Annotated in this window: 42 protein-coding genes and 3 pseudogenes; 24 read left to right on the plus strand and 21 right to left on the minus strand. The window is 71.3% G+C overall.

Annotated features, from left to right (window positions below; genetic code table 11):
- Positions 1-166 precede the first annotated feature (166 nt).
- The 4 genes and pseudogenes from J1M38_RS01755 to J1M38_RS01770 all read left to right on the plus strand — a co-directional run.
- Positions 167-1,069 (plus strand): annotated as a pseudogene (locus tag J1M38_RS01755) (IS481 family transposase); the annotation flags it as partial.
- 124 nt (positions 1,070-1,193) lie between these two features.
- Positions 1,194-2,438 carry an IS256 family transposase gene (locus J1M38_RS01760; RefSeq protein WP_031943898.1) on the plus strand — a complete coding sequence of 415 codons (1,245 nt, stop codon included), beginning with the start codon at positions 1,194-1,196 and terminating at the stop codon, positions 2,436-2,438.
- Between the two features lie 50 nt (positions 2,439-2,488).
- Positions 2,489-2,596, plus strand: a pseudogene (locus J1M38_RS01765) (IS481 family transposase); the annotation flags it as partial.
- A gap of 236 nt (positions 2,597-2,832) precedes the next feature.
- Positions 2,833-5,991: a hypothetical protein gene (locus J1M38_RS01770; protein ID WP_206481320.1), complete on the plus strand. Its 3,159-nt coding sequence runs from the start codon at positions 2,833-2,835 to the stop codon at positions 5,989-5,991.
- 305 nt (positions 5,992-6,296) lie between these two features.
- Here the strand turns inward: J1M38_RS01770 and J1M38_RS01775 are convergent, their stop codons facing one another.
- The 5 genes and pseudogenes from J1M38_RS01775 to J1M38_RS11885 form a co-directional block, all read right to left on the minus strand.
- Positions 6,297-7,304, minus strand: coding sequence for an IS481 family transposase (locus J1M38_RS01775; RefSeq protein ID WP_098092226.1), 1,008 nt, complete (start codon positions 7,302-7,304; stop codon positions 6,297-6,299).
- 98 nt (positions 7,305-7,402) lie between these two features.
- Positions 7,403-7,798 (minus strand): annotated as a pseudogene (locus tag J1M38_RS01780) (phosphatidylinositol kinase); the annotation flags it as partial.
- A gap of 1 nt (position 7,799) precedes the next feature.
- A complete protein-coding gene (locus J1M38_RS01785) occupies positions 7,800-8,954 on the minus strand; it encodes a glycerate kinase (protein WP_061867065.1) in 1,155 nt (384 codons plus the stop codon).
- Positions 8,955-8,983: 29 nt separating this feature from the next.
- Entirely contained in the window at positions 8,984-9,601 is a 618-nt protein-coding gene (locus J1M38_RS11880; protein ID WP_241246403.1) for a GntP family permease, read from the minus strand.
- Entirely contained in the window at positions 9,549-10,388 is an 840-nt protein-coding gene (locus J1M38_RS11885; RefSeq protein WP_230277986.1) for a GntP family permease, read from the minus strand. Before J1M38_RS11885 ends, J1M38_RS11880 begins: the two co-directional genes overlap by 53 nt.
- A 155-nt stretch (positions 10,389-10,543) precedes the next feature.
- Here J1M38_RS11885 and J1M38_RS01795 point away from each other — a divergent pair, with 155 nt between their 5' ends.
- The gene (locus tag J1M38_RS01795; RefSeq protein WP_061867064.1) at positions 10,544-11,554 is read left to right on the plus strand and encodes an IS481 family transposase; all 1,011 of its coding nucleotides are present in this window, start codon (positions 10,544-10,546) and stop codon (positions 11,552-11,554) included.
- A 12-nt stretch (positions 11,555-11,566) separates the two neighbouring features.
- On the opposite strand, the gene J1M38_RS01800 is transcribed toward J1M38_RS01795, so the two are convergent.
- A protein-coding gene (locus J1M38_RS01800; RefSeq protein WP_201292392.1) for an IS5 family transposase occupies positions 11,567-12,482 on the minus strand; the annotation gives its coding sequence in 2 pieces (ribosomal slippage) (positions 11,567-12,106 and positions 12,108-12,482; 915 coding nt in all).
- Positions 12,483-12,808: 326 nt separating this feature from the next.
- Here J1M38_RS01800 and J1M38_RS01805 point away from each other — a divergent pair.
- From J1M38_RS01805 to J1M38_RS01815, 3 genes are read left to right on the plus strand one after another with little or no spacing between them, the layout of a single operon-like run.
- On the plus strand, positions 12,809-13,069 hold the full coding sequence (locus J1M38_RS01805; protein WP_036340860.1) for a type II toxin-antitoxin system Phd/YefM family antitoxin: 261 nt from the start codon (positions 12,809-12,811) through the stop codon (positions 13,067-13,069).
- Positions 13,070-13,324 (plus strand): Txe/YoeB family addiction module toxin, encoded by a 255-nt coding sequence (locus J1M38_RS01810; protein WP_041103932.1) that lies wholly within the window; start codon positions 13,070-13,072, stop codon positions 13,322-13,324.
- Position 13,325: 1 nt separating this feature from the next.
- Positions 13,326-13,892 (plus strand): mismatch-specific DNA-glycosylase, encoded by a 567-nt coding sequence (locus J1M38_RS01815; RefSeq protein WP_041103934.1) that lies wholly within the window; start codon positions 13,326-13,328, stop codon positions 13,890-13,892.
- A gap of 43 nt (positions 13,893-13,935) precedes the next feature.
- On the opposite strand, the gene J1M38_RS01820 is transcribed toward J1M38_RS01815, so the two are convergent.
- The 7 genes from J1M38_RS01820 to J1M38_RS01850 are packed head-to-tail and all read right to left on the minus strand — an operon-like array spanning position 13,936 to position 19,645.
- Positions 13,936-14,718 (minus strand): SCO1664 family protein, encoded by a 783-nt coding sequence (locus tag J1M38_RS01820; protein WP_061867063.1) that lies wholly within the window; start codon positions 14,716-14,718, stop codon positions 13,936-13,938.
- Complete coding sequence (locus J1M38_RS01825; RefSeq protein WP_049145873.1) at positions 14,718-15,260, minus strand: DUF3090 domain-containing protein; 543 nt, start codon at positions 15,258-15,260, stop codon at positions 14,718-14,720. Before J1M38_RS01825 ends, J1M38_RS01820 begins: the two co-directional genes overlap by 1 nt.
- Positions 15,257-15,982 carry a histidine phosphatase family protein gene (locus J1M38_RS01830; protein WP_192831658.1) on the minus strand — a complete coding sequence of 242 codons (726 nt, stop codon included), beginning with the start codon at positions 15,980-15,982 and terminating at the stop codon, positions 15,257-15,259. Before J1M38_RS01830 ends, J1M38_RS01825 begins: the two co-directional genes overlap by 4 nt.
- Before the next feature lie 31 nt (positions 15,983-16,013).
- Positions 16,014-16,400, minus strand: a complete 387-nt coding sequence (locus J1M38_RS01835) for a hypothetical protein (RefSeq protein ID WP_020624987.1) — start codon at positions 16,398-16,400, stop codon at positions 16,014-16,016.
- Positions 16,400-17,806, minus strand: coding sequence for a Dyp-type peroxidase (locus J1M38_RS01840; protein ID WP_206481321.1), 1,407 nt, complete (start codon positions 17,804-17,806; stop codon positions 16,400-16,402). Before J1M38_RS01840 ends, J1M38_RS01835 begins: the two co-directional genes overlap by 1 nt.
- 1 nt (position 17,807) lies before the next feature.
- On the minus strand, positions 17,808-18,503 hold the full coding sequence (locus J1M38_RS01845) for a hypothetical protein (protein WP_044659971.1): 696 nt from the start codon (positions 18,501-18,503) through the stop codon (positions 17,808-17,810).
- Positions 18,504-18,556: 53 nt separating this feature from the next.
- Positions 18,557-19,645, minus strand: coding sequence for a catalase family protein (locus tag J1M38_RS01850; protein WP_172717669.1), 1,089 nt, complete (start codon positions 19,643-19,645; stop codon positions 18,557-18,559).
- A 208-nt stretch (positions 19,646-19,853) separates the two neighbouring features.
- Between J1M38_RS01850 and J1M38_RS01855 the strand changes: the two genes are divergently transcribed.
- The 4 genes from J1M38_RS01855 (at position 19,854) to J1M38_RS01870 (ending at position 24,186) form a co-directional block, all read left to right on the plus strand.
- Entirely contained in the window at positions 19,854-21,506 is a 1,653-nt protein-coding gene (locus J1M38_RS01855) for an ABC-F family ATP-binding cassette domain-containing protein (protein WP_061867061.1), read from the plus strand.
- A 114-nt stretch (positions 21,507-21,620) separates the two neighbouring features.
- Complete coding sequence (locus tag J1M38_RS01860; protein WP_342356192.1) at positions 21,621-22,481, plus strand: type 1 glutamine amidotransferase domain-containing protein; 861 nt, start codon at positions 21,621-21,623, stop codon at positions 22,479-22,481.
- Entirely contained in the window at positions 22,370-23,353 is a 984-nt protein-coding gene (locus J1M38_RS01865; RefSeq protein WP_206501161.1) for an NADP-dependent oxidoreductase, read from the plus strand. The genes J1M38_RS01860 and J1M38_RS01865 overlap by 112 nt, the downstream gene beginning before the upstream one ends.
- 26 nt (positions 23,354-23,379) lie before the next feature.
- On the plus strand, positions 23,380-24,186 hold the full coding sequence (locus tag J1M38_RS01870; RefSeq protein WP_060973487.1) for an alpha/beta fold hydrolase: 807 nt from the start codon (positions 23,380-23,382) through the stop codon (positions 24,184-24,186).
- A gap of 32 nt (positions 24,187-24,218) precedes the next feature.
- Here J1M38_RS01870 and J1M38_RS01875 read toward each other — a convergent pair whose 3' ends face one another.
- Complete coding sequence (locus J1M38_RS01875) at positions 24,219-24,710, minus strand: MarR family winged helix-turn-helix transcriptional regulator (protein WP_041103948.1); 492 nt, start codon at positions 24,708-24,710, stop codon at positions 24,219-24,221.
- A gap of 111 nt (positions 24,711-24,821) precedes the next feature.
- Here J1M38_RS01875 and J1M38_RS01880 point away from each other — a divergent pair, with 111 nt between their 5' ends.
- Positions 24,822-25,241 carry an organic hydroperoxide resistance protein gene (locus J1M38_RS01880; RefSeq protein ID WP_017487949.1) on the plus strand — a complete coding sequence of 140 codons (420 nt, stop codon included), beginning with the start codon at positions 24,822-24,824 and terminating at the stop codon, positions 25,239-25,241.
- Positions 25,241-25,666, plus strand: coding sequence for a membrane protein (locus J1M38_RS01885; protein ID WP_010080504.1), 426 nt, complete (start codon positions 25,241-25,243; stop codon positions 25,664-25,666). The genes J1M38_RS01880 and J1M38_RS01885 overlap by 1 nt, the downstream gene beginning before the upstream one ends.
- Before the next feature lie 139 nt (positions 25,667-25,805).
- On the opposite strand, the gene J1M38_RS01890 is transcribed toward J1M38_RS01885, so the two are convergent.
- A complete protein-coding gene (locus J1M38_RS01890; protein ID WP_206482131.1) occupies positions 25,806-27,320 on the minus strand; it encodes an acetyl-CoA hydrolase/transferase family protein in 1,515 nt (504 codons plus the stop codon).
- Positions 27,321-27,507: 187 nt separating this feature from the next.
- Here J1M38_RS01890 and J1M38_RS01895 point away from each other — a divergent pair, with 187 nt between their 5' ends.
- The 3 genes from J1M38_RS01895 (at position 27,508) to J1M38_RS01905 (ending at position 31,607) form a co-directional block, all read left to right on the plus strand.
- Entirely contained in the window at positions 27,508-28,518 is a 1,011-nt protein-coding gene (locus J1M38_RS01895; protein ID WP_206482132.1) for an NADP-dependent oxidoreductase, read from the plus strand.
- 70 nt (positions 28,519-28,588) lie between these two features.
- Positions 28,589-29,944 carry a DUF4921 family protein gene (locus J1M38_RS01900; protein WP_186299335.1) on the plus strand — a complete coding sequence of 452 codons (1,356 nt, stop codon included), beginning with the start codon at positions 28,589-28,591 and terminating at the stop codon, positions 29,942-29,944.
- A 10-nt stretch (positions 29,945-29,954) separates the two neighbouring features.
- Positions 29,955-31,607: an AarF/ABC1/UbiB kinase family protein gene (locus J1M38_RS01905; RefSeq protein ID WP_144869088.1), complete on the plus strand. Its 1,653-nt coding sequence runs from the start codon at positions 29,955-29,957 to the stop codon at positions 31,605-31,607.
- Between the two features lie 28 nt (positions 31,608-31,635).
- On the opposite strand, the gene J1M38_RS01910 is transcribed toward J1M38_RS01905, so the two are convergent.
- A complete protein-coding gene (locus J1M38_RS01910) occupies positions 31,636-32,766 on the minus strand; it encodes a trans-acting enoyl reductase family protein (protein WP_206482133.1) in 1,131 nt (376 codons plus the stop codon).
- 143 nt (positions 32,767-32,909) lie between these two features.
- Between J1M38_RS01910 and J1M38_RS01915 the strand changes: the two genes are divergently transcribed.
- Positions 32,910-33,917 carry a cation diffusion facilitator family transporter gene (locus tag J1M38_RS01915; RefSeq protein WP_049145906.1) on the plus strand — a complete coding sequence of 336 codons (1,008 nt, stop codon included), beginning with the start codon at positions 32,910-32,912 and terminating at the stop codon, positions 33,915-33,917.
- Between the two features lie 100 nt (positions 33,918-34,017).
- Positions 34,018-35,403 carry a beta-lactamase family protein gene (locus J1M38_RS01920; RefSeq protein ID WP_241246411.1) on the plus strand — a complete coding sequence of 462 codons (1,386 nt, stop codon included), beginning with the start codon at positions 34,018-34,020 and terminating at the stop codon, positions 35,401-35,403.
- 24 nt (positions 35,404-35,427) lie between these two features.
- Here J1M38_RS01920 and arfB read toward each other — a convergent pair whose 3' ends face one another.
- From arfB to J1M38_RS01935, 3 genes are all read right to left on the minus strand, one after another.
- Positions 35,428-35,883 carry an alternative ribosome rescue aminoacyl-tRNA hydrolase ArfB gene (gene arfB / locus J1M38_RS01925; protein WP_036338705.1) on the minus strand — a complete coding sequence of 152 codons (456 nt, stop codon included), beginning with the start codon at positions 35,881-35,883 and terminating at the stop codon, positions 35,428-35,430.
- Positions 35,876-37,321: an MFS transporter gene (locus tag J1M38_RS01930; protein WP_206482134.1), complete on the minus strand. Its 1,446-nt coding sequence runs from the start codon at positions 37,319-37,321 to the stop codon at positions 35,876-35,878. The genes arfB and J1M38_RS01930 overlap by 8 nt, the downstream gene beginning before the upstream one ends.
- Positions 37,322-37,454: 133 nt before the next feature.
- A complete protein-coding gene (locus J1M38_RS01935) occupies positions 37,455-39,191 on the minus strand; it encodes a bifunctional 3'-5' exonuclease/DNA polymerase (protein ID WP_166437528.1) in 1,737 nt (578 codons plus the stop codon).
- A 139-nt stretch (positions 39,192-39,330) separates the two neighbouring features.
- Between J1M38_RS01935 and J1M38_RS01940 the strand changes: the two genes are divergently transcribed.
- Positions 39,331-40,812, plus strand: coding sequence for a sugar porter family MFS transporter (locus J1M38_RS01940; protein WP_206482135.1), 1,482 nt, complete (start codon positions 39,331-39,333; stop codon positions 40,810-40,812).
- A 73-nt stretch (positions 40,813-40,885) separates the two neighbouring features.
- Here the strand turns inward: J1M38_RS01940 and J1M38_RS01945 are convergent, their stop codons facing one another.
- Positions 40,886-42,187, minus strand: coding sequence for a dicarboxylate/amino acid:cation symporter (locus tag J1M38_RS01945; protein ID WP_135101379.1), 1,302 nt, complete (start codon positions 42,185-42,187; stop codon positions 40,886-40,888).
- Positions 42,188-42,415: 228 nt separating this feature from the next.
- Between J1M38_RS01945 and J1M38_RS01950 the strand changes: the two genes are divergently transcribed.
- From J1M38_RS01950 to J1M38_RS01965, 4 genes are read left to right on the plus strand one after another with little or no spacing between them, the layout of a single operon-like run.
- Positions 42,416-43,057 (plus strand): ABC transporter permease, encoded by a 642-nt coding sequence (locus J1M38_RS01950; protein ID WP_135101381.1) that lies wholly within the window; start codon positions 42,416-42,418, stop codon positions 43,055-43,057.
- The gene (locus J1M38_RS01955) at positions 43,054-44,061 is read left to right on the plus strand and encodes an ABC transporter ATP-binding protein (RefSeq protein WP_135101383.1); all 1,008 of its coding nucleotides are present in this window, start codon (positions 43,054-43,056) and stop codon (positions 44,059-44,061) included. Before J1M38_RS01950 ends, J1M38_RS01955 begins: the two co-directional genes overlap by 4 nt.
- Positions 44,058-44,810 carry an ABC transporter permease gene (locus J1M38_RS01960; RefSeq protein ID WP_017487925.1) on the plus strand — a complete coding sequence of 251 codons (753 nt, stop codon included), beginning with the start codon at positions 44,058-44,060 and terminating at the stop codon, positions 44,808-44,810. The genes J1M38_RS01955 and J1M38_RS01960 overlap by 4 nt, the downstream gene beginning before the upstream one ends.
- Positions 44,807-45,814 (plus strand): glycine betaine ABC transporter substrate-binding protein, encoded by a 1,008-nt coding sequence (locus tag J1M38_RS01965; RefSeq protein WP_135101385.1) that lies wholly within the window; start codon positions 44,807-44,809, stop codon positions 45,812-45,814. The genes J1M38_RS01960 and J1M38_RS01965 overlap by 4 nt, the downstream gene beginning before the upstream one ends.
- Positions 45,815-45,843: 29 nt before the next feature.
- Here J1M38_RS01965 and J1M38_RS01970 read toward each other — a convergent pair.
- Positions 45,844-47,363: alkaline phosphatase (locus J1M38_RS01970; protein ID WP_241246404.1), on the minus strand; the 1,520-nt coding region annotated here is incomplete at its 5' end.

Consider the following 47,363-nt stretch of genomic DNA (forward strand, 5'->3'; position numbering starts at 1 on the left):
CCCTGAGGCTTTCAGCTGCTCGACCAGGTCCTGGCCCGAGGGCTCGCCTGGGTTCTTCTCGTCGATCATGGTCATGATTCTTACCGTTCCTCTCGGTACGGCTTACACAGACCATCTGACACGCCCGAAGTTCCTACACCACCGACCTGCCCGAGAAGACCCACTCATGACTCACGCTAACGCACCCCTGACCCCGACCGGCCGTCTCAGGATGGTCCACCGCCACCTGCACGACGGGATCCCGCAGGCGCACGTGGCCGCCGAGTTCCGGGTGAGCCGGCCCACGGTGGCCACTTGGGTCGCCCGCTACCGCGCCCAGGGAGAAGCCGGCCTTCAGGACCTGCCCAGCCGGCCGCACCGTTCACCTGCCCAGCTCGATCCGGTCTTGGTCGCCCAGATCCACGCCCTGCGGCGGGAGCGCAAGTGGTCCGCACGGCGCATCCATCACCACCTCGTCTCCGAGGGCCACCGGGTGTGTCTTCGTACCGTGGGACGGTGGCTGCACCGACTCGGGATCTCCCGCCTACGGGACCTGACCCCGGCCGGAGAAGACCTGCGCCAACGACCCCAGAAGATCACCGCCCGCGGCCCGGGGCACATGGTGCACCTGGATGTGAAGAAGATCGGGAAGATCCCAGACGGGGGCGGCTGGCGCACCCACGGACGTGAAAGTGAAGCAGGCCGTGCTTCCAAGCGCGGGCCTGGCCGGCGGGTCGGCTACACCTACCTGCACTCGGCGATCGACGGGTACACCCGCCTGGCCTACACCGAGGCGTTGGAGGACGAGCGGGCGGCCACGACCGTGAGCTTCTACTGCCGGGCGCGGGCGTTCTTCGCCGCCCACGGCATCACCGTGGACCGGGTGATCACGGACAACGGGAACAACTATCGGGCTGCGGACTTCACCGCGAAGGTGGTCTCGCTCGGGGGCCGGCATCACCGGATCCGCCCCTACACCCCGCGCCATAACGGGAAGGTCGAGCGGTACAACCGGCTGATGGTCGATGAGGTCCTCTACGCCCGCCCGTACTCCTCAGAGCAAGCTCGGCGTGAGGCCCTGGCGGTGTGGAGTTGAGTCCCTGATAGTGGTGTAACCCTCCCCGGCCGCCAACACCGTCCCCAGCATGGACGCGGTCACCGTGGGAGCCTTCGAGTGAACCTTCCACAGCACTCTCGAAAGGGACATCACCACGATGACCGCTCCTCACATTGTCGACCCTGAACGCCTGCTACGCGAAGCGATCGGCGAAGCCTCGCCGGACTTGTTGCGCCACCTGCTGCAGACCGTGATCAACGCCCTGCTCAGCGCTGACGCAGACGCGGTCTGCGGCGCCGAGTACGGCACCGCTTCTGATACCCGCACCGCACAGCGCAACGGGTACCGCCACCGGCCCCTCGACACCCGCGCCGGCACGATCGACGTGGCCATCCCGAAACTGCGCGCCGGCACGTACTTCCCAGAGTGGCTGCTCGAGCGACGCAAGCGGGCCGAGTCCGCGTTGATCACGGTCGTCGCCGACTGCTACCTCGCTGGGGTCTCCACCCGACGCATGGACAAGCTCGTGCGCCAGCTGGGCATCGACTCGCTCTCGAAGTCCCAGGTCAGCCGGATGGCCGCCGAGCTGGACGAGCACATCGACGCGTTCCGGCACCGCCCGCTGGGGGATGCCGGCCCGTTCGTGTTCCTCGCCGCGGACGCCCTGACCATGAAGGTTCGCGAGGGTGGTCGGGTGATCAACGCGGTGGCCATGGTCGCCACCGGCGTCAACGCTGACGGGCGACGTGAGGTACTCGGGCTGCGGGTGGCCACCACGGAGTCAGGCGCGGCGTGGAACGAGTTCTTCGCTGATCTGGTCGCCCGCGGCCTTCACGGGGTGAGACTGGTGACTTCGGACTCCCACCGTGGCCTGGTCGAAGCCATCGCGGCGAACCTGCCCGGGGCCGTGTGGCAGCGGTGCCGCACGCACTATGCCGCGAACCTGATGGCGGTGACCCCGAAGGCCATGTGGCCGGCGGTGAAGGCCATGCTCCACAGCGTCTACGACCAGCCTGACGGGCCGGCGGTGCACGCCCAGTTCGACCGGCTCTTGGACTACGTGGCCGAGCGGTTGCCCGCCGTGGCTGGGCACCTCGATGCTGCTCGGGAGGACATCCTCGCGTTCATCTCGTTCCCGAAGGACGTGTGGTCCCAGATCTGGTCGAACAACCCTGCCGAGCGCCTGAATCGGGAGATCCGGCGCCGCACGGACGCGGTGGGCATCTTCCCGAACCGGGATGCCGTGGTGCGGCTCGTGGGGGCCGTGTTGGCTGAGCAGACGGATGAGTGGGCCGAGGGCCGCCGGTACCTCGGTCTCGAGCTGCTGGCCCGCTGCCGCGAGCCCCTCACGCAAGAACCGGGCACCGTGATGGGCACGGAGGTGATGCCGGCCCTGGCCTGATTCTCATGCCTCGAAGACGGTTACACCACTTCCAGGGACTTGACCCGGTGTGGGTGAACCACTACAACTACCATCGGCCTCATACCTCCTGCGGAGACGCTCCTCCGGCCTCGTTGGCACCGGCCCGAGTCAACAACGTCATGCCCTCCTACAACTAGACGACGTGGAGTCCTGGCTTGAGGCGGCGCCAATCACGTGGGCGTGGTTCTCGGAGGAACTCGGGCTCTCGCCATATGGTCTTCGTACCGGCCTGTCATGGTGGCGCGACTGGGCAGCACAAACCAATCCGGCATTGACGCCGGAAATCGTACTTGCTGGTCGGTCTGACGCTGCAAAGGCCCTCGAAGGACGGCTAGCTTCATCCGGTTCCGTCACGACGGTTGCTGGCGCATCCATGGAGGAGGCATGCGCCTTTATCGCTGCGATCGCCGTCCACCACGAAGAACAAGGCAAGGGGCAGATGCTAGCGCGGCTGGCATTCGTTGACGATGTATCCACATGGAGGCAGTTGACGGGCTCGTCCCAACCGCTGATCCTGGTCCCGTGCACACCCGAGCTGGCAAGGGCGATACCCGCTGATACTGTACACAATTTTTGCGTGCCGGTTATATTCACTGAAGGCTCCGATATCACGCTTCCGGCGCTAGGCGCCGCCGAGGTGGCAGCCGCACTGACAAGTGCCGGGGTCACGGACAGAGACAAGGCCGACGCACTCGGTAGACTCGCACGTCGAAGCTTGACCGGGTTGCGTCGAAACCTGGCCGTCAAGGCCGTCCTGCATCGACCTGCCTGGGCCGACGCGAGTCCATCCCGAAGCTTCCGCTCAATCCTGTTGGCTGGCTCTTGGGGGGACAACGTAGAAGGGGATCGCTCGATCCTCGAGGCGCTCGCGGGAACCGACTACGAATCCTTTAGAGAAGATATCGCCGGGATTGCCGACGGTCCCATCGACCCTCTGGCGATCCATACTGACGGAGCCTGGCATCTTGTCTCGCCAGTAGACGCGTGGATGCTGTTGGTGTCGAAGCTGACCCACGACGACATGAAGCGATTCGAGGCCATCGTCGAGATGGTTCTCGCAGAGGGCGATCCGGCCCTCGAGCTTCCACGTGAAGAACGGTGGCGAGCAACGATCGAAGGCAGGACTCGCCGCTATTCGGGCGACCTTCGCCGTGGTATTGCTCAGTCTCTGGCCCTTTTGGCAATTTACGGCGGAACCGTCACTTTGTCGGCCGGGGCAACGGGTTCAGACTTCGCAAATCACTTAGTCGCTAAGTTGCTCGAATGGGCCTCAGGAGACGACACCGGGCAAGCGTGGCAGTCGATCGCGGACCTTTTGCCACTGCTCGCTGAGGCCGCGCCCGACGCCTTCCTTGATGCGGTCGGCGCAGCAGCAGCCGGCGACGATCCTTTGTTATCGACCATGTTCCAGGACGCCGCGGAAGAATTAGGGTTGTTATCGGGCGGCACTCCCCACTGCCATTTGCTATGGGCGCTTGAGTGTGTATCCTGGTCCCCTGGTCACTTCGGCCGTGCCGTCGATCTCCTGGCCCGTTTGGACGAGATAGATCCAGGTGGCCGGATAATAAACCGTCCCGCCGCCTCGCTGGCTGCGCTATTCCGCCCGTGGCATCCTAATAACTCCGTTGATCCCGGCCGGCGAATTGCAGCCCTTGATGCGCTGCGCCATAGGCATCCCGGCGCCGCTTGGAAGCTGGAGACCAGCATGCTTCCGGAGCGTCATGGGATGCACGTTCCGATCAGCTCACCAGCGTTCCGACCCTGGAAGCCGGACAAGCAGTCGGTGACATACGGCGAGATTTGGAGGATGACGACCGCCGCGGTTGAGCGCTGCATCGAGGATGCTGGTGAAGATGCACAGCGCTGGTCAACGATCCTTGCTCACACTTCAGATTTGTCATCCGCAGATCGAGAACGTGTGGTGGCTGCGCTTAGTTCGATGGCCGACCAGCCGGAGTGTGCGACTGACTTCCAGGACGCTGTGTGGCGAGCACTCGTGAGCCTTATCGGCCGCCATCGCGAGTTTCCGGACGCTGCGTGGGCGCTCCCCGACGAGGAGCTGGTCAAGCTTGATGCGCTGGCCGCGCGTTATGAGCCTAAATCCGCATACCTCCGATTGGTTGGACTTTTCCAGTCGTGGACCCCGTATGTAGGCGCTCGCAGAAGTGATGACTACCAAGGCTTTGAGCGAGAGCTTGGACATCGACGCAGCGCAGCTGTTAAGGAGATCGAAGCCGAGGGGGGATTCGACGCCATCGAGAGACTGGCACGCGACGCATCTGTAGCCGGGGCCGTTGGCAGCGCGCTCGCGAATGCGGGCTTGTTCCGCGACGCTGAAATTCTGCTTTGGCTTGCGTCTGAGGACGACGATCTCGTCAGCACGGCGATGTCGTACTTCTCAGGTCGCTATGTCCTCGAAGGTTTCGAACTCATCACAGGCTTGCTTGAACGGGACGCCCTCACCGTTAATCAGCGTGTTCGACTCCTGCTTGTTGCCCGTGGCAACCTACCGGAGGCATGGGCTTTGGCGGCTGAGGATCCGGAGGTTGAGACCGGGTACTGGGCGGCCTTCCAACCGTTCGGCTTGGGCCAAGACTTCGACAAGATTGACGAGGTGGCCGATCGATTGATCCAAGCTGGCCGACACGCCGACGCCCTACATCTGATGTGCACTTACGCGCACATCGAAAAGGACGGACCGCGCCCGCAGGCAGCGCAGCTCATGGTGGACGCCTTAGATGGACTCTTGTCAAACCAAGATCAATCTGCTGACGCTCGGGGCCTATCGACCTACGATTTTCAACAGTTATTTGCCTATCTCGAGGCCATGCAGGAGCATCTCGAGCCCGGCGACCTCGTCCGGCTCGAGTGGGCGTATCTTCCAGCGCTTGGATACGATGCTAAAGTGCCTGCGCTCTCTGAAAGTTTGGCTGCGGATCCGGCGAAATTTGTCGGAGTTGTGTGCGCCGTCTACCGTGCTCGGCCGAAGCATGAGGACGAGGAAGTGGCCGATGACAAAGCTCACGAAGGGCAGCGGGACGCTTCCATGGCAGCCAATGCGTACCGACTGCTCAATGCGTGGGACTCACCGCCTGGGCTAGTCAATGGCGTTATGAATGCCCAAGTACTTCGAACCTGGATTGACAGCGCAACGGAGGGCCTTGTGGAGGGTGGCCGGGTCGAAGCGGGCCTGCAGCATATTGGGCAGGTTCTCGGGCACACCCCTCCAGATGCTGACGGTACCTGGCCGGGCTGCGTCGTGCGGGATCTCATCGAAGAGGTGCAACTCGATCACATCGAGAATGGCCTCTACCTCCACATCGTCAATAGCCGCGGCGTCTCCAGTCGAGGCCTAGAGGACGGTGGTCAGCAAGAGCTCGAAATTGCTGAGAGATATCGTGTGCAGGCGGAAGCGCTCGCTGACGAAGCGCCTCGAGTGGCCAGACTTTTTAGACGCGTAGCTGGCTCGTACGAGCGCGAGGCAAGACGCCATGAGGAGAGCGCGGAACGCGTCCGGCGCGGACTCTATTGATCCATTACGCGAGGGTCGCGCCCGAGGAGGTGTAGTGAAGTGTGAGATTTCTGTGCTAAATACTCGACAAGTGTGGCAGCACCCGTCATTGCGCATTGGAGGAGGAATCGCGGCGGCTTAAGAACGACGATCAGAGCGGGGTTGCCGCATTGTGACCACGGCGCGGAGACCTACCTTGCGCCGTCCCCATGGTGCCTCGCGATCCCCGGTCCCGGTGACTAGGCGACGACGTTGGCCAATGAGGCAGTTACTGCCTCAACAGCCATTTTTAGAGCAGCGGCCAGGGGAATGCGAAAGCTTGGCCGCTAGGTGTAGGAGGGCATGACGTTGTTGACTCGGGTCGGTGCCAGTGAGGCCGGAGGGGCGTCTCCGCAGGAGGTATGAGGCCGATGGTAGTTGTAGTGGTTCACCCACACCTGCAGGGCCTCACGCCGAGCTTGCTCTGAGGAGTACGGGCGGGCGTAGAGGACCTCATCGACCATCAGCCGGTTGTACCGCTCGACCTTCCCGTTGTGGCGCGGGGTGTAGGGGCGGATCCGGTGGTGCCGGCCTCCGAGCGAGACCACCTTCGCGGTGAAGTCCACGGCCCGGTAGTTGTTTCCGTTGTCCGTGATCACCCGGTCCACGGTGATGCCGTGGGCGGCGAAGAACGCCCGCGCCCGGCAGTAGAAGCTCACGGTCGTGGCCGCCCGCTCGTCCTCCAACGCTTCGGTGTAGGCCAGCCGGGTGAACCCGTCGATCGCCGAGTGCAGATAGGTGTAGCCGACCCGCCGGCCTGCACCACGCTTGGAAGCACGGCCTGCTTCACTGTCACGTCCGTGAGCACGCCAGCCGCCCCCGTCTGGGATCTTCCCGATCTTCTTCACATCCAGGTGCACCATGTGCCCCGGCCCTCTCGCGGTGATCTTCTGGGGTCGTTGGCGCAGGTCTTCTCCGGCCGGGGTCAGGTCCCGTAGGCGGGAGATCCCGAGTCGGTGCAGCCACCGTCCCACGGTACGAAGACACACCCGGTGGCCCTCGGAGACGAGGTGGTGATGGATGCGCCGTGCGGACCACTTGCGCTCCCGCCGCAGGGCGTGGATCTGGGCGACCAGGACCGGATCGAGCTGGGCAGGTGAACGGTGCGGCCGGCTGGGCAGGTCCTGAAGGCCGGCTTCTCCCTGGGCGCGGTAGCGGGCGACCCAGGTGGCCACCGTGGGCCGGCTCACCCGGAACTCGGCGGCGACATGGGCTTGCGGGATCCCGTCGTGCAGGTGGCGGTGGACCATCCTGAGACGGCCAGTGGGGGTCAGGGGTGCGTTAGCGTGAGTCATGAGTGGGTCTCTTCTGGCAGGTGGGTTGTTGAGGAACTTCCATCCTGCGGGGCGGGGCCCACTCGTCTCATCTCAGCCCGGTACCCATGTCAAGAACCTCATGACCCACAACAGCTAGGGGCGGGGAAGCGGCCCTCCTCGAGCAGGTGGGCGCAGCGCTCGACGAGCGCGTCGACCTCCTCCAAGCTGACTAGGCCCCCTAACTCTGGCGCGAGCTTGCCGCCGAGTGCCTCAAGCACCCGGGCGACGCCGTCGCGCTCCTCGTCGCTCAGCGCCTCGCCGAGCCATCCCCACAGCACGGTCCGCAGCTTGTCCTGCACATGGAACGTGAGCCCGTGGTCCACGCCGTGGCGGTGCCCGCCGGGCATGGCGAGGATGTGGGCGCCCTTGCGGTCGGCGTTGTTGACGATCACGTCGAACACGGCCATCCGACGCAAGGCCGCCGAGTCCTCGTGGGCCAGGACCAGCCGATTCCCGTCCTCGTCCTCACCCTCCTCAACGTGTGAGCCCGGCGGGGGAGCAGGCCATCACCAGCCGCCCGACGTCGCGGGCGGTCGCGGTCAGGTCCTCTGCCGTACGACGGATCGCTGTCGCCAGGTCCTGGGGCCCGCGGCCAATGGGCACGATCGCGGTGATGCCCTCGTCGTAGAGGGTGTCCGTGTCCTGTCCCACGGAGCCGGCGAGGACGATCACCGGGATCGCACGACCGGCTGCGCGCACGGCCTGGGCCACGCCGACCGGCACTTTCCCGGCCAAGGACTGGCCGTCGATGCGCCCCTCCCCGGTGATGACGAGGTCAGCGGTCTTCACGAGGTCGTGGAAACCCGCCGTCTCGAGGACGACGTCGATGCCCGGCTTCAAGGTGGCCCCGATGAAGGCGTGCAGGCCACCCGCCAGACCTCCCGCCGCTCCCGAACCGGGGAGCGCATCGATCGCGACCCCGAGGTCGCGCTCGACGATGCCCGCGAGATGGGCCAGCCCGGTGTCCAGGCTCGCCACTGATGCAGGATCCGCCCCCTTCTGGGGGCCGAACACGTGGGCTGCACCCTGCGATCCCGTGAGGGGGTTGCTGATGTCACACATCACCTCCACGTCGACGTCGCGGAGCCGGTCTCGTGCCGGGGTGGAGTCGATCCGCGCAATCCGGGTGAGGGTGTCGCCGGTCGGGACGAACTCCTCACCCGCGGCGTCGAGGAACCGGACGCCGAGGGCTGCGGCAGCGCCCGTGCCGCCGTCCGTCGTGGCGCTCCCGCCGGCCCCGACGATGACTCTGCGCGCTCCAGCGGCCACCGCGTCGAGGATCTGCTCGCCGACCCCGAACGTCGTGGCCCGTCCCGTGTCCTCGCGTCCGGAGGCGAGCGGGAGCCCGGCACATGAGGCGGTCTCCACCACCGCCACGTCTGGGTCGATCAGTCCGTAGTGGACGGGCACGCGTTCGCCGAAGAACACCCCGCAGACGGTTGCGGATTGCAAGGCGCCCCCTGCGGCAGCCACGAAGGCCTCGACGGTGCCCTCCCCGCCGTCGGCGATGGGCGCCACGAGGAGCTCGGCGTCGGTGACCGACGCGAGACCCGTCGCGATCGCGGAGCCCGCCTCCCGCGACGACAGGGCCCCCTTGAACGAGTCTGGGATGACGATGATGCGCTGCACGCGTGGATCTCCTGAGTCAGGTGACGGGGTCAGACGAGGACGAGGCCGAGGATCCAGATGAACACGATGGAGGTGAGTCCCATCAGAAGCGTGACCATCGTCTGGGTGCGGTAACCCTGCGAGGGCGTCATGCCGCTGAAGTTGGTGACCACCCAGAAGTACGAGTCGTTGGCGTGGGAGACGGTCATGGCGCCGGCCGCAATGGCCATGACCACGAGCGCGCTGGCCACCGAGGTCTCGAAGCCCAATGCAGGCATCATCGGGAAGACCATGGCCGACGTGGTCGGGAGTGCGACTGTGGAGGAGCCCTGCGCGGTCTTCAGGGCGGCGGAGACGAGGAAGGGGAAGAACAGTCCGATGACCGACAACTGCGCAGCGTTGCTCTCGATGAAGGTGACGAGGTCGGTGGCGGCGATGACGCGCCCCAGTACACCGCCGGCCGCCGTGATGAACAGAATGGGGCCGACGACCCGGAGGGTCTCCTCTGTCAGGTCGTAGAACGTCTCGCCACGGCGCACGCTGAACAGCACGCCGACTGCGCAGAGGGTGCCGACGGCGAGCGCGATCATCGGCGTGCCGAGGAATCGGGCGAAGTCACCCGCGGGGCCGGTCCACTTCAGGACGGATGCGAGCGAGCCGAGAGCCATGAGCAGGATGGGGGGCGATGATGGGCGCGAAGGACGCAGCCGTCCCAGGCATCCGCCCGTAGGACCGGCGAAGCGCGTCGTAGGCCGCCTCCAGCTCGTCCGCATCCTCCGTGCCGATCTCCTCAGGGGCGGTCACCCGCTTGCCGATGTAGAGGGCGTACAGGTACGCGACGAGGAGTGCGGGGATCGAGACGACGACGCCGAGGCCGATCACCAGCAGGAGGTGGTCGCCGATGCCGAGGTTCTGGGCGGCTGCGATGGGCCCCGGGGTCGGCGGGATGAAGACGTGCGAGGTGTACAGACCTGCCGCCAGGGCCACGGTCATCGCCACGGGTGACGCCCCGGTGCGACGGGCCAGGGCCTTGCGGATGGGATTGAGAATGACGAATCCGGAGTCGCAGAACACGGGGATGGAGACCACCCAGCCCATGAGCTGCATAGCCAGGACGGGGTAGCGCTTGCCGACGACCCTCACGAGCGCATCAGCGATCCTGAAGGCACCGCCGGTGCGCTCCAGGATGAGACCGATGAGCGTGCCCAGGATGATGACGATGCCGATCGACGTGAAGATCCCGGAGAATCCCTCCCCGATCACGTCGGCGATGCCCTTGACGGGCTCTTCCCCTTCGGCGCCGGTCGACTTCACCAGCGGGATCCCACCGATGATCCCCAAGGCGAAGGCGACGACCATGATCGAGAGGAAGGGGTGGATCTTCCATCTGGAGATCATGACGATCATCAGGGCGACGGCGAGGATGAAGACGAGCAGAAACGGTATTCCAGTCATCGGAAGTCCTTTGTGCGGCAGGGGATTCTAGCCAGACTAGGTGTTGTGGGTCATGAGGTTCTTGACACGAGGCACGGGCTGAGATGAGACGAGCGGGCTCCGCCCCGCAGGATGGGAATTGCGACATCCACTCATCCGCGGAAGGAAGCCCGCTCGTGACTCACGCTAACGCACCTCTGACCCCCACCGGCCGGCTGCGCATGGTCCACCGCCACCTGAACGACGGGATCCCGCAGTCCCACGTGGCCGCGGAGTTCCGCGTCAGTCGGCCCACGGTGGCCACCTGGGTCGCCCGCTACCGTGCCGAAGGCGAGGCAGGACTGCAAGACCGCTCGAGCCGGCCCCATCGCTCACCTGCCCGGCTCGACCCCGCGATCGTGGCCGAGCTGGAGGCCCTGCGCCGGGCCGAGAAGTGGTCCGCCCGGCGCATCCATCACCATCTGGTCGGCGAGGGCCACCAGGTGTGTCTTCGCACCGTGGGGCGATGGCTGCACCGGGCCGGGATCTCCCGCCTACGGGACCTGACCCCAGCCGGAGAAGACCTCCGCCGGCAGCCGGCCCGGAGGATCACCGCGAGGGGGCCAGGGCACATGGTGCACCTGGACGTGAAGAAGATCGGACGCATCCCTGAAGGGGGAGGCTGGCGCGCCCACGGAAGAGACAGTGAGGCAGGGCGTGCTTCCAAGCGGGGGTCTGGCCAGCGGGTCGGCTACACCTACCTGCACTCGGCGATCGACGGGTTCACCCGCCTGGCGTACACGGAGGCGCTGGAGGATGAGCGGGCGGTGACCACGATCGGGTTCTACTGCCGGGCCCGCGCGTTCTTCGCCGCTCACGGCATCACCGTGGACCGGGTGGTCACGGACAACGGGAACAACTACCGGGCCGTGGACTTCACCCGGAAGGTGGTCTCTCTCGGGGGCCGGCATCACCGGATCCGCCCCTACACCCCGCGCCACAACGGGAAGGTCGAGCGGTACAACCGGCTGATGGTCGACGAGGTCCTCTACGCCCGCCCGTACTCCTCAGAGCGGGCTCGGCGTGAGGCCCTGCAGGTGTGGGTGAATCACTACAACTACCATCGGCCGCATACCTCCTGCGGAGAGGCTCCTCCGGCCTCGTTGGCCCCGGTGCGTGTCAACAACGTCATGCCCTCCTACAACTAGGGCGTGTCTCCCTTATGCGCGTAGCCAGGTGAAGATGGCGCAGAGGGTGACGGCGGCGCGGTAGGTGATCGCTAGCTTGTCGTAACGAGTGGCCAAGCCGCGCCATTGCTTGGCTAGGGCGAAGTGGCGTTCCACGACGTTGCGCCCGCGGTAGGCCTGGGCGTCGAAGGCCGGCGGCCGCCCGCCGCGGCTGCCGCGACGGGCTCGGGCCGCGATCTGGTCCCGTTTCTCCGGAATTACCGCGGTGATTCGGCGGCGGCGCAGCTCGTTGCGAATCACTCCGGTGGCATAGGCCCGGTCGGCGATCACCGCCTCCGGGCGGGCTCGGGCGGCGCCGGCGCCGAGTCGGGGAATCTGGATTTCGGCCAGCACCTGCGCCAGCACGGCCTCGTCGTTGCGCTGCCCGCCGGTGACGATCGCGGCCAGCGGCCGGCCGCGGCCATCGACGGCGTGGTGAATCTTGGTCGTCAGCCCGCCGCGGGAACGCCCGATGCCGTGCCCGGGCGGCTCAACCTCATCCAGCGGCAGTTTCTTGTGATTCGCCCCGGCCCCCTGTGTCCTGGTCCGGACGAGTGGTGTTCGTGGCGTGCTGATGGGCCCGGGCGATGGTCGCATCGACCGAGACGGCCCAGTCAATCATCCCGGCCGCATCGGCCTCGGCCAGCACGTGGGTCAGCACCCGATCCCAGGTCCCATCCGCGGCGTAGCGGCGGTGGCGCTTCCACACCGTCTGCCAGGGCCCGAACTGCTCCCGGGGCAGATCCCGCCACGGGACCCCGGTCCGATACCGGTAGGCGATGCCCTCCACCACCCTGCGGTGCTCCCCGAAGGGATGCCCACGCCGGCCCTGATTCGAGGGCAGCAACGGCTCGATCCGCTCCCACTGCTCGTCCGTGAACACCTGATACCGCGACCCTGTCGACCTCACCCGACCAGCCTGCCGCGAGCCTCACCACCGATAAGGGAGACACGCCCTAGGGCAGATGGGACTTCAACGGCGATGTTGTGGCGAACAGGGTTCGGCCGTCTCGATGGTCCTCAGGACAATAGAACGGCCCGCGGGGGCCTGCGTCAGGAGAGCGGGTGTGGACATCTTCGGGAAGCCCAAGGCGCTCCTGGGAGAGCAGGGGACGCCGTCGCCGCGCCCACGGACCACGAGGGCAAGGAGATCTGCATCCCGCACGGCACCCCCCGAGTTCGACAGCCCCAACTGGTACCATAAGCAAGTACCACATCGCACCCGAGGAGGCCAGCATGTCCATCAGCGCCAGTGAAGCCCGCAAGACCCTGTTCCCGCTCATCGAGCGAGTGAATGCGGACCGCGACGCCGTAGAGATCGTCTCCCGCAAGGGGAATGCCGTCCTCATGCCCGCGGACGAGTACGCCGCCTGGCAGGAGACCGCCTACCTGTTCCGCTCCCCGGCCAACGCCCGCCGGCTGCTGGACGCCTACGAGCGCGCCCGCGCAGGGAGCGTCGAGGAGCACGCTCTGGACCGCATGGACGGGGACGCCTGAGTGCGCCTCGTGTGGGACCGCTCGGCCTGGGAGGACTACACGCACTGGCAGACCACGGACCGCAAGGTCCTCAAGCGGATCAACACCCTCATCGACGCCGCCCTGCGTGATCCCTTCGACGGGATCGGCAAGCCCGAGCAGCTGAAGTACGGCGCGCCCGGGGCATGGTCCCGACGCATCACGGAGGAGCACAGGCTCGTCTACCTCGTCGACGGCGAGGACCTGATCATCCTCCAGGCGAGGTATCACTACTGACATGCGCTTCACCCAGGCCGAGCTCCAGCAGTTCCGCGACCGCACCGTCCCCGACCTGCTGCCGGACCCGCTGCGGCTGCTGTTCATCGGCATCAACCCCGGCCTGTGGAGCGCCGCCACCGGTGCGCACTTCGCCCGCCGCGGCAACCGCTTCTACCCGGCCCTGCACCGCGCCGGGCTCACCCGACACCTGATCGACGCCTCCGACGGCTACAAGGCCGAGGACCTCGCCGAGCTGCACGCCCGCGGCATCGGGATCTCCAACCTCGTCCCGCGGGCCTCCGCCCGCGCCGACGAGCTCACCGCGGAGGAGCTCGCCGCCGCCCCCGCCCGCCTGGACGCGCTCGTGGCAGCGCATGCGCCGGCCGTCGTCGCTGTGTTGGGGGTGACGGCCTACCGGCAGGCGTTCGGACGCCCGAAGGCGGTGCTGGGGGAGCAGCAGACGCCGTGGCCGGGCACGCGGCTGTTCGTGGCGCCGAACCCCAGCGGGCTCAACGCTCACGCCACCCTGGACTCGCTCGCCGCGGACTACCGTGCGGCCGGTGCCGCGGCGGGGCTCGTGGACTGAGTGCGCCCGCTGTCCCTGCGGCCGCGCTGACGCCTCAGGCCCGTCAGAAGAGCGGCCAGGGCACGGCCGGCGTCAGCCCGCTCGGGGCAGGGAAGATCCCGTCGTCGAGCAACCGGGTGCAGCGTTCGGCGAGGGCGTCGACTTCCTCGGCACCCAGCAGCTCCGCCAGCCCCTGCCCCAGCTCACCGTCGAGCCCGTCGAGAACCCGGGCGACGCCGTCGCGCTCCTCCTCGCTCAGCGCCTCGCCCAGCCACCCCCAGAGCACGGTCCGCAGCTTGTCCTGCACATGGAACGTCAGCCCGTGGTCCACGCCGTGGCGGTGGCCGCCGGGCATGGCGAGGATGTGGGCGCCCTTGCGGTCGGCGTTGTTGACGAGCACGTCGAACACCGCCATGCGGCGCAGCGCCGCCGAGTCCTCGTGGGCCAGGACCAGCCGATTCCCGCCCTCGTCCTCACCCTCCAGGACCGTGAGCCATCCCGAGGCCGGCACTTCGTCCGCCGGGAACAGGTCCACAGCATCCTGCTCAGGATCCTGCTCCTGCCAGAGCTGCACCATGCCCTTACCAAACGGGCCGTCGCGCAGCCAGGTGCGCGGCACAATGTCCCACCCCAGCGCCTCGGACACCAGGTGCGCGGCCACCTCCCGGCGGGCCAGGGTGCCCGCGGGGAAGTCCCACAGCGGGGCCTCGCCGGCCACCGGCTTGTAGACCACCGGGGTGTCACCGATCGCGCCGAGGAACGTGGCGTTGGACGCCGTCGTGATGCGGCCGGTGAGCGTCAGCTCCCCGGCCACCAGCTCGCCGGCGGGCACGTCCGCGGCGCTCATCAGGAGTCGGGGAGAGTGCAGTCGTGGCCGTCGGGGTCGATGGGCTGGCCGCAGTCCGAGCAGAACGGACGCCCGGCGTCCACGACCTCCCGGGTGCGCCGGGCGAACGCCCGGGCCGCGCCGACGGGCATGCGCACGCGCACGGCCTCAGCGTCCGCCTCGAGCGCCGGGTCGGCGTCGTCGTCGGAGAGGGGGTGCGCGTCGATGAGCACCTGCGCGGTGGTGGGGTCCCAGCCCAGGCCGATGGCCCCCACCCGGAACCACTCCTGCACCGGGTCCAGCGGATCGTTGTCCACGAGTTCCACGGGCGTGCTGGCCGGGACGCTGTGCGGGTTGCCCTCCAGCGCCATGAGATCGTCGAGGATCTCGTCGATCATCTCCGCCATCAGGGCCGACTGCTGCTTCTCCAGCGCCAGGCTCACCAGCCGGGGCCCGGTGCGCACCTGCAGGTAGAACGTGCGGGCGCCGGGACGCCCGAGCGTCCCGATCACGACCCGATCCGGCCAGTCGAACTCATGGGCGGGGGCAGGTGCATCAGTCATGCCACGATCCTAGGCGTCCGCTCGTCCACCGCACCGGTGCCCGTGCCTGCGCCGCCGCCCACCGGGGCGTCGTCGGACGGGCCGAGGGTCGCCAGCCAGGACAGGTCCCCGGCGTCGGTGTTCATCGCCCAGACCCGCGGGCGGGCCGGACCGTAGCTCACGATGGACACGGAGGCGGGCCCCACCTCGATCCGCTGGAACAGATCCAGGTGCGTGCCGAGCGCGTCGGCCAGGATCGACTTGATGACGTCCCCGTGGCTCACCGCCACCCACACCGCCCCGGGCCCGTGCTCGGCCTTTACGGCGGCGTCGTGCCGGCGGATCGCCGCCACTGCGCGGGCCTGCATGCCCGCCATGGACTCCCCACCGGGGAAGACGACGGCGGACGGCTGGGTCTGCACCGTCGCCCACAGGGACTCGGTGGCCAGGTCGCTGAGCGCGCGCCCCTGCCACTGGCCGTAGTCGCACTCGGTGAGGTCGTCGTCGACCAGCGAGGGCACCGTCCCCGGCTGGCGATCGAGGAGGGCGCGGGCCGTCTGCGCGCACCGCTCCAGGGGACTGGCCACCACCGCGGCCACGGGCACGGCCGCGATGCGGTCCGCGGTGCGGGCCGCCTGCTCCCGTCCGTGATCGTCCAGGCTGACCCCGGGGGTGCGGCCCGCCAACAGTCCGGTCGCGTTGGCCGTGGTGCGGCCGTGCCGCACGAGAAGTACCGTCGCCATCACTCCACCCTACCGACGGGGCGCGAGGGCCTCAGCGGGACGGGTCACGGGGCAGGGGAGTCCACCGCAGGGTGAGGCCCCCGACGGCGGCCAGCGCCGCGTGGGCGTCGTCCGCGGCGTCCTCCAGCCCGTCCGCCACGTCTTCACCCGCCGAGGTGAGCAGCAGGACGGCGTGGTCGTCCGCGCCGGGCTGCTCGCCCGGGTCGGCACGCCAGCCGCCCCTGCCCCGCACGCCGTCCTCGCCCCCGGGCAGGGAGCCCAGCCACGCGGCGGCCGCCCGGGCCGCCCCGGGGCCGACGACGTCCAGCCGCAGGGTCGCGGGGGAGCCGTCGTTGCCCGGCGGGGTGCCCCACAGCCAGTCCAGGTCAACCTGCCACGGCGGGGCGCCCGCGGGGCCGCCCGGGGACGGAGGCTGCATCACGCCTCGGCGTCCGACTGCTCGGAGGTCCAGCCACCCTCACCGATCCACCGCAGGGCGCTGAGCGAGGGCATGAAGAGGTACTCGCCCCCGGCCATCCGGTTGAAGGTGGTGATGCCGTCGATGCGCTTGCGGGCCGGCTCGGCGGGGATGGTGAACCGTCCCTGCGTCGGGTCGTCCTCGTGCAGACCGACGATCGGATCCCGCTCGGAGCCGAGGTCGACGAAGTTGCCTCCGTTGATCCACTCCTGCTGCATGAACTCGATCGTGTCGAAGGCCCGGGCGCTGATGAAGATGAAGTAGATCCCGCGGTCCTCCTTCGCGTCGTCGGCCGAGGTCACCTCCGGCGACCACCCGGGACCGTAGGTCGAGGAGCGCCGGATGATCCGCTTGATGTTCACGTCCGTCATGATCGACAGGTCGCTGTCCCGCGGGTTGAGGCGACGCATGTGGCTGGAGTGCGGGCACATCAGGCCCTTCGGGTCGTCCTCGAAGGTGAAGTCGTTGCGCCGCTGCGGGTCGTTGCCCAGCTCCTCGTCGTCGTGGTCCGGGGAGAGCACCAGCGGGGCGCCGCTGCGCCAGCGGCCGAACATCTTCGCGGCGATCCGGTGCTGCTCCTCCGGGTCCGGGCTCTGCGAGGCCAGGTACTCGTTGAAGGCGCCCACCCGACTGGCGAACTTGCGCAGCACCACGTAGGTCCCGTTGCGGCCCAGCACGTCCGGCTGCGGCACGGCCAGCGGGGAGCCGGTCTCGCTGTTCTCGCCCAGGATGAACTCGCCGGCGGAGATGGAGCGCTCCTGGCCCGGCTGGGGCCGCACCCCGCTGCCGGCCACCGTCGGCTGCGAGATGGAGTCCCGGAAGCCGAAGGGGTTCTTGTTCAGCTCGTCGACCCCGAACCGGTGGGTGGCCACCAGGGTCACTCCGGTGGAGTGCTCCAGCACCTTCTCCGCCTGGTCCAGGGCGGCGTCCAGGGCGTCGGCGTCGGCCGCGTAGATCGTCAGCGCGATGTGACAGGCGTCCTGGGTGAACGCCTCGTCCCAGTGCTCCGGGGCGTTCGGCCCGGTGTCCATGAGCTGCTGAGCGCGGGCGGCCATCCCCTGCTGGTAGGGCAAAGGGAAGCTGGACAGGGAGTCCTCGGGCAGCCCCAGGGCGCGCAGGCCGGCATAGCTGATCGCCACGCCGGTCCAGGACTGCAGGTCGTCTGCCCAGTCCTGCGCGGAGGTCACGTGCTCGGCCAGGCGACGGACGAAGTCCCGGCCGCCTTCGGCCCCCTCCACGGTCAGCATGGCGTGGGCGCCGACGTAGGGCTCAGGCCGCGACCGCAGCACCAGGCCCTGGATGTCGTCCAGGTCCAGCTCGACCCGCTCCCGATCGAAACGTTCCTTCAGGTCCTTGAGCACGCCCATCTCAGTAATCCACCGCCTCGGGGGTGGAGATCGTGTCGGTGAGCTGCTTCAGGGCGGCCGCGGTGTCCTCGTCCAGGTCGGTGCGCCCGGCCATCTGGTCCAGGAAGGTGTTCACCGCGTCCTCGGTGCGCTGCAGTCGGCGCGTGTCCACCACGGTGACCTGCGGGTTCGCCACGAACCACCCGGAGGCGGTGATCTGGTGGTCGGCGATGAAGTCCTTCACGGTCGGGCTGTCGATGCCCGGCCACCCCTCCACGTTCTGGAAGAGGAGGTCCATCAGCTCGGGGATCTTGGTGGCGAAGTCGTTGATGTACGCGTCCCAGTCGCCGTCGTAGGCCGTGGCGAAGAGGATGCGGGTGTTGTCGTCGAAGAAGACGAAGCGCATGTCGTGCAGCGTGGACACGCGCTGGGCGCCGTCCATGTTGCCGCGAGTCAGGTCGAAGATGCGCTGCAGCCGTTCGGCGCCGCCCGGCTTGAGGCGGGCGATCGCGGTCAGCTCCGAGACCTTGCCCGAGCGCATCCCCACGCGGCCGGCGGAGTCGGCGGTGCCGGACAGGTCCGGGTTGTGCTCACGGATCATCGCCTCGAGGGCGATCTTGGCCAGCGTGGGGGCGTCCTGGGCGACGTCCTCGACGGCGCGCTTGACGGCGTCGAGACGGCTCTCGTCCTGGAGCCGGGGGTCTGAGCGGTCAGTCATGAGGTCCTCCTTCGAGAATCCTTTGGGGTGAATGGTGAGGGGTGGGGCCGGGATCAGTCCGGGATGTCGTCGAGCGACGACGGCTCGGGGGCCGGGCGGTCGTTGAACTCGTGGCGGAAGCGAGTGGACTGCTCATAGGCGCGCTTGCGGACGCGCATGATGGAGCCCAACGGCTGGTGCTCGACCACGCCGTTCCAGGGGTTGAAGGTGAGGGCGTCGTCGCCGTAGACGCGGCGGGGATGGCTGTAGCTCTCCTGCGCCTCGATGCGCAGGGTGGCGACGGGCTGGTGCGGGGCCTCCTCCTCGTCCCACAGGACGGAGGCGTCCTCCACCGGCATGCGCTCCGGGTCGGTCGCCAGCTGCGCCCGCAGGACGTACTCTGCGCTCTCACGCGAGAAGAAGTCGGCGACGATCTCGCTGATCGAGGAGAAGTCCTCCACCTTCATGTCCTGACCGGTCAGGGCGCGCACGTTCTCGGACGCCGGGGCCAGCGAGATCTTCGCGACGTGGTCCCCGTAGCGCAGGGCGCCCTGGGTGAAGTACGTCTCGCCGAGGACGTGGGCGTTGTCCCGCCCCAGGCCCTCCAGGGTGGCGCTGGGGGTCCCCCCGACGGTCTCCACCGCACCCCGGACCACGCGCGCGGCGCCCGTCGTCAGGCGCTGCAGCAGCTCGGGGGACTGGGAGTTCTTCTCCAGCAGGCTCAGCATCTCCTTGTAGCGGGCCACGGTGCCGAAGGCGAGCGTCGGGAAGTTCACCATGAGGAAGTCCTGATTGTGGCTGTCCAGGTCCGGCAGCAGCCGCTTGCCCTCCACCCCCAGCACCTTCAAGGCCCAGCCCCGCGGGGCGGGAGTGCGGTCGGTGTGGATGTCCCCGGGTGCGGAGGAGAGCCGCGCCACCGCCTCGTAGGTGCCCGGACGGGCGAAGATGCCCTGCGCCAGCTCGGGAGCCAGGCCCTCATGGACCTCCAGCGTGGCCTTGAGGACGGCGTGGCTCTTGGCGTGGGCGTCGCGGTGGGCGTGCTTGTGCTCTCCCGCCGCGCGGCGCTGTGCCGCGCCCATCTGGGCCAGGATCTCGCGGGTCAGGTCCTCCTCGCGGTCGACCGAATGCTCGATGTCGGGCGTGTACTTCACCGGTTCAGTCATCAGTGCTCTGCCTTCTCTCTGGAGCGCCGTGTGCGCCGCGCGGAGCCGCGCACCTGACCCTGGCGACGCTATGACCCTCCCCATGTCAGGGCAAGGAAGGAAGCGCGCCGCAGGTCTGGGAGTCGGGGCCCGGGGGCGGTGCCCCGGGGGATCTGTGACAGTGTGGCGGTGACCCGCCCCAGGGAAGCGCACTCGAGCCAGGAGAAGCATGACCGCCACCCTCGTCGCCTCCGGCCTGGCCGGCGGCCACGGCCATCGCACGCTGTTCGACGCGCTCGACCTCACCGTCGCGCCGGGGGACGTCGTCGGCGTCGTGGGGGCCAACGGCGCAGGCAAGTCCACGCTGCTGCGCATCCTCGGCGGGGACCTGGCCCCGCAGGCCGGCACCGTGTCCCTCGCCCCCTCGGACGCCTTCGTCGGCTGGCTCCCGCAGGAGCACAAGCGCGTGTCGGGGGAGACGGTGGCCGGGTACATCGCCCGCCGCACCGGGTGCGCCGCCGCGCAGACCGAGATGGACGAGGCCGCCGAGGCCCTGGCGGACCCGGACGTCACCGACGCCGCCGCGGCCCGCTACAACACCGCCCTCACCCGCTGGCTGGCCTCCGGCGCCGCGGACCTGGAGGAGCGCATCCCCGCCGTCCTCGCCGACCTCGGCCTGGACCTCTCCGCCTCCCCGGAACAGGTCCTCATGACCTCCCTCTCCGGTGGGCAGGCCGCCCGCGTCGGCCTCGCCGCGCTGCTGCTCTCCCGCTTCGACGTCGTGCTCCTGGACGAGCCCACCAACGACCTGGACCTCGACGGCCTGACCCGCCTGGAGGCCTTCGTGCAGGAGCTGCGCGGCGGCGTCGTGCTGGTGAGCCACGACCGCGAGTTCCTCGCCCGCAGCGTCACCCGCGTCCTGGAGCTCGACCTCGCCCAGCGCACCAACCGCGTCTACGGCGGCGGCTACGAGGCCTACCTCGAGGAGCGGGCCACCCTGCGCCGCCAGGCCCGGGAGAAGTACGAGGAGTTCGCCGAGCAGAAGCAGGACCTCGTCTCCCGCGCCCGCGTGCAGCGGGAGTGGTCCAGCCAGGGCGTGCGCAACGCGATGAAGAAGTCTCCGGACAACGACAAGCTGCGCCGCAAGGCCAACAGTGAGTCGAGCGAGAAGCAGGCCCAGAAGGTCCGGCAGATGGAGAGCCGCATCGCGCGCCTGGAGGAGGTGGAGGAGCCACGCAAGGAGTGGAGGCTGGAGTTCACCATCGGCGCGGCGCCGCGCTCCAGCTCCGTGGTCGCCACCCTCAACGACGCCGTGTTCCGGCTGGGTGGCTTCACGCTCGGCCCGGTGTCCCTCCAGGTCAACGCGGGAGAGCGGATCGGCATCACCGGGCCCAACGGGGCCGGCAAGTCCACCCTGCTGCGCGGGCTGCTGGGCCGCCAGGCCCCGGACGAGGGCACGGCCGCCCTGGGATCCAGCGTGCAGATCGGGGAGATCGACCAGGCGCGCTCGCTGCTGGTCGGGACCGTCCCGCTCGCCGCGGCCTTCGAGGCGCTCGTGCCCGAGATGGCCTCCGGGGAGGTGCGCACCCTGCTGGCCAAGTTCGGCCTCAGGGCCGACCACGTGAACCGCCCCGTGGACGAGCTCTCGCCCGGCGAGCGCACCCGGGCATCCCTGGCCCTGCTCCAGGCCCGCGGGGTGAACGTCCTGGTGCTCGACGAGCCCACCAACCACCTGGACCTGGAGGCCATCGAGCAGCTCGAACAGGCCCTGGAGACCTATGAGGGCGCCCTGATGCTCGTCACCCACGACCGCCGCATGCTGGACACCGTCCGCACCGACCGCCGCTGGCAGGTCCAGGACGGGCGGGTGACGGAGCGCTGATGTCCTGGGCGCGGCGGCCGCGGCGTGAGGCCGGTGGGCACCGTCACCCTTGCCCGAGATTCGGTTGCGTACGACCATGAGAGTGCAGTCCCCACCGACGAAAGGCCCCCAGACATGTCCCGCATCCTGATGATCCTCACCTCGCACGACCAGCTGGGCGACACCGGCCGCAAGACCGGGTTCTGGCTCGAGGAGTTCGCCTCGCCCTACTACGTCTTCACGGACGCCGGCCACGAGGTCACCCTCGCCTCGCCCCGCGGCGGCCAGCCGCCCATCGACCCGACGAGCTCGCAGCCGGAGATGCAGACCGACGCCACCCGCCGGTTCGACCAGGACGAGGAGGCCAAGGCCGCCCTGGCCCACACCACGCCCCTGGCCCAGGTGGACGTGGACGGGTTCGACGCCGTCTTCTACCCGGGCGGTCACGGCCCGCTGTGGGACCTGGTGTCCGACGCCGACTCCACGCGGATCATCCTCGACAGCGACGCGGCCGGGCGCCCGCTCGGCCTCGTCTGCCACGCGCCCGGGATCCTGCACCCGATCACCGCCGCCGACGGCACCCCGTTCGTGCGCGGCCGTCAGGTCACCGGGTTCACCAACGGCGAGGAGGAGGCCGCCCAGCTGACGGACGTCGTCCCGTTCCTCGTCGAGGACTCGCTGATCGCCGCCGGCGCGGACTACCGCAAGGGCCCGGACCTGTCTCTTATACACATCTCCGAGCCCACGAGACGCGTAGTAAGCTCGTATGCCGTCTTCTGCTTGAAAAAAAAAAACCTTTTTTCAATGCATTACGTTCAATCTTCTTCGGCAGCAGGTGACGTTTGGCGATGTTCAGTTTTTCATCTTCGGTGTAACCGCGCGAGATCCACCTCGCCTCCCGCCCCCACGGCGCCCCGACGCCGGAGAACTTCCGTCTCACGGAGGTCGAGCTCCCCGAGCTCGCCGAGGGCCAGGTCCTCGTGCGCAACACCGTGATGTCCGTGGACCCGTACATGCGCGGCCGCATGAACGACGTCGAGTCCTACGTGCCTCCGTTCCAGCTCGACGCCCCCCTCGACGGCGGCGCGGTGGGCACCGTGATCGCCTCGCGCCACGCGGACGTGCCGGAGGGCACGTCCGTGCTCCACGGCCGCGGCTGGCGCGAGCACGCCGTCCTCGACGGCGACGCCGTCCAGGCCGTGGACACCTCCCAGTTCTCGGACAGCACCTACCTGGGCGTGCTGGGCATGACGGGTCTGACCGCCTACACCGGCCTCGTGCACGTGGCCGAGATGCAGGAGGGCGACGCCGTCTTCATCTCGGGCGCCGCGGGGGCCGTCGGCTCGGTCGCCGGCCAGATCGCCCGCCTGCTGGGCGCCTCGCGCGTGGTCGGCTCGGCGGGCACGCCCGAGAAGGTGGCGCGGGTGAAGGAGCTGGGCTTCGACGCCGCGTTCGACTACCACGACGGCTCGCCCACCGATCTGCTGGCCGAGGCGGCGCCGGAGGGCATCGACGTCTACTTCGACAACGTGGGCGGCGACCACCTCGAGGCCGCCATCGCCGCGATGCGGGTCGACGGCCGCGTGGCGATGTGCGGCGCGATCGCCCAGTACAACTCGACGGAGCCGCCGGCCGCCCCGCGCAACCTCGCCCTGGCGATCGGCAAGTGCCTGACCCTGCGCGGCTTCGTCCTGCAGAAGTACGCAGCGCAGGTCCGCCCCGAGTTCCTGGAGCGCGTGGGCCCGTGGGTCGCCGCCGGGAAGATCCATTGGGACGAGACCGTCCGGGAGGGTCTGGAGAACGCACCCCAGGCGTTCATCGACCTGCTCGAGGGTGCCAACACGGGGAAGATGCTCGTCCGGCTGTGACGGGCGACGGCGCACTCGGGGGCGGCATGGACACCTTCCGGCATCAGGGCCTGACCTTCGATGTCCGCGACGGCGGGCCGGCCGAGGGGGAGGTGGTCCTGCTGCTGCACGGCTTCCCGCAGGACGCCACGTCCTGGAGGCACGTCGAGCCGCTGCTGCACGCCGCGGGGCTGCGCACCCTCGCGCCGGACCAGCGCGGCTACTCCCCGGGGGCCGCGCCGCGGGCGACGGCGGCCTACCGCCTCCCGGCGCTCGTGGGGGACGCCGTCGCGCTGGCGGACGCGGCGGGGGCGCGGCGCGTCCACGTCGTGGGCCATGACTGGGGCGGCGCCGTCGCCTGGGCACTGGCCACCGCGCACCCCGAGCGCGTCGCGTCCCTGACCGTCCTGTCCACGCCGCACCCGGCCGCCCTGGCCCGCGCCCTGCGCGGCCCGGACCAGCTGCGCCGCAGCTGGTACATCGCCGCCTTCCAGGCACCGTCCCTCCCCGAACGGATCCTCGCGCGACGGCTGGGCTCCCTGCTGCAGCGGGGGCAGGTCCCCGGGGCGGAGCACTACGCCCGCCGGTTCTCCACCCCGCAGAGCCTGCGCGGTCCGGTGAACTGGTATCGGGCGAACCCGGATCTGGTGACCACCACGCGCAGCGCGCCCGTGTCGGTCCCCACCACGTACGTGTGGGGCACCCGGGACGCGGCCCTGGGGCCGCGGGCCGCCGAGCTCACGGCCGGGCAGGTGGCGGGGGAGTACCGGTTCGTGAAGCTCGACGCGGACCACTGGCTGCCCGAGCGCGAGGCGGACGCCGTCGCCCGGGCGATCCTGGACCGGGTGCGCTGACCGCGCTCCGCGCGCGGGCCGCTCCCGCCGTCTCAGCGCGGCCCGACGGCCTCGGTGATTCGGTTCAGCTGGTCCATGAGGACCTGGCGCTCGGCGACGTCGAGGGGGATCCGGGTGAGGGCGTCCACCGGGACCGTCCGGGCGGACGCCCGCAGCGCCCGCCCCTCGTCCGTCAGCCGCACCAGCACGCGCCGCTCGTCGCGGACGTCGCGCTCCCGCGTGACGAGCCCCATGCCGGCCAGGCGCCGCACCAGAGGCGTGATGGTGCCGTTGTCCATGCCGAGCCTGTCCCGCAGCGCGCCGACCCCCAGTGCCCCGGCGGTCTTCGGCGTCGACGCATCCGTCTCGGCCGAGGCGTCACCCTCCGCCTGCCACAGGGTGAGCATCACGAGGTACTGCGGGTAGGTGAGGCCGAGGCGGGACAGCAGGGGGCCGTAGCCGCGCGTGACGGCGCGCGCCGCCCGGTGCAGGGCGAAGCAGAGCTGGTCCTCGAGGGCGAGGCTGGGGGTCGGCGCGGCATCCATGGGAGCGATTCTAGTGGTCGCTGGGGAGCGACTTGGTTGCGCGCGACCTAACAGGGTGGCAGGCTGGAGCCGACTCGTCCCGCACGGGGCGGGCGGATGAAAGGACCTCCCATGGAGACCATCTACACCGCCGAGGCGCTCAGCACCGGCGCCGGCCGCGACGGCCATGTCCGCACCACCGACGGGCGGGTCGACCTCGACCTCGCCGTGCCCACCGAAATGGGCGGCTCCGGCCAGGGCACCAACCCCGAGCAGTTGTTCGCCGCCGGCTACGCCGCGTGCTTCCACTCGGCCCTGCAGATGGTCGCCCGTGCCTCCCGTGCCGACATCACCGACTCCTCCGTCGGCGCGCGCGTGGGCATCGGCCGCCAGGGTGAGGGCTTCGGCCTGGAGGTCACCCTCGAGGTCGTGCTGCCCCATGTCCCCGCGGACCAGGCCCGCGCCCTCATGGAGCAGGCGCACCAGGTGTGCCCCTATTCGAACGCCACCCGGGGCAACATCGACGTCGTCCTCGAGCTCGGGGAGGCGTGATGACGAAGCGTCGGCAGTCCGTCCCCCTCTCGCAGACCGCCGCCCGCCTCGGCCTCGGCGGGTTCATGACCGCCGCAGGGCTGTCCCACCTCACCGTGGCGCGCCGTGAGTTCCGCGCCCAGGTGCCCTCGTGGGTCCCGCTCCCGGCGGACCTCGTGGTGCTCGGATCCGGCGTGGCCGAGATCGGCCTCGGGGCCGCTCTGCTGGCGCTCCCCGGGCAGCGCCGCCTGACCGGCACCGCCCTGGCGGCCTTCTACACCGCGATCTACCCCGGGAACATCGGGCAGTACGCCGAGCGCAAGGACGGCTTCGGGCTGGACACGGACGGTCGCCGCCTGGCGCGGCTGTTCGGCCAGCCCGCCCTCATCGCGGCCGCCCTGTGGGCCGCGGGAATCCCCGAGCGGGAGCAGGGCGGGCGCGGCTGACGCCGTCGCCGGTCCTGCGGCCCTGGGCCGGCTCCGGGCACGTGCCCGGAGCCGGCGTGATCTCACCCTGCCGCGAGGCGCGGCCCACTGTAGGGTGCCCCGTCGCAGGTGTCCCGCAGGTGTCCGGCCCGGCGGGCCGTCAGCCTTGACGCATCGTCCCGGTCTCGAGGAAGCGCTGGTGCCAGGACAGGGCCTCGCCCAACAGGTGCGGGGTGTGCAGGCCGTCCGACTCACGCATCGCGCGGTCGAAGTAGCCCCGCAGCTGCTCCCTGTAGTCCGGGTGCGCGCACGTGTCGATGATCGTGCGGGCGCGCTGCTTGGGGGAGAGGCCGCGCAGGTCGGCCAGCCCCTGCTCGGTGACCACCACGTGCACGTCGTGCTCGGTGTGGTCCACGTGCGAGACCATCGGCACGATGCAGGAGATGTCCCCGCCCTTGGCCGTGGACGGGGTGAGGAAGAACGACGTGAACGCGTTGCGGGCGAAGTCGCCGGAGCCGCCGAGACCGTTCATCATCTTCGTGCCCATCAGGTGCGTGGAGTTCACGTTGCCGTACAGGTCGGCCTCGAGCATGCCGTTCATGGCGAGGATGCCGAGGCGGCGCACGAGCTCGGGGTGGTTGGAGATCTCCTGGGTGCGCAGGATCAGCTTGTCCCGATACTTCGCGGCGTTGTCGTTGAACCGTTCGGCGGCCTCGGTGGACAGGGAGAACGCGGTCGCGGACGCGGTCGCCAGCGTGCCGGAGTCCAGGGCGTCGAGCATGCCGTCCTGCACCACCTCGGTGAACGCGGACAGGCCCGTGAACCGGGACTTCACCAGCTCCGACATCACCGCGTTCGCGATGTTGCCCACGCCCGACTGCAGCGGCAGCAGCCGCTCGTCGTACCGGCCCTGGGCCACCTCATGCTCGAAGAACTCCACGAGGTGCTGGGCGATCGCGACCGAGTCCGCGTCGGCGGGCTTGAAGGGGGAGTTGCGGTCCGGGGCGTGGGTCTCGACGACGGCCACCACCTTGGCCGGATCGCACCGCAGGTACGTCTCACCGATGCGGTCCGCGGGGTGGGTGAGCATGATCGGCGTGCGGTGCGGGGGCAGCGCGGTGCCGTAGTAGACGTCGTGCAGACCCTCGAGGTCCTCGCTCTGCCACGAGTTGACCTCGAGGATCACCTGATCCGCCAGGTCGATCCAGGACTTGTTGTTGCCCACGGAGGAGCTGGGGACGAGACGGCCGTCCTCGCGGATCCCGGACACCTCGATCACCGCGGTGGTCATGGGCCCGTAGAAGCCGTTCCACACGGTCTGCGCCAGGTGGGACAGGTGCGTGTCGATGTACTCGATCGCGCCCGCGTTGATCTTGGCGCGCATCGTCGGGTCCGACTGGAACGGGGTGCGCAGCGCGACGGCGTCCGCCTCGGCCAGCGCACCGTCCATCTCCGCGGAGGTGGACGCCCCCGTGTGGAGGTTGATGCGGAACTCCTCGCCGCGCGCGTGCAGCTCCTTGGCCCGCTCGGCCAGCGCCATCGGCACGGCCTTCGGGTAGCCGGACCCCGTGAACCCGCTCATGCCCACGGTGGTGCCGTGCTGGATGAACGCCGCCGCCTCCGCGGCGGACATCACCTTCGACCGGAGGCCGGGGTGGTGGATGCGGGACGACATGGGTGAGGCCTCCGTGCGGGTGAGACGAGTCGAGCGAGAGCGCTGTGACGTGGAACAGCGATCAGCGTACCCGCGTCACGGGTGGCCGTGGGGATGATCACGCCGGAGGTCACCGAGCCCGACCTGCGTGATCGACGACGGCGAACAGGGCTCGGCACTCCGGGTCGGCGCGCCTAGGCTCGGCGTCATGCGAGCACTCGTCCTCCAGTCCTACGGCGGCCGTGAGGCCATGGCCCTCACCGACGTCCCCGCCCCCACGGCCGGCGCCGGCGAGGTGCTGATCCGCACCCGCGCGGTCGGCCTCAACCCCGTCGACGCGATGCACCGCGAAGGCGACTTCAAGGCCATCGCCCCCGACGCCTTCCCCACGGTCGCCGGCAACGAGCTCAGCGGCATCGTCGAGACCGTGGGCGCCGGGGTGACCGCGTTCGCCCCGGGTGACGCGGTGATCACCCGCGTGGACCCCTCCGGCCACGGGGCGTTCGCCGAGCTGGCCGCGGTGCGCGCGGACTGGGTGGCCGCCGCGCCCGCCCGCATGCCCCTGACGGACGCGGCCGGCCTGCCGCTCGCCGGCCTGACCGCCCAGCAGGCACTCGGCCCGGAGCACCTGGACCTGCAGCCCGGGGAGCGGCTGCTGATCACCGGGGCCGCCGGCGGCGTCGGGCTGATCGCCACGCGCCTGGCACACCTGCGCGGCGCGCACGTGACCGTGACCGCCTCCGCGGCGGGTGAGCCGTACGTCCGCGAGGCCGGCGCCGACGCGGTGATCGACTATCGCGCCCGCACCGTCGCAGAGGGGGGCGAGCGCTTCGACAAGGTGTTCGACCTCATCGGCGGTGATCAGATGGCCGAGCTGCTCGGCTCGATCGAGCCCGGCGGCCGGCTGGTGACCATCGCGGGCCCGCCGAGCCCCGGCAGCCTTCGTGAGACCGCGCGCCCGTCGCGTCGGCCGCTGGCCGCCGTCGTCTCCCGGGTGGCCAGTGCGAAGGTGCGCCGGGCCGCGAAGAAGGCCGGGGTGACCTACGAGTTCTTCCTCATGCATCCGGACGGGGCGGGCCTGGCCGAGCTCGTCCGGCTCGTGGACGCCGGCGAGCTGGCCGTGACCGTGGACAGCCGCTACCCCCTGGCCGACTGGGAGCAGGCGTTCGAGCGTCTCGAATCCCACCATGCCAAGGGCAAGGTGCTGCTCGAGTTCTGACCGGCGGGCGCGTCGGCGCCGGCCTGCCCGGGCCGGCACCGCCTCGTATCCTGGCCTCGTGCACCCGTCTGTGAGCGAGCCCCTCACCCGACTGCCGGACGGCACCGTCAAGCAGCGCAACCCCTTCACCGGCACCGAGGTCTGGACCGTGCCCGGCCGCGGCCACCGCCCGCTCGGCCTCGTCCGGCCCGCCCCGCAGCCGCTCGACCCCGCCCAGCACGGCCGTCACTGCGCCTTCTGCGAGCACCGCCTGCTGGAGACGCCGCCGGAGAAGTCACGCATCGTCTCCACGAGGGCCGACGACGGCGCCCCGGCCTGGCAGATCCTGCGGCACCCGGCCGTGGAGCGGCTCGGGGAGACGACCCCGGCCTTCCGCCGGGTCCCCAACCTCTTCGAGATCCTCAGCTACGACTACTGGCGTCTCAACCACGGCTACGAACTCCTCCCGGACGCGCTCCGCCGACGTGACGAGTACCTGGCCACCGAGGCCGGCCGCGCCCACGTGCGCGCCGTCGTCGCCGCGAAGCTGCGCGCCTCCGGCCGCTCTGCGGAGGAGGCGGCGGCGATGTCCGAGGCGGAGCTGATCGCGGCGTCGGCCGCATTCTTCGGCGGCACGCACGACGTCGTGATCGCTCGGCGGCACTTCGTCGACGGGGCCGTGGACGACCACCAGCTGGCCTCCTCGGGCACCCTGACCCCGGACGAGCACCACGCGTTCCTGGCCCTGACCGCCGACGCGATGCGGGACCTCTACGCGACCACGCCCGCCGTGCGGTACGTCTCCGTGTTCCAGAACTGGCTCAAGCCCGCCGGCGCCTCCTTCGACCACCTGCACAAGCAGCTCGTGGCCATCGACGAGGTCGGCGCGCAGAACGCGGCCGCCCTGGACCGGCTGCGCGAGGACCCGCAGGTGTTCAACCACGCCGCGCTGGACGTGGCCGTGGCGCACGACCTGATGATCGCCGCGAACGAGCACGCCGTGATGTTCGCCGGCTTCGGCCACCGGTACCCGACGGTCGAGGTCTACTCCACGAGCCCGGTGGGGCAGCCGTGGCGGCAGTCCGCGGCCGAGCTGCGCGCCGTCTCCGACCTGCTGCACGCCGCCCACGCGGCCACCGGGCCCGACGTCCCCTCCAACGAGGAATGGCACACCCGCCCGCCCGGCGTCGCGTCCCCGATGCCCTGGCGCGTGATGCTCAAGTGGCGCGTCTCCACACTCGCCGGCTTCGAGGGCGCCACCAAGATCAACGTCAACACGCTCAGCCCGTGGGACGTGCGGGACCGGGTGCTGGCGCGGCTGCGGGAGCTGCGGGCGGCGGGCGCGCTCGCAGACGGGGTGCGGATCGGGGCCGACGCGCGGGTCCGGCCGGGCGCCCTGCGGTACGCCGACGGAGCGGCGAGGCTCACCCCTCCGCGCGGTCGGTAGCGTGGGCGTCATGGCCCTCCACCTGCAGCGCTACCGCGAGATCGCCCACGTCATGGCCCGCAACGGCCTCAGGGCCACGGCCGTGCAGGCCGGGCTCTCCCGGTGGCTGCCCCTCGAGGAGGGGGAGCCGCACCTGGGCATCGACGCCGAGGCCCGCCCCGAGCTGTTCGTGCGCACGTTCGAGGAGCTGGGCGTCACCTTCGTGAAGCTCGGGCAGCTGATCTCGGCACGACCGGACCTGTTCCCCGAGGCCTACTGCGCGGCGTTCGCCCGCCTCACGGACAGCACGACGGCGGTGCCCTTCGAGGCCGTCGCCCGGACGGTCGAGGAGGACCTCGGCGCCGACGTCGACGCACTGTTCGCCTGGTTCGACCGCGCGCCACTGGCCACCGCCTCCATCGGTCAGGCCCACCGTGCGCGCCTGCATGACGGGCGCGCCGTCGTCGTGAAGGTCCGCAAGCCCGGTGTGGTGGAGCAGGCCCAGGCGGACCTGGAGATCCTGCGGACGCTGGCGGCCACGTGGTCGCGGGCCTCGCGGACCTTCGCCGATCTGGACGTGCCGACCATGGTGGATGAGTTCGACCGCTCCCTGCGCGCCGAGCTCGACTACGTGGTGGAGGCGCGGGCCTGCGAGGAGATCGCCGCCGGCTTCCGGGACACCCCGGGCGTGCGGTTCCCGTGGATCGAGTGGGACCTGACCACCTCGCGCGTGCTGACCATGCAGGAGCTCTCCGGGCTGCGCGTGGACGATCTGGCCGGACTCGACGCCGCCGGCATCGACCGGGAGGAACTGGCGTACCGGGCCGCCGACGTGCTGCTGGCCATGGTGTTCGAGCACGGCGTGTTCCACGCGGACCCGCACGCGGGCAACCTGTTCATCGAGCCGGACGGGACCGTCGGGTTCATCGACTTCGGCTCCGTCGGGAGGATCTCCCCGTCCCTCCGGCGCCGGTTCGCGGGCCTGGCCATGGCGCTGGCCCGGCAGGACACCGACGGGCTGGTGCGGGCCCTGCTGGACATCGCCCCGCCGCGCGGACCGGTGGACCGCCGTCGGCTCCGGCTGGAGGTGGCCCGGATCATCGGCCGCCTCGAGGGGCGCGAGCTCGAGGACATCCGCGTGGCGCAGCTGGTCTCGGAGATCTTCGCCCTCGTGCGGCGCCACCGGCTGTCCCTGCCGCCCGAGCTCGTGCAGCTGCTGCGGATGCTGATCATCGTGGACGGCATCGGCCGCCGCCTGCACCCCGGCTTCGACTACACCCGCGTGCTCGACCCCTTCGCCCTGCGCCTCGTGGGGGAGCACCTCGACCCCCGACGGGTGGCGGGCCGGATCGGCCGGGCCACGATCGCGGCGGCCGAGCTCGGCATCGACCTGCCGGAGTACGCCCGCAAGGTGATGGAACGCATCGACGACGGCGGGATCGACGTCACCGTCCGCGCGAGCGAGCTCGAGCCGCTCGTGACGCGCCTCGAACGGACGGGCGACCGGGTGGTGGCCGCCATGGTGGTGGCCGCGATGATCACCGGCGGCACGAACGTGCTCGTGGCGTACAAGGACCGGCTCGGCCGCTTCGCCGGGCCAGTGGTGGCCGCCGGCGGCGCCGCCCTGACCGGCGGCAGCGCCTATCTGGCCTGGATCAGCCGCCCCCGCCGCCGTCCCCGCTGAGGGCCGCGGGCGCGTTCCGTCGTCGGGATCATGCCCGCACCAGACCGGCCGCGGCGCAGGCCGTCTCGAAGTCGTCGAGGCCGAACGCCTGGATCGGGCTGACGACGCCGGCCTCGCGGGCCTGTCCTGCGGCGAGCTGCCGGGCCCCCCAGGCCATGAGGTCACCGGTCAACGTGTAGGCGTTGGGGCCGCGCAGGTGGACGTCCGCCACGACGCGGCCGGCCGCGTCGCGCGCGATCGCCCCGACCCGGGAGCCCGTGCGGGCCCGGTCCGCGGCGTCGGGGCCACCCGGGCCCCCGGCCAGGGGCCGCAGCAGGGCCTGCACGCCGCGGGCGACGCCGGGGAGCCACCCCACCGCGCCGAGGGCGGCGGCGCCGATCTGCGTGGGCCGGGCCGGGAACCAGCCGTTGAAGACCTCGACCTCGTCCAGGCCGGGCTGCATCCGCGGCAGGAACAGGGACTCCGTGCCGCCGAACAGCACGCCGCGGCGGTCCTGCCCGTCGACCCGGAAGACGGCCGACCGGCTGGCCGGGCCCGTGGTCGCCAGCCGCCCGCCGCGCCACGTGATCGTCCGCTCGGTGAGGGCGCCCACCATCGTCTGGCGCGTCCCGTGGCTGAGGTCGACGCGCGGGTCCAGCTCGCCGTCGGCGAAGTAGCCGATCTGCAGGGACCGTGCGCGTCCACCGGCCTCCGCCAGCGCGAGCCCGCCCGCGAGCATGCCCGGCGCGTAGTCGAAGCCGAGGGCGGGCAGCAGGGTGGCGCCCGTGCGTCGGGCGGTGGCGTCCAGGTCCGCCTTGAGGTCCTTCACGAAGCCGACCTCACCGGTCGAGTCCACGTAGTGCGCGCCCCGCTCCGCGGCGGCGCGGGCGACCGGTCGGCCGTAGCGTTCGAAGGGGCCGACCGTGGAGACCAGCACATCGCCCTCCGTGACCAGGGCCCTCAGCGAGGCGGGGTCCCCGGCGTCGGCGACGGCGACCTCCAGCCCGTCGTGCCGCCTCGCCGCGTGCTGGAGCGAGTCCCGGTTCCGGCCCGCCAGCACGGGCCGTGCGCCCTGGGCCACGAGGGCGTCCACGACGAGGGATCCGGCGTAGCCCGTCGCGCCGAGCACGATGATGCGGGGGGCGTCGGGGTGGTCGAGGTGCAGGGGAGAATCCGTCATGGCCCCACGCTAGGCCGCGCACGCGGAGACCTCACGGGCTCGGCGACGCCGATCCGCGTGGACCCCGTCTCGCGCTCCTGGACCGGCGGACCCGGACATGGCGAGCCTGGTCCGGCATGCGCCTGCAGGGGCAGACTCGGAGGATGACCCGCACCCCGCCCGCCGTCGCCTCGCCCGCTCACTCCGCCTCGCCCGCCGCCGAGACCGGCGGCGAGAGCCTGCTGACCGTCCTGATCGCCCTCGGCGTGAACGCGGTGATCGCCGTCGTCAAGTCGATCGTGGGCGCGGTCACCGGCTCAGCCGCGATGGTGGCGGAGGCCGCGCACTCCTGGGCCGACGCCGGCAATGAGGTCTTCCTGCTGTTGGCGGAGCGTCGGGCCGGCCGAGCCCCCGACGCGCGGCACCCGCTGGGCTACGGGCGCGCGGCCTACGTGTGGTCGATGGTCGCGGCCTTCGGCCTGTTCGCGGTGGGCTCGGCGGTCTCGGTCTGGCACGGGATCACGGCCTGGTCCGCCCCCGAGCAGGAGGCGGAGTACACGATCGCGTACATCGTGCTCGCCGTCGCGTTCGTGCTTGAGGGCATCTCCTTCCTGAACGCGCACCGGCGCGTCCGCCGCGACGCGGAGCGGCGGCACATCAGCGATGCCACGTTCCTGCGCCAGACCTCGGACCCCACCCTGCGCGCCGTGTGGGTGGAGGACGCCTCGGCCCTGATCGGCCTGGTCATCGCGGCCGCCGCCCTCGCCCTGCACCAGCTCACCGGGGACCCCCGGTGGGACGCCGCCGGCTCGATCCTCGTGGGCGTGCTGCTCGGGGTCGTCGCGATCTTCCTGCTCTCGCGGAACATGGCGTTCCTCGTCGGCGAGGTCGCCGACCCGGTGGTCCGGACCCGGGTGCTGCGCTGGCTGCTGGAGCGGCCCGAGGTGCTCTCCGTGAGCTACCTGCACCTCGAGTACGTCGGCCCGGAGAAGCTCTTCGTCGTCGGGGCCGTGGGCCTGGCCGGGGACGAGCGGGAGAGCGAGGCCGCGGTCCTGCTCCAGCGCGTGGAGGACGCCCTCCTCGAGCACCCGCGCGTGGCCGCCGTCGTGCTCTCCCTGTCCAACCCCGCCCACGCGCCCCTGGACCCGGAATCGCAGAACGCGCGCGCCTGAGCCCGCGCGGCCGGCATCGTACAGTGGCCTCTCGTGACCCAGACCGCCCGCTCCGTCCCTCGACCGCCTCCGCGAGGCGGCCCCGTACCTGTCCCGGTGGCTGGCCACCCAGGTGGAGACGCGGCACGTGCCCGGCGCCCAGGTGGCCGTGCGGCTCGGCGACGAGCTGGTGCTCTCCGCCGCGTTCGGGGTGGCCGACGAGGCCACCGGGGCGGAGCTGACCACCGGCCACCTGTTCCGCGTGGCCAGCCATTCCAAGACCTTCACGGCCGTCGCCGTGCTGCGCCTGGTCGCCACCGGTCGTCTGCGCCTGGACGACACCGTGGCCGAACGACTGCCCGACTGTGCCGACACCCCGCTGGCCCGGGTCACCGTCCGCGAGCTGCTCTCGCACACCTCCGGCGCCATCCGCGACGGGGTGGACGCGGACCACTGGCAGCTCGACGGCCCCTTCCCGGACGCCGACGCCCTGCGCGCGATCGTCCGGGACCACGGCGCCACCTACGCCCCGCAGGAGCGCTTCAAGTATTCGAACATCGGGTACGGCCTGCTCGGGGCGATCATCGAGGCAGTCACGGGCCGCGGCTACGCCGAGCACGTCACGGAGGACATCCTCGTCCCGCTCGGCCTCACCGACACCCGCCCCGAGATCGACGACGACGCGGCGGGCCGGGCCGTCGTCGGCCACACCCGGGCCCACGGCCGTGGGCGTCGGGTGAGCGTGGCACCGACCGCCACCGGCGCGCTGGCCGCGGCCACCGGCTTCGTCTCCACGGCGGAGGAGCTCAGCCGCTTCTTCTCCGCTCTCGCACTGGATCGGCGTGAGCTGCTGGACGAGCACGCGCTGCGCCTGATGCACCGGGCCGAGGCCTCCTTCCCGCGGGGGGCCGGGACGGGCACCTACGGGCTCGGCCTGATCGGGATCAGCGTGGGCGGACGACGGCTCGTGGGCCACTCCGGCGGCTTCCCCGGGCAGATCACCCGGACCCTGGTGGACCCGGTGACCGGTCTGACCGTCAGCGTGCTCACCAACGCCGTGGACGGTCCGGCGGACGCGCTCGCGGTGGGCCTCGTCGAGCTCATCGACCTGCTCGCCCAGGACGCCGCCGACGGGCAGGCGCTGCCCACCGGTGTCACGACCGACGACCTCGACCGGCTGACCGGCCGCTACGTCTCCCTGTGGGGCGAGACGGACGTGGTTCGCGCCGGCGAGCGCCTCGTGCTGATCGACCCCGGCACGCCCGGCCCCCGGGACAGGATGCACGAGCTGCGAGCGCTGGACGCCACCACGTTCCTGCCCGAGGACGAGGATGGCTTCGGCGCGTCGGGGGAGCGCATCCCGTTCGACCTCGGCGACGACGGCCGGGTGGTGAGGATGCGCGTGTCCGGGGTGAGCAGCTGGCCCGAAGAGGACTACCTCGCCCGGCGTGGCGACGCGTGGGGTCACCGCTCGGCCGCCGGCCGTGGGGTGACCGGGCGGGACTGAGCCGCCGCCTGCGGGCGGGCGGCCTCAGTCGAGACCGGGGCGGCGGCGCGTGCGCTTCACCTCGGAGCGACGGTGTTTGGCCTCCAGGCGGCGCCGCCGAGAGCCGCGCGTCGGCTTGGTAGCCCGCCGCGGCGTCGGCGGGGCCAGGGCCTCGCGCAGCAGCGCCGCGAGCCGCTCGCGGGCGGCCACCCGGTTGCGCCGCTGGGCCCGGTGCTCCGCCACGCTGACGGTGAGCACCGTGCCGGCCAGCCGGGGCGCCAGCCGTGCGAGGACGCGGGCGCGCTGGACGTCGTCGAGGGCGGAGGTGGCCGCCAGGTCCAGACTGAGCTGGACCCGCGAGTCCGCCGTGTTCACGCCTTGACCGCCCGGGCCGGAGGCGTGGGAGAAGCGCTCGACGAGTTCGCCCGCGGGGATGACCAGCCCGCGGGGTGCGCCGGGGCCGGGGGTGACGCGCACGTCGCCGGGGCGGGGCTCAGCCACGGGGCGCCGCCGTCCGTGGTCCGCGCAGGTCCGCGAGTGCGACGAGGAGCGCGAGCGCCATGCACCCCGCCACCAGGGTGAAGGCGGCCATGAACGCCCCGTCCCAGTCGGCACCGGAGGCGACGCCCAGGAACACCCCCACGATCACGGCGGTGCCGACGGCCGTGCCGACGCGCTGGCCGGTCTGCAGGACGCCGCCGGCCGTGCCGGAGTGCCGCGGCGGGACCTCGGCCAGGCTGAGGGTCTGGTTGGGGGAGACCACCAGCCCCTGCCCGGCACCCAAGATGGCGAGGGTGAGCAGCAGCCACCACGGACTCAGGCCGAACTCCCGGTTGGCCCACGCCACCCCGATGGAGCCCACGACGGCGAGCAGCGCCAGCGCGATGCCGAGGACGACGATCTTCCGGCCCGTGCGCAGCACCACGCGCCCGGCCACGGTGGACATCACGCTCGACATGACCGCCGAAGGCAGGCCGATGAGCGCGGCGTGCAGCGCCGGGTAGCCCAGCCCGTTCTGCATGAACATGGCGATCACGACGAACATGCTGGTCGAGCCGGTGAAGTAGATGGCGATCAGCAGGGCGCCGCACGCGAAGCTGCGGGTCTGGAACAGGCGCAGGTCCACCATCGGGGCGCGGCCCCGTCGGGCGTAGCGGGCCTCCCAGCGTGTCCAGAGGGCGGTCAGGCCGATGCCGACGGGCACGAGCACGAACCGCCACGGCCCGAGCTCACGGTCCAGGAACGGGAGCATGACGGCCACGAGGGCGCCCGCCAGCAGGACGACGCCGACCGGGTCCAGGTCCGGACGCCCCGTCCGCACGGGGGCGGTGCGCGGCAGCCACTGGCGGGCCACGACCAGGGCGCCGAGGGCGATGGGCACGTTCACCAGGAAGGTCGCGCGCCAGCCGAGGTCGCCGCCGAGCCACGCGATGAGCCCGCCGCTGAGCAGCGGCCCCACCGCCACGGACACCCCGACGACGGCGCCGAGCGCCCCGAACGCCCGGGCGCGGGAGGCGCCGGAGAACTCGCCCTGGATGAAGCCGGTGACCTGCGGGTTGAGCAGGCCCGCGCCCACGCCCATGACCAGGCGCGCGAGCACGAGCAGGACGCCCGTGGGCGCCAGGCCGGACAGGAGCGCACCGAGCGCGAACACGCCGAGGCCCACCATGAACAGCCGGCGGCGGCCGAAGAGGTCACCCGCCCGGCCCGCCGGCACGAGCACCATGCCGAACACGAGGGTGTAGCCGGAGATGGCCCACTGCAGCTCCGCGTCGCTGGCGTCCAGGCCCCGCTGCAGGGCGGGCAGGGCCACGTTGATGCTGGACACGGCCAGCAGGGACATGAAGATCGGGATGAGGAGCACCGCGAGGATGCGCTGCTGGTGCGGGGTGAAGACCGAGGACGCGGCGCCGTCGGACGGACGCGGGGCGACGGGCAATGCGGTCTCCTTCTCGGGGGTGTCTCGGGCGCTCTCCAGGATCGGCCCTCGTCCCGCATCGTGCCAGGTCCCAGGGTCCTCGGCCCGGTGCGGCGCACGGGGGCCATGACCGCGGCCGACGCGCTGCCGCCCCTCACTTCGCGTCCGCGTATGACCCCACGCTGGAGACGGTGAGCGGGAAGTCCACGGGGGCGGGACCGAACAGCAGGCGGCCGGCGGCGCTCGCGGACTCCGCCACGACTGTCCGCACGGCCTCGGCCTCCGCGGCCGGGCCGTGCAAGACGACCTCGTCGTGGACGAAGAACACGAGTTCCGTGTGCATGCCGGCCGAGCGCAGTCGACGGCGGATCTCGCCCATCCAGCACAGCGCCCACTCGGCTGCGGTGCCCTGCACCACGAAGTTCCGGGTGAAGCGGCCCTGGGAGCGTCGCCGTCGCCGGGCCGCGGACTCGGCGGCCTGGGTGCCGACGTCGGACACGGACTCCTGCCACTTCCGCCCCGGTGCGGGGGACCAGCGGCCCAGCCACGTGGACACCTGGCCGCCTCCCTCGCCGACGGAGGCCGCCCGCTCGAGCAGGCCGATCGCCCGCGGGTAGAGCCGGCGCAGGTGCGGCATGAGCGCCGCGGAGTCGCCCGTCGTCGAGCCGTACATCGCACCCAGCAGGGCGACCTTCGCGCGACCGCGGTCGGCCAGCGCGGTGCCGGCCGCCCGGCCCTGCTCCGCCACCTCCCGGTACAGGTCGGGCGTGGTCCCGGCACGGGCCAGCGCCTCGTCGGCGGCCATCGCGGCGAGGATGCGCGGCTCCACCTGGGAGGCGTCGGCCACGGTCAGCGTCCACCCGGGGTCCGCGCGGACGGCGTCGCGCACCCCGGCCGGGATCTGCATGGCCCCACCGCCGTGGGCGGCCCACCGCCCGGTCACCACGCCGCCGACCAGGTAGGCGGCGTGGAACCGGCCGTCGTCGCCGATCCACTGGTCCAGCCAGTGCCAGCCGTTGGCCGTCCACAGCCGGGCCAGGGCCTTGTACTCCAGCAGCGGCGCGAGCAGCGCGGCCCGCGCCTCGCGTTCCGCGCCGCCGGCGTCGATCCAGTGCTTCAGGTCCCACTGCCGCGTGGACTCCACGGCCACGCCTGCCGTCTGCAGCGCCCGCAGCAGGCTGGGCTGCGAGTCGGGGCTCAGCCCGGGGGAGCCCAGGACGTCGGCGATGCGTTCGGCCAGGGCCTGCAGGCGGGCGGGACGCTCGCCCTGTGCAGGCCGGGGGCCGAGCTGCTCGGTGAGGAGCGCCTCGTGCACGCCCCTGTCCCACGGCAGACCCGCCGCCCGGATCTCCGCGGCCACGAGTGCGCCCTGCGACTCCGCCGCCGCGAGCAGCCGCAGCCGGTGCGGGTGGGCCGAGCCCTCGACGGCGGCCCGCTGCGCGGCCAGCTCGGCCGCGAGCACGGTGACGTCCGGAGCAGGGCCGGTCTCGTCCGGCAGGTCGAAGAAGGACTCCTGACCGGCGGGCACCCGCGCGGGGCGCTCGGGCTCCGTGGGGTCGGCGACCTCGAGCTGCGCCACGGGCGTGTAACGCACCCCGCTGCCCGGCGCCGTCGCCGCGTGCCGCAGGATCCGCTGGACGAGGGCCAAATCCCAGCACCGATCCACCCGCACTCCCGCCGCCAGCCAGGCGGCGTACTCCGTCCCGACGTCGGCGAGCACCCAGCGGACCGTGCTCGGGTCCACGCCAAGGCGGGCGGGCAGACCGGCCACGAGCCCGGCCACGGACCCGGCGGGGCAGGATCCCAGGGGAGTGGCGTCGTCCCCGTCCACGGCCCACCAGGCGCCGGGGCTGCCGACGGAGGCGGGGGCGGGGCCCAGGACGACGAACATGGTCCTCATTCTGCCCCGCCGCCTCACCGTGGGCGGGGCGAGGGGCTGTGCGACTTGCACGCTCGCCGAGCGAAGAACACACTGTGCGGACGCACCGGCGCGCAGCGGGCCGTCGGGCGCCACCCAGAGAGGACCCACCATGACAGCGACCCGGTCCGGCGGCGCCGCGACGTCTCGCCTCAACGCCAAGGTGGTCGGCATCTCGGTCGCCGCCGCGCTCGGCGGTTTCCTGTTCGGCTTCGACACCTCTGTCATCAACGGCGCCGTGGACGCCCTCGCCGGGGAGTTCGGCCTCGGCGCCGGTCTCACGGGTTTCGCCGTCTCCTCGGCGCTGATCGGCTGCGCACTCGGCGCCTGGTTCGCCGGGCCGATCGCCAACCGCCGCGGCCGCGTGCCCGTGATGGTGATCGCCGCGATGCTGTTCCTGGTCTCTGCCATCGGCTCGGGTCTGGCGTTCGGCGTGGTCGACCTGATCGTCTGGCGCATGGTCGGCGGCCTGGGCGTGGGCGCCGCGTCCGTGATCGCTCCGGCGTACATCGCGGAGGTCAGCCCGGCCCATGTGCGCGGTCGCCTCGGCTCGCTCCAGCAGCTGGCGATCGTCCTGGGCATCTTCGCCGCGCTCCTCACGGGCGCGCTCTTCGCGACGATGGCCGGGGGAGCGGCGCAGCCGTTCTGGCTCGGCGTCGACGCCTGGCGCTGGATGTTCCTGGCCGAGGCCGTCCCGGCGGTGCTGTACGGCCTGTTCGCCCTGAAGCTGCCGGAGTCCCCGCGCTACCTGGTCGCCCGCGGCCGCACGGACGAGGCGGCCGAGGTCCTGCACGAGTTCACCGGTGTGGACCGGGTGAACCTGATGATCGAGGACATCCGGCGCTCGCTGGACTCGGAGCGCCGCGAGTCGCTGGCGGACCTGCGTGGACCGGCGGCGGGCCTGCAGCCGATCGTGTGGATCGGCATCCTGCTCTCCGTCTTCCAGCAGGCCGTGGGCATCAACGTGATCTTCTACTACTCCACCACCCTGTGGCGCTCGGTGGGCTTCGGGGAGTCGGACGCCCTCACGGTCACCGTGATCACCTCGGTCACGAACATCGCCGTCACCCTCATCGCGATCGCCCTGGTGGACCGCGTCGGCCGTCGCCCCATGCTGATCGCCGGCTCCGCCGGCATGACGGTCAGCCTCGGCCTGATGGCACTGGCCTTCTCCTTCGCGCAGACCGGCGGCGGCGAGTCCGTGTCCCTGCCGCAGCCGTGGTCCACCGTGGCGCTGGTGGCCGCGAACGCCTTCGTGGTGTTCTTCGGCGCCACCTGGGGTCCGCTGGTCTGGGTGCTGCTGGGCGAGATGTTCCCGAACCGCATCCGCGCCGGCGCGCTCGCCGTGGCCGCCGCCGCGCAGTGGGCGGCGAACTTCACCGTCTCCACCACGTTCCCGTGGCTGGCGGACATCGGCCTGACCCTCGCCTACGGCCTGTACGCGGTCATGGCGGCGCTGTCCCTGGCCTTCGTGGTGGCCTTCGTCCCCGAGACCAAGGGCAAGACGCTCGAGGAGATGAGCGACGTCGTCGTGCGCTCCCCGGGGCAGCGGCGCGCGGTGCGCGCCGAGGCGGAGCGGGACCTGCGCGGCTGACACCGCCCGTCCCGACGACGGCCCCCTCCCTGAGCTGCAGACAGGGAGGGGGCCGTGGTGTGTGCGGGGCGGGTCAGCCGGCGTCGGCGCCGGTGGCGGCCTCCTCGTCGTCGCGGCGCTCCAGGCCCTCGTCCGCGGAGCCCTCGATGAGACGGTCTCCGGCGATCTTGTCGACGATCATCGCGATGGCGGCGTCGCCGGTCACGTTGGTGGCGGTGCCGAAGGAGTCGATGGCGATGTACGTGGCGACCATGAGCGCGACCTGCGGCTCGGTGAAGCCGAGCATCGAGGACAGCAGGCCCGAGGCCGCCACGATCGCGCCGCCGGGCACGCCGGGCGCCGCGACCATGGTGACGCCCAGCATGAAGATGAAGCCCACGAACACCGGGATGTCGATCGACTGGCCCGAGAGGAACAGCACGGCGATGGAGAACGAGACGATCTTCACCGTGGAGCCGGCCAGGTGGATCGTCGCGCACAGCGGCACGACGAACGAGGCGATCGGCCGGCGCACGCCGAGCAGCAGGGTCTGGCGCAGGGTCACCGGGATGGTCGCCGCCGAGGACGAGGTGCCCAGGGCCGTCGCGTAGGCCGGCAGCATCGTCTTCAGGGCCGTGAACGGGTTGCGGCCCGTGATCGCGCCCGCGACGACGTACTGGATGAGCAGCAGCACCACGGTGAGGCCGAAGACCAGCAGGATCACGCCGAGGAACGTGGTGATGACCTTGAAGACCTCGCCGGCGGCGGTCATGTTCAGGAACACGCCGAAGATGTAGACGGGCAGCAGCGGCACGATCAGACCCATGACGACCCGCTCGATGATCGATCGCAGCTGGTCGAAGCCCTCGTGCAGGGCGCCGCGCGGCAGCATCGTCAGGCCGATGCCGAGCACGAACGCGAGCAGCAGGGCCGTCATCACGCCGAAGGGCGGGTCCATCTGCACCTCGAACAGCGGGCCGAGCAGCGCGTCCTCGGGGTTGGCCATCGCCTCGAAGGACCCGGGCGTGAGGATCAGCGGGAAGACGAGCAGGCAGACCAGCAGGGCGCCGAAGCCGCCGAACAGGGTGGAGCCGTAGGCGATGCCGCCGGTCAGTGCCAGCAGCTTCCCCGCGCCCCGGCCGATGTCGCCGATGGCGGGGGCGACGAGCGCCAGGATCAGCACCGGGACGATGAAGCCCAGGAAGTTCGAGAACAGGCCGTTGAAGGTGGCGAAGGCCTGCACGAGCCAGGTCGGCGCGACCAGGCCGACGAGGACGCCGGCCACGATCGCGAGGAGGATGCGGGGCAGCAGGCCGAAGCGGCGGCGGGGCGCGACGACGGCGCCCCCGGAGTCGGGGCCGGACGCGTCGAGGGCGTCGGAGTGGGAGCGAGACATGGCCGACACGCTAGCGCAGGCCGTCCTACCCGTCGCCTGGGCGTCGGGCCGTCCGCGGCGGCGTCGGCGGCCCCCGTCGTGGTGCAGAACACAGGGAGCGCCACCGTCTCGGGTAGCGTGCAAGAGCATGCTCGCCCCACCCGGACCGAAGGAGACGACGATGACGGTCCCGCCCCGCCCCGCAGACGCCCGGGCCGCCCAGGGGCGCGCTGCCGGCGTGGAGGCCGCATGAGTGAGTTCCTCGCCTCACGCTGGCCGGACATCCTCTTCCGGGCGTGGCAGCACGGGTGGCTCGTGCTGCAGGCGCTGGCCATCGCCACCGTGCTCGCCATCGCGCTGGCCGTGATCGCCACGCGGATCAAGGGCCTGACCCCGATCGCGAACGCCTTCACGGCCGTCGGGCTGACCCTGCCCTCCTTCGCGCTCATCGGCGTCCTGATCCCCCTGGTGGGCATCGGGACCGTCCCCGCCGTCGTGGTGGTGGTCTTCTACGCCCTGCTGCCCATCCTCCGCAACGCGCTCGTGGGTCTGCGCGGCGTGGACCCGGAGGTGCTGGAGGCCGCCCGGGGGATGGGCTTGGGGCCGGTGGCGCTGTTCACCCGGGTGCGTCTCCCGCTGGCCTGGCCCGTGATCCTCACCGGCATCCGGGTCGCGGGCCAGCTCGGCATGGGCGTCGCCGCGGTCGCGGCCTACGTCCTGGGGCCTGGACTGGGCTCGTACATCTTCACGGGGCTGGTCTCCCTGGGCGGCGCCAACGCGTTGAACTACGCCCTCGTGGGCACCCTCGGCATCGTCGTCGTCGCCCTCGTCCTGGACGGGCTGCTCGTGCTGCTCGGCCGGCTCACCATCTCGAAGGGACTGCGCGCATGAGCACCGACCGTGACGCCGGGGCCGAGATCCGTCTCGAGTCCCTGACGAAGCTCTATCCGGGGCAGGACCGTCCCGCCGTGGACGCCCTGGACCTCGTCATCCCCGCGGGGGAGACGGTGGTGTTCGTCGGTCCGTCCGGCTGCGGCAAGACCACCTCGCTGAAGATGATCAACCGCCTCATCGAGCCCACCTCCGGGCGGATCCTGATCGGCGGGGAGGACATCACACGCCGTGACCCCACCCGGCTGCGCCGTCAGATCGGCTACGTCGTGCAGGGCGGCGGCATGATGCCCCACCTGTCCGTCGCCGAGAACGTCGGCCTGGTGCCGCGCCTGCTCAAGTGGGACCGCCGGCGCATCGCCGACCGCGTGGACGAGCTGCTCGACCTCGTCGGCCTGGACCCGGCGATCTATCGAGACCGTTTCCCGCGCGAGCTGTCCGGCGGACAGCAGCAGCGCGTCGGCGTGGCCCGGGGCCTCGCGGCGGATCCTCCCGTGCTGCTCATGGACGAGCCCTTCGGCGCCGTGGACCCCCTCACCCGCCAGCGCCTGCAGCAGGAGATGCTCGACATCCAGGCCAGGGTGGGCAAGACCATCGTGATGGTCACCCACGACGTGGACGAGGCCGTGCTCCTGGGCGACCGGATCCTGGTGCTCGAACCCGGCGCGCACGTGGCCCAGTACGCCACCCCCGAAGAGGTCCTGGCGCGGCCGGCCACCGAGTTCGTGGCCGACTTCGTGGGGTCGGGGGCGGGGCTCAAGCGGCTGGGGCTGCGGTCGGTCGACTCGCTGCCGCTGCGCCCGATCGCACAGCACCCGACGGGCACGCTGCCGGGCGGGCCCGTGCTCGACGCGGCCACCCCGATCAGCGAGGCCCTCGCCGTGCTGGTCACGGCCCCGGCGGAGGAGATCGCCGTGGTCCGTGGTGGCACGGTCATCGGTCTGCTCGACTATGCGACACTGCGCGCGCACGCCCGCGCCGCCGACGAGCAGGCTCGGCCATGATCGCCCGGCTGCGTGCGGCCTCCGCCGAGGACCGCCTGCTCCTGATCGGCCTGCCGCTGCTGGTGGCCGCCCTGCTGATCGGGTGGACCGTCTGGGTGCGCGGAGCCGCCCTCGACGACGTCGAGGCCCGGCTGCTGACCTGGCCCACCGTCCTGCGCCTCACCGCCGAGCACCTGGCCCTCGTCGGCGTGTCCACCGTTCTGGTCGTGGCGACGGCCATCCCGCTCGGCGTGCTGCTGAGCCGCCCCGCCGCCCGGCGGTTCACCCCCGTCGCCATGGGGCTGGCCAACGCCGGCCAGGCCGCTCCCGTGATCGGTGTGATCGTCCTGCTCGCCATGGCGTGGGGGTTCGGCTTCCGGGTCGCCGTCCTGGCCCTGTCCCTCTACGCGTTCCTGCCCGTGCTGGCCAACACGCTGGCCGGGCTGCGGGGCGTCGACCCCACCGTCGTCGAGGCGGCCCGCGGCATGGGCATGTCGCCGCTGCAGACCCTGCTCCGGGTGGAGCTGCCCTTGGCCCTGCCCGTGATCATGGCGGGTCTGCGGACCGCCCTGGTGCTGCTGGTGGGTACCGGGGCGTTCGCGACGTTCATCGACGCCGGCGGCCTCGGCCTGCTCATCCAGACCGGGATCGTCCTGTTCCGTTTCCCGCTGCTCGTCTCGGGGGCGATCCTCGTGGCCGCCCTCGCCCTGATGATCGAGTGGATCGGCCGCCTCGTCGAGACGCTGGCCACGCCGAGGGGGCTCGCATGACCACCCCGCGCGCGACCACCCCGTCCCGCCGCCGCGGCCGGACCCCCGCTCGTGCCGCGCTCGCCGCGCTCGGCCTGGCGGCCTCCCTGGTCCTGTCCGGGTGCGGGCTGAGCACCGCCGGCGGCTACCTGCCCTCGGGCACGCCCGCCGGCGACGTCGCCGGGATCGACCTCGAGGGCGCCCACGTGGCGGTGGGCTCCAAGAACTTCAACGAGGGCGTCGTGCTCGGCAAGATCACCGCGATCCTGCTGCGCTCCGCGGGGGCCGACGTCGAGGATCTGACCAACATGCCGGGTTCGCTCAGTGCGCGCCAGGCCCAGGTCGCAGGCGTCGTGGACGTCGAGTGGGACTACACGGGGACGGCCTGGATCACGTACCTGGGCCACACCGATCCGATCCCGGACGCCCAGGCGCAGTGGGCCGCGGTCCGGGACGAGGACGCGCAGCAGGGCCTGGTGTGGCTGCCGCCGGCCGAACTCGACAACACCTACACCTTCTCCGTGCGCCAGGACCGGGCGGAGGAGCTCGGCCTGGAGACCCTGGCGGACATCAAGGACCTCCCCACGGAGGACCAGTCCTTCTGCGTGAGCGCCGAATTCGCCGCCCGCAACGACGGGTTCCTGCCCATGCTCGAGGCCTATGGGATCGAACGGCCCACCGGATCCCGGCTGCGCCAGATGGACCTCGGGGCGGTGTTCGCCGCGGTGGCGGACGGGTCGTGCACCTTCGGGGAGGCGTACGCCACGGACGGGCGGATCGCCGCGCTGGACCTGACGACCCTGCAGGACCCGCTGAGCTTCTTCCCGAAGTACAACGCGGCCCCCATCGTGCGCGAGGAGGTCCTGGCCGAGCACCCCGAGATCGCCGACCTGCTGGCGCCCGTGACCGCGCGCCTGGACAACGCGACGGCCGCGCGCCTGAACGCCCGGGTGGACGTCGACGGCGAGGAGCCCACCCAGGTCGCGTGGGACTGGCTCCGCGAGGAGGGCCTGATCACAGACTGACGGCCCGCCGACGCCGCCGGCACGGCGGATCAGGCAGCCGTCAGCGTGCGCGAGTAGACCGTCCGGCCGACGGCGTTGATCAGACGCACCCGGAACTCGCGGCCGTCCTCGGGGATCTCGACGTGGCCGAAGTACTGGTGCTCGCCGGAGCGCGGCGAGCCCATGACCGGCCCGTGCGCCTCGAAGTCCAGGCGCGGGCCGAAGGTGCCGTCCAGCGTGTTCGGGCCGGACGATCCGGCGTTGATGGGGCCGGCCACGAACTCCCAGAACGGCTCGAAGTCGGTGAACGCCGCGCGGTCGGGGGAGTAGTGGTGCGCCGCGCAGTAGTGGACGTCGCCGGTGAGGAACACGACGTTCTTCACGCCGTGGTCCTTGATCGCCTTCAGGAGGCGGGCGATCTCCAGCTCGCGGCCCAGCGGGGCGCCGTCGTCGCCGTTGGACAGGGACTCCTGCCCCGTGCCGTCGGGGACGATCAGGCCCAGAGGCAGGTCGTTGGCGATGACCTTCCACGTGGCGGTCGACGCGCGCAGCCCACGGATGAGCCACTGCAGCTGCTCCTCGCCCAGGATCGGGGTCTCGTGGGTCTCGAGCCCCGGGGTGTTCTCGCCCTTGTGGGTGCGCATGTCCAGGGCGAACACGTCGAGGGTCGCGCCGCGGGGGATCCTGCGGTAGATGCGGGCGGGCTCGAAGCCCGAGCCGCGGCGCAGGGCTGTGGAGTCGGCGATCGGCATGTACTCCTGCCACGCGCGGCGGGCGCGGGCGGCCAGCGTGTCCACGTCACGGACCTGGGTGTAGCGCGGGTCTTCGAGGACCTCACCCGGCCACCAGTTGTTGGTCGTCTCGTGGTCGTCCCACTGGGCGATGACGGGGACGTCCGCGTACAGGGCGCGGAGGTTGTCGTCCATCATGTTGTAGCGGTGGCGGCCGCGGAACTCGTTCAGCGTCTCGGCGACCTTGGACGTCTCCTCCGTGACGAGGTTGCGCCAGGTGGGCTCGCCGGCCACCTCGAGGGTCTCCGGGATGGGGTTGTCCGCGTAGATCGTGTCGCCGGAGTGCAGGAAGAAGTCGGGCATCGTGGCGTGCATCGCCGCGTAGCCGCGCATGCCGCCGATCTCCGGGTTGATGCCGTAGCCCTGCCCCGCGGTGTCCGCGGTCCACACGAAGGACTGGGCGGCGGAGGTCTTCCGGCCGAACCGCGCGCCGGGCGCCGTCGTGAAGCGGGCCACGGCCGACTCGCCCAGGCGGCCGGCCTCGTCCTCGAACGCGTACGTCACCTCGAAGCGGGTGTCGGAGGGCAGCGTGTCCGCGAGGATCTTCGCGGTGTGGTCGGTGGCCCCGTCGACCCAGCCGGAGCGCAGGGTCAGCCCGCGAGCGAAGCGGCCGCGCAGCACCTTCCCGTCCTCGTCGACCGCGCGCAGCGTGGCGTGCAGGCGCGAACGGCCGGACGAGCGCGCCCACAGCACGGCCGAGTTCGAGGTGACGTCGCCGGTGGCGACGCCGGACGGCAGCGTCAGACGGGACGCGACCAGGCCACCGGCGACGTCACCTC

The organism is Micrococcus sp. KRD070, from assembly GCF_017168435.1.
Taxonomy (GTDB): Bacteria; Actinomycetota; Actinomycetes; order Actinomycetales; family Micrococcaceae; genus Micrococcus; species Micrococcus luteus.

Bases quoted from the DNA above. Each gene is read 5' to 3' on its own strand.
- J1M38_RS01760 (WP_031943898.1), top strand. From the start codon at position 1,194: ATGACCGCTCCTCACATTGTCGACCCTGAACGCCTGCTACGCGAAGCG.
- J1M38_RS01770 (WP_206481320.1), top strand. From the start codon at position 2,833: ATGGAGGAGGCATGCGCCTTTATCGCTGCGATCGCCGTCCACCACGAA.
- J1M38_RS01775 (WP_098092226.1), bottom strand. From the start codon at position 7,304: ATGACTCACGCTAACGCACCCCTGACCCCCACTGGCCGTCTCAGGATG.
- J1M38_RS11880 (WP_241246403.1), bottom strand. From the start codon at position 9,601: ATGGCTCTCGGCTCGCTCGCATCCGTCCTGAAGTGGACCGGCCCCGCG.
- J1M38_RS11885 (WP_230277986.1), bottom strand. From the start codon at position 10,388: ATGACTGGAATACCGTTTCTGCTCGTCTTCATCCTCGCCGTCGCCCTG.
- J1M38_RS01805 (WP_036340860.1), top strand. From the start codon at position 12,809: ATGTCCATCAGCGCCAGTGAAGCCCGCAAGACCCTGTTCCCGCTCATC.
- J1M38_RS01815 (WP_041103934.1), top strand. From the start codon at position 13,326: ATGCGCTTCACCCAGGCCGAGCTCCAGCAGTTCCGCGACCGCACCGTC.
- J1M38_RS01820 (WP_061867063.1), bottom strand. From the start codon at position 14,718: ATGAGCGCCGCGGACGTGCCCGCCGGCGAGCTGGTGGCCGGGGAGCTG.
- J1M38_RS01825 (WP_049145873.1), bottom strand. From the start codon at position 15,260: ATGACTGATGCACCTGCCCCCGCCCATGAGTTCGACTGGCCGGATCGG.
- J1M38_RS01830 (WP_192831658.1), bottom strand. From the start codon at position 15,982: ATGGCGACGGTACTTCTCGTGCGGCACGGCCGCACCACGGCCAACGCG.
- J1M38_RS01835 (WP_020624987.1), bottom strand. From the start codon at position 16,400: ATGCAGCCTCCGTCCCCGGGCGGCCCCGCGGGCGCCCCGCCGTGGCAG.
- J1M38_RS01840 (WP_206481321.1), bottom strand. From the start codon at position 17,806: ATGGGCGTGCTCAAGGACCTGAAGGAACGTTTCGATCGGGAGCGGGTC.
- J1M38_RS01845 (WP_044659971.1), bottom strand. From the start codon at position 18,503: ATGACTGACCGCTCAGACCCCCGGCTCCAGGACGAGAGCCGTCTCGAC.
- J1M38_RS01850 (WP_172717669.1), bottom strand. From the start codon at position 19,645: ATGACTGAACCGGTGAAGTACACGCCCGACATCGAGCATTCGGTCGAC.
- J1M38_RS01855 (WP_061867061.1), top strand. From the start codon at position 19,854: ATGACCGCCACCCTCGTCGCCTCCGGCCTGGCCGGCGGCCACGGCCAT.
- J1M38_RS01860 (WP_342356192.1), top strand. From the start codon at position 21,621: ATGTCCCGCATCCTGATGATCCTCACCTCGCACGACCAGCTGGGCGAC.
- J1M38_RS01870 (WP_060973487.1), top strand. From the start codon at position 23,380: ATGGACACCTTCCGGCATCAGGGCCTGACCTTCGATGTCCGCGACGGC.
- J1M38_RS01875 (WP_041103948.1), bottom strand. From the start codon at position 24,710: ATGGATGCCGCGCCGACCCCCAGCCTCGCCCTCGAGGACCAGCTCTGC.
- J1M38_RS01880 (WP_017487949.1), top strand. From the start codon at position 24,822: ATGGAGACCATCTACACCGCCGAGGCGCTCAGCACCGGCGCCGGCCGC.
- J1M38_RS01885 (WP_010080504.1), top strand. From the start codon at position 25,241: ATGACGAAGCGTCGGCAGTCCGTCCCCCTCTCGCAGACCGCCGCCCGC.
- J1M38_RS01890 (WP_206482131.1), bottom strand. From the start codon at position 27,320: ATGTCGTCCCGCATCCACCACCCCGGCCTCCGGTCGAAGGTGATGTCC.
- J1M38_RS01895 (WP_206482132.1), top strand. From the start codon at position 27,508: ATGCGAGCACTCGTCCTCCAGTCCTACGGCGGCCGTGAGGCCATGGCC.
- J1M38_RS01905 (WP_144869088.1), top strand. From the start codon at position 29,955: ATGGCCCTCCACCTGCAGCGCTACCGCGAGATCGCCCACGTCATGGCC.
- J1M38_RS01910 (WP_206482133.1), bottom strand. From the start codon at position 32,766: ATGACGGATTCTCCCCTGCACCTCGACCACCCCGACGCCCCCCGCATC.
- J1M38_RS01915 (WP_049145906.1), top strand. From the start codon at position 32,910: ATGACCCGCACCCCGCCCGCCGTCGCCTCGCCCGCTCACTCCGCCTCG.
- J1M38_RS01935 (WP_166437528.1), bottom strand. From the start codon at position 39,191: ATGTTCGTCGTCCTGGGCCCCGCCCCCGCCTCCGTCGGCAGCCCCGGC.
- J1M38_RS01940 (WP_206482135.1), top strand. From the start codon at position 39,331: ATGACAGCGACCCGGTCCGGCGGCGCCGCGACGTCTCGCCTCAACGCC.
- J1M38_RS01945 (WP_135101379.1), bottom strand. From the start codon at position 42,187: ATGTCTCGCTCCCACTCCGACGCCCTCGACGCGTCCGGCCCCGACTCC.
- J1M38_RS01950 (WP_135101381.1), top strand. From the start codon at position 42,416: ATGAGTGAGTTCCTCGCCTCACGCTGGCCGGACATCCTCTTCCGGGCG.
- J1M38_RS01955 (WP_135101383.1), top strand. From the start codon at position 43,054: ATGAGCACCGACCGTGACGCCGGGGCCGAGATCCGTCTCGAGTCCCTG.
- J1M38_RS01960 (WP_017487925.1), top strand. From the start codon at position 44,058: ATGATCGCCCGGCTGCGTGCGGCCTCCGCCGAGGACCGCCTGCTCCTG.
- J1M38_RS01965 (WP_135101385.1), top strand. From the start codon at position 44,807: ATGACCACCCCGCGCGCGACCACCCCGTCCCGCCGCCGCGGCCGGACC.